The following is a 42,488-nucleotide window of genomic DNA, read 5'->3' on the forward strand; positions in this document are numbered from 1 at the left end:
GCTGGAGCGCCCGAACGGCAGCCCCTGCGGGCCGCCGCGCCCGCTGACAATGGAGCCTGCGACCGTCACCACCGCGATCCGCGGGCGTTTCTTACGGCCCGGCACCGACGGCATCGGCGGCATGGGCACCGGCGCACCCTTGCGAATCTGGGCGTAGCGGGACAGGAACAACCGCGGCGGGGCGTTGTCGTCGGAGTCAGCGTCGCCGGTCTCAGGCGAGATCCCTTCCACACCAACGAGTTCGGCGATGCGGCTATAGGCCTCGTCGCGGAATCCGATGCGGTCGACCAGGTGACCGGTGACGGCATCGTCGCGCAGCAGGGGCGCGCGGTCGGCCAGCGCGTCGACGGCGGCGACATCGATGTTCCGCGACTCGGCGATGGCCTGCCACACCTGGCTGTGCAGACTGGCGATCAGCCGGGAGTCGGCTTCGCGATGGGCGTCGGTGTAGTGGTCCTGAGTGAACAGGTTGGCCGCCGACTTGTATTCACCACGGGTGACGAACTGGGCTTCGATACCGGCTTTGCCCAGTGCATCACGCAAAAACAGGGCGTTGGTGGCGAAGCCGATCAGCCCGACGGTGCCGGTGGGCTGCATCCACACCTCGGAGAACGCCGAGGCCAGGTAGTAGGACAGCGTGCCCGGATAGGTCTCGGCCCACGCCAGTGACGGCTTGGCCTCGGTGAACGCGGCGATCGCCGCCCGCAGCTCCTGCACCGGCCCGGGCGGAGCAGCCGAAAGCTGCACCCGCGCAATCAGTCCGGCCACCCGCGGATCTTCGGCGGCGCGGTGGATCGCGGCGACCGCGTCGCGCAGCAGCATCGTGCGGCCGCCACCGGTGATGAAGGTCAGCGGGTCGAAGCCGCTGACCTCCGGCGGTACGGTCTGCAGATCGAGCTCGAGGATGCAGCCGTCGGGCACTCCGTGGTGCCTAGCGGTGTCGATGCGGCGCAGCGCATCGCGGATGTCGTCGGCGCCCGGCACGGCGGGCAGAAAGGCGAACATAGGATCGAGGTTACCGGCGCCGACAACGGAGCCGGTCGGCGCGCTCGTACGGTGGAGTGGTGAGGTATTCCATCTCGATACCGCAATTCGACGTCGACGGCTTCGACGGCGACGGCCTGCGCAGCTACCTGACCCGCGCCGAGGAGCTCGGTTTCGAGGGTGGCTGGACCATGGAACAGGCCATCGGTCCGACGCCGTTCATCGCGCCGATGGAGCTGCTGGCCTGGGCTGCGGGGTGCACGACGACACTGCGGCTGGGTGTCGCCGTGTTGATCACCTCTCTGCACGATCCGCTGCAGCTGGCTGCCACGGTCACCGCAGTGGACCGTCTGAGCCACGGCCGTCTCGAGCTGGGTCTCGCGCCCGGCGGCGGGCGGCGCAAGTTCGAGGCCTTCGGCGTCGATCCGGCCACATTCATCAGCAGTTTCACCGAGGGGCTCGAGCTGATGAAGGCGGCCTGGTCCGACCAACCGCGGGTGACCTTTCACGGCCGGTTCCGCGATGTCGACGATCTGCCGATCGCCCCGAAGCCGGTGCAGCGACCGCATCCGCCGATCTGGTTCGGCGCCAACGCCGCTGCCGCGATCGCCCGCGCGGTACGCCATGGCGACGCATTCATGGGTGCGGGATCCTCGACGACGGAGAGCTTCGCGACAGCGGTGCAGACCTTGCGCACCGAACTGGCCGTGCAGGACAAGGACCCGGCGACATTCCGAGTCGGCAAGCGGGTGTACCTGATCGTCGACGACGACGCCGCCAGGGCCCGCGACCGGGTGTCGGCCGGGCTGCACCGAATCTACGGTTCGATGCCCGGTATAGATGCGGTCGCCGTGTCGGGCACCCCGTCCGACGTCGCGCGCGGGCTGCGCGACGTGATCGATGCCGGCGCGCAGACACTGCTGCTGAATCCGACCGGAGCGAACCTCGCAGAGGATCGCGAACAAATGGAACGCCTTGCCGCCGAAGTCATTCCGCAGCTGAGCTGAACAACGAAAAAGCCCCCGCGAGGCGGGGGCTTTCTCTGCTGAACTCGCTTTACAGCTCGGTGACCGAACCGCCTGCGGCAGTGATGGCCTCGCGGGCCTTGCCACTGAACTTGTTGGCGGTGACGTCGACCTTGACGGTGAGCTCACCGTCGCCGAGCACCTTCACCAACGTGTTCTTGCGAACCAGGCCCTTGGCCACCAGCTCGTCGACACCGATGGCGCCGCCCTGCGGGAAGACCTTCTCGATGTCGCCGACGTTGACGACGGCGTACTCGGTGCGGAACCGGTTACGGAAACCCTTGAGCTTGGGCAGCCGCATGTGGATCGGCATCTGCCCGCCCTCGAAGGTCACCGGCACGTTCTTGCGGGCCTTGGTGCCCTTGGTGCCACGACCGGCCGTCTTACCCTTGGAGCCCTCACCGCGACCGACGCGAGTCTTCGCTTTCTTGGAGCCGGGCGCCGGCTTCAGGTCGTGCAGTTTGATGACGCTCATTTGACTTCCTCAACCTGAACGAGGTGGTGCACGACGTTGATCAGTCCACGCGTCTGCGGGGTGTCCTCGCGAACCACCGACTGGCGAATCTTCTTCAGGCCCAGGGTCCGCAGGCTCTCGCGCTGCTTCCAGCGGGCACCGACGATGCCACGGACCTGGGTGATCTTCAGCTCTGCCATGGTTATGCGCTTCCTTCACGCGCGGCTGCAGCAGCCAGCGCTTCGCTCTCCCGACGCGCGCGCAGCATGCCCGCCGGCGCGACGTCTTCGATGGGCAGCCCACGACGGGCGGCCACCTCTTCGGGACGCTGCAGCAGCTTGAGCGCGGCAACGGTGGCATGCACCACGTTGATCGCGTTGTCGCTGCCCAGCGACTTGGCCAGAACGTCGTGCACGCCAGCGCATTCCAGCACGGCACGGCACGCGCCACCGGCGATGACTCCGGTACCCGGGCTGGCCGGACGCAGCATCACCACGCCGGCCGCAGCCTCACCCTGAACGGGATGGGTCACGGTGCCGCCGATCAGCGGCACGCGGAAGAAGTTCTTGCGAGCTTCCTCGACACCCTTGGCGATCGCGGCGGGGACCTCTTTGGCCTTGCCGTAGCCGACACCGACCAGGCCGTTGCCGTCGCCGACGATGACCAGGGCGGTGAAGCTGAAGCGCCGACCACCCTTGACCACCTTGGAAACCCGGTTGATCGTGACGACGCGCTCCAGGTAATTGCTCTTCTCGCCGCCGTCGCGACCGCCGCGTCCGCCACGGTCTCCGCGATCGTCCCGACGGCCGCGGCCGCCGCGGTCGTCGCGTCCGCCGCGCTGTACGTCGGTCCGGGTGCCGGCCGAGGGGGCGCCGGTATCCGGCGCTGCGCTCTGCTCCGACATCATGCGGTCCTTCCGTTGTACGTCATTAGAATTTCAGTCCGTTCTCGCGGGCGGCGTCGGCCAGCGCCGCGATCCGTCCGCCGTAGGTGTTGCCACCGCGGTCGAAGACCACAGCTTCGACACCGGCGGCCTTGGCGCGCTCGGCGATCAGCTGACCGACCCGCACGCTGTGGGCCTTCTTGTCACCCTCGACGGCGCGGACGTCGGCCTCGATGGACGAGGCCGCGGCGACCGTGGTGCCGTCGGCGTCATTGACCAACTGCACGTGGATGTGCCGCGAGGAGCGGTTGACCACGAGACGGGGCCGCTCGGCGGTGCCGACGACCTTCTTGCGCAGCCGGGCATGCCGACGCAGGCGCGAAACCCGGCGCGCAGCCGAGACAGTCGTGCCAACCGGCGTGCGATCGGTGGCTGCTTTCTGTGCTTGAGCCATGGCTTACTTACCTGTCTTTCCGACCTTGCGGCGGATCTGCTCACCCTCGTAACGCACACCCTTGCCCTTATAGGGGTCCGGGCGGCGCAGCCGACGGATGTTGGCCGAGATCTGTCCGACCTTCTGCTTGTCGATACCCGTGATCGAGAACTTGGTGGGCGTCTCCACCGCGAAGGTGATGCCCTCTGGCGCCTCGATGACCACGGGATGGCTGTACCCGAGCGCGAACTCGAGGTTGCTGCCCTTGAGCTGCACGCGGTAACCGACGCCGAAGATCTCCATCTTGGTGGTGTAACCCTGGGTCACACCGGTCACCAGATTGGACACCAGCGTGCGCGAGAGCCCGTGCAGCGAACGGCTACGCCGCTCGTCGTCGGGACGGCTGACCACGATGGCGCCATCGTCGTTGTGCGCCACGGTGATCGGCTCGGCGATCGCCAGTTCCAGCGTGCCCTTGGGGCCCTTGACCGACACGTTCTGGCCGTCGATCGTCACATCTACACCGGCGGGAATCGCCACCGGTTGCTTTCCAATACGCGACATGTCTAAGTCTCCCTCACCACACGTAAGCGAGGACTTCGCCGCCCACGCCCTGTCGGGACGCCTGGCGGTCGGTCAGCAGGCCGGAGGACGTGGAGATGATCGCCACGCCCAGGCCGCCGAGAACCCGCGGCAGATTGGTGGATTTCGCGTACACCCGCAGGCCGGGCTTGGACACCCGGCGCAGACCGGCGAGGCTGCGCTCGCGGTTGGGGCCGTACTTGAGTGAAACAACCAGCGACTTACCAACCCGAGCATCCTCGGTCCGGAAATCGTTGATGTACCCCTCGCGCTTGAGGATCTCGGCGATGTTCGCCTTGATCTTGCTGTGCGGCAAGGTCACTTCGTCGTGATACGCCGAATTGGCGTTGCGCAGACGTGTCAAGAAGTCTGCGATCGGGTCCGTCATGGTCATGACTGGGCCTGTCTACCTTCCTCGCAGCGGTTCCCACTCGGGTCGATTCCCTTGGGGGCCTGCTGCGCACCTGTTCTGTAGGGGTCTGTTACCAGCTGGACTTCTGCACGCCGGGCAGTTCGCCGGCATGGGCCATCTCACGCAAGCAAATTCGGCACAGGCCGAACTTGCGGTACACGGCATGGGGACGTCCGCACCTGTTGCAGCGGGTGTACGCCCGCACGGCGAACTTCGGCTTCTTGTTGGCCTTGTTGACCAGTGCCTTCTTTGCCATCTGCTCAGTTCTCCTTGAAGGGGAAGCCCAGAGCGCGCAGCAGCGCCCGACCTTCGTCGTCGTTCGTCGCCGACGTGACGACGGTGATGTCCATGCCGCGCGGCCGATCGATCGAGTCCACGTCGATCTCGTGGAACACCGACTGCTCGGCGAGCCCGAAGGTGTAGTTGCCGTGGCCGTCGAACTGCTTGGGGCTCAGGCCGCGGAAGTCGCGGATACGCGGCAGTGCGATCGACACCAGCCGGTCGAGGAACTCCCACATACGGTCGCCGCGCAGCGTGACGCGCGCGCCGATCGGCATCCCCTCGCGAAGCTTGAACTGCGCAATCGACTTGCGTGCCTTGCGAATTTCGGGCTTCTGGCCGGTGATCAGCGCCAGGTCGTTGACCGCGCCGTTGATCAGCTTGGCGTCGCGGGCGGCGTCACCGACACCCATGTTGACGACAACCTTGACCACGCCGGGGATCTGCATGACGTTGGCGTAGTTGAACTCGTTGTTGAGCGCTGCCTTGATCTCTTCGCGGTAGCGCGCCTTCAGCCGGGGCTGAACCTTCTCTACGGTCGTCATGCTCAGATGTCCTTGCCATTGCGCTTGGAAATGCGGACCCGCTTGCCGGACTCTTCGTCGGTGCGGTACCCGATGCGGGTCGGGTTGCCGTCGGAGTCGACGACCATCACGTTGGAAACGGCGATCGCCGCCTCCTGGGTGACGATGCCGCCCGAGGACGCGCCACGCTCATTGGCCGACTGGGCCGTGTGCTTCTTGATCCGGTTGACGCCTTCGACCAGAACCTTGTTACGGGTCGGGTAGGCCTCGAGGACCTTGCCCTTGGCGCCCTTGTCCTTGCCGGCGATGACCAGAACGGTGTCGCCCTTGTGGACCTTCATTTACAAAACCTCCGGTGCCAGCGAGACGATCTTCATGAACTTCTTCTCGCGCAGTTCACGACCGACCGGCCCGAAGATGCGGGTACCACGGGGGTCGTTGTCGTTCTTGATGATGACGGCGGCGTTCTCGTCGAACTTGATGTAGCTGCCGTCGGCGCGACGACGCTCCTTGACCGTGCGGACGACGACGGCCTTGACCACATCGCCACGCTTGACGTTGCCACCGGGGATGGCGTCCTTGACGGTCGCCACAATCACGTCGCCGATGCCGGCGTAGCGCCGCGACGAGCCACCCAGAACACGGATGCACAAGATCTCCTTGGCGCCCGTGTTGTCGGCGACCTTGAGCCGCGATTCCTGCTGAATCACTAGATCTCCTCGACCTGGTTTTTGTGTGCACGGCAGATGCCGACCTGACGTGCGCGGTCTTTGTCACCCAAAGAGCACGCAGGGTTTTCTCGCAGGAGATAACCGAGGTCTGCCCTAGGCAACCGCTAAATACTAGGTGACGAGCTGGAAAGCTCCAAATCCGTGCTGCTCAGCGTGCACACCGGAAGCCGATATGGGTCGTCGAGCTGTCCTGCGACTGCGGCGACCGCGCGGCCGGCCGGTACCGGTGGCAGTACTCCGGGGCGCACAGGTGCGATCCGCCCTTGAGGGTCTGGCTGACGGCCGGATCGGGCTCGGTCGGCGGCGGGCAGCACGAATTCTGCTGCTTCCCGCTCTCCCCGGGTCGCTCCGCTCCTGCCCCAGGAACGCGATGGTGAGCCGAATACCGCGTCGTCGTCCACTCCCAGACATTGCCGATCATGTCGACCAGCCCATACCCGTTCGGCGGGAACGTCCCCACCGGCGACGTGCCCACCCAGCCCAGCGCGCCGTCGTTGCGATACGGAAAGCGGCCCTGCCAGGTGTTGGCCATCAAGGCTCCCCCGACCGTCGGCTCGTCGCCCCACGCATAGGGGCCGGTACTGCCGGCCCGGGCCGCGTACTCCCACTCGGCCTCGGTCGGCAGCCGCCGGCCCGCCCAAGCGGCATAGGCGATCGCGTCGGGATAAGCGACTTGCACCACGGGGTGGTCCGCCTTGTCGGCGATGTCGCTGCCGGGCCCGAACGGCGCCCGCCAGCTCGCTCCGGGCGCCCAGTCCCACCACTGCCGCCAGTCCCGCAGATTCACCGGGCCCGGCGTCGGCCGGAACACCAGCGCGCCCGGCTGCAGATCGGCTTCGGCGACCCCGGGATACAGCGCCGGGTCGAGGGGCCGTTCGGCGATCGTCACGTAGCCGGTGGCGGCGACGAAGTCGGCGAATTGGGCGTTGGTCACCGGGTGCCGTTCGATGGCGAAAGAGCCGACGGTCGCGGTGTGGATCGGCGCTTCTTCGGGATAGAAACTGGTCGACCCCATCCGGAACGACCCGCCGGGCACCACGACGAGGTCGGTGAGCATGGGTTCAGGGTATGACGATGCCGAATTCTTCGGTCAGCACCGACGCCGCGTCGTCGAATCCCGGTGTTCCCGATGGCGCTTCCACGTGAACAGCGACCAGATAGTTACCGGTGTTGGTCCAGACATGCGCGAGCCGGTCCTCATATTCCACTGATTCGTCGGGATCCCTGGCCCAGGTGCCCATCAGTTTCTGACCGCTGAGGCCGCAGAAGTCGCCGGGCAGCAGGCTGAGCGTGCTGATCGGGTACCGGGCCATGACGTCGTCGCCGTAGCGCGTGAACGCGGCGGCGGGATCCAGCGGCGTCGCGGCGATGGTGACCTCGGCGATCATGTCGTCCGGCCCGGACAGCAGAGCACCGACGTCGCCGGTCCCGGGTGTCGACGACCATCCGTCCGGAACGCGGACCCTGATCTTGGGCGCGGCCGGGTCGGCGACTGCAGCCACCGCCGTCCGCCCGGGCTGTTCGGGCCTGCACACCGTGGAGTCCGCCGGAATGGGCGTGCGGGTGGTTTCGATGACGCCCGGCTCCGAGGATTCGGGAGCGTCGGTCACCGTGCTCGACGTTGTCGTCGTCGCGACGGTGGCGGGTGAGGTCGACGCCTCGACCTTCACGGCTGTCCCGTCGCTGTTGCGCGCACATGCGGCAACCGTCGGGGCGGCCAGCATCACGACCGCCGCAGCGGCGTACACCAGCCGAGTCATCGGACCAGTATGACGTGAGGGTCAGTCCCTGGCGAAGGCCGCCGCGAGTTCGTGCTCCGCGTCGATGTAGGGAGTGCCCGACACGTCGACGACCACGCGGGCGATGGTGCCGCCGGCGAAGTCGAATGGCGCCGCATACGCCGTGGAGACGGCCTGGCCGAGATTGCGCCCCACACTGACCCCGCCGCCGGCCAGTCCGAAGGTGAACGGATGGGCTTTCACACCTTCCAGCGTGGCCACCGCCGCGCCGTCGACGTACAGGGTCACGTCACCGAGTGGCGTGTGACTGCCCTCCACCACGCCGGTTCGGGCGTAACCCACCCCGAGGATGTGTTCACCCAGTGGCACCGGATCGGGTGCGATCACCCGCTGTTCGACCTCACCGAAGAAGTTGTAGACGAACTGCAGGCGTCCGTCGGCGACGAACAGCGTGTACCCGCCATGGCCCGCGCCCTGTTTCAGCAAGACGCCCTGCACGTCCGGACTGTCGATGTTCACCTCGGCCAGCACCGAGAACGACCGGCCGTTGATCGACACGCAGGCGCCCATCGCGACCGGTGCGGTGTTCGGATAGTAGACGTAGCGCGGCCGGTCGCCGGCAAGCGACGGGCGCGTACGGCTGACCATCTCGAACACGTTGAGGTCGGAAAGTGGTAGACCGTTGTACTTTTCGGCCTCGGCGAACCACAGCTTCTGCATTTCGGCGAGCTTGTCGGGGTACTCGGCCGCGACGTCATGGCACTGGCTGCGGTCGTTCTCGATGTTGTAGAGCTCCCAGCGGTCAGCGTCGAAATGGCCCCAGCCCGAGGGCGCTGCGGGGTGCACGGTGCTGGCGAACCAGCCCTTGTGCCAGATGCCGCGAGTGCCCAGCATTGTGTAGAACTGGGTCTCCTTGCCCGTCTCTGCACTCGAATCATCCAGTGCCGCTTTGAAACTGACCCCGTCGAGCGGCTTCTGCGCGATACCCTTCACCGTCTCGGGCGGGTCGATGCCAAGCAGTTCGTAAATCGTCGGCGTGATGTCGGAGACGCTGACGTAGTTGTCACGGACTTCGCCGTGTGCCGCAATTCCGTTGGGCCAGGAGATGATTGCGGTGTCGGCGATGCCACCCTCGTGTGAGGCGTAGCGCTTGTAGAGCTTGTACGGCGTGTTGAACGCCATCGCCCACCCGATCGGGTAGTGGTTGAAGGTCGCCGGAGAGCCGAGCACGTCGAAGAACGGCATGCTCTCTTCGACGGTGTCGACGTAGCCGTTGAAGAACTTGCCCTCGTTGACCGAGCCGTTGGGGCCGCCCTCACCGCTGGCGCCGTTGTCGGAGATCACCACGACGATGGTGTTGTCCAGCTGACCGGACTCCTCCAGATAGTCCAGCACCCTGCCGATCTGGGCGTCGGTGTAGGACAGGAACCCGGCGAAGACTTCCGCCATCCGGGCGAACAGCCGCTTCTCCTCGTCGTTCAGCGAGTCCCACGGACGCACGGTGTCCTGTTCGGGCCACGGCTCGCCATTGGGTCCGGTGACATCGCAGTAAGGGTTCATGCCGGACAGTTCGGTGCCGGGCGGCACGATGCCGAGGTTCTTCATGTTCTCCAGGACGATGTCGCGGTAGCGCTCGTAGCCCATGTCGAACGCGCCGGCGTAGCGGTCGGCCCATTCTTTGAACACGTGGTGCGGCGCATGGCCGGCGCCCGGGCACAGGTACGTGAACCACGGCTTGTCCGGGGCGATCATCGTGGAGTCGCGGATGAACTCGATTGTCTTGTCCGCCAAATCCTTCGAGAGGTGATAGCCCTCCTCTGGGGTGGCCGGGGCCTCCACCGGGTGGCCGTCGTAGATCAGTTCGGGATACCACTGGTCGGTCTCGCCGCCCATGAACCCGTAGAACCGCTCGAAGCCGCGGGACAGCGGCCAGTGCCGCCGGGTGGCCGCGAGGCTGGACTCCTCGATCGGAGTGAGGTGCCACTTGCCGACGCAGTAGGTGTTGTAGCCGTGCTCGGCGAGCACCTCGGAAATCAGTGCGGTGTCATCGGGAATGCGGCCGTTGATCCCGGGGAAGCCCTCGGTGAACTCCTCGACCATGGCCATCCCGACCGTGGTGGCGTTGCGGCCCGTGAGCAGCGACGCCCGGGTCGGGGAACACAGTGCGGTGGTGTGGAATTGCGACAGACGCACTCCCCGCTCGGCGATCCGCGTCATCGCCGGCATCGACACCAGCCCGCCGAAACAATCCCACGTCGCGATGCCGATGTCGTCCCACACCAGGTAGAGCACGTTGGGTGCGTTCTCCGGCGCCTTCGGTGCGGCGTACGGACCCCAGTCCGGTTCGGAATCGCGAATGTCCAGCTCGATCTTGCCGTTGAACTCCGTGGTCATACGCCACAGACTCCCATGCGATCGACCGGTTTCGCGTGATTCCGCGTCCGCTTGTGGCGAACTCGCAGCACGGTGCCCGCGTCAGTCTTCGCGGCGGTGTGTCGCGCCGTAATCCCGCGGACGGCGCGAGGTCAGGATGATGACCGCGACACCGGCGAGGGCCACGCCGACCACACCGGCGGCAACCCACCAGGCCCGGTCGTAGTGGTACTTCCCGACCGCGGTGGCCGCCGACTCATCCGGCGTCGTCGCGGGAGGACCGTAGACACTGACCGGCGTGCGTCCGGCGACCAATGCCGGTGCGCGACCAGCGATTGCGACGATGGCCGGACCGCGCAACTGCGACCAGCGCGTGCGGTCCGCATTGAGCCAACCCAACAGCTCATCGAGCTGATTCGGCGCCCCGTTGGACGTCGCGATCAACAGCGTGCGGCGGCCGTCGAACACCGTCTGCAGCGAACCGAACTGCACACCGGGATCGAGGGTCAGGCTCGTCTGCTCACCGTTGGGCACCTGATCTTCCACGATGATGCGGCGGTCGTCGGCACTGACCGGCAACGTGATGGATTTGTCGGTCCAGCCGTCGGCGGCGATCAGGATGGCGGGATCCTGACCCTTGCGGGCCTCCTCGAACGAGGTCACCGACGTCCGCAGCGGCAGGGAGCTGATCCGCTGCAAACCGGTGGTGATCGCGACGGCACGGACGGTGTCGGCGAACCGGTCCGAACCGATCCCCACTTTCACGACCGGCAGGAGCGCTTGCGGCAGCGACCCGAACCCCTGCGGGATCGGCGGCACGGCCTGGCTGCTCTCGACCACGCTGTTGCCGTTGATCACCAGGCTCATCGAGGAGAAGTCGTTGCACCCGCCGGTGGTGTTCCCGGTGGTGTTCAGCGCGACCTGCAGGTCGGTGTAGCGGCTCAGCAGCCGGTCGGGCACGTTGACCCAGCGGTCGATCGCGCCGCCGGGATCGGCTGCCCAGGAATCGATCTGCTCGCCGTTGATGCTCGCAGTGAGCTGGCCGCCGAACGCGTTCGGCATCGGGGTGTAGGTGCCGGTGAGATGCACCCGCACGCCCTGCACCGGGTAGCCGATCTTGGTCTGATCGATCCCGATCCTCACCTGCGGGGCCACCCCGGTCGAGCTCAGCGTGGTCGGATCGAACTGCGCGACCGTCACCAAACCGCCCAGGGGTTGGGCACGCCGACCCGAGCCGAGCTTGTCGGGCACCACCCGAGCCGCAACGGCCAGGTTCAGGGCACCATCGCTGAGTAGCCGGGTGTCATTGGTGAGCTTGTCGGCCGGGGCGGTGATCAGCAGCTGCGGAACGCCGGCGCCTTCGAGCGAGATGCTTTCGTCGGAACCCTCTTTGATGACGACCTGGCGCTCGAGGGGCAGCGACGGTGTCGGGATCGACGTCGCGCCGTCTGCCAACGGAATGAGCGAGACCTCGGGCGCCTGATTGCCGTACCGCTTGACCAGTCCGGCGACCAGCTGCACAGCGGCATCGGATTCGGCCATGGACGGATTGCCCGGCACCCCGACGGTCAGCTTGCGCAGGATCGGCGGAAGGAAGTCAGCCACCGTGGCCGGTGCCGCCTCGGCGCCGACAAAGGAGACCGAACCGTTGATGAGGTTGATCGGGTTGAGCCGGTCCAGGCAGTAGCCCTCGTCCGGCACCGACGCCAGCGTGAGGTTCACGGTGGCGACGTTGTCGATCACTTCCACCCCGGCCAGCGGAATGATCAGCGGGGTCAGATCGACAGGCGGGAGACCCAGCTTGCCGATCAGCCGGTCGCCCTGCGTCACCGAGATCACGCCCGAGCGGACGTTGAACGGCAGGTCCAGGGTGGCGTTCAGGGTGTCGGGAACCAGCCCGAGGGGCACCGGGAACGTCAGCGATACCGAACTGGTCCCGCCGTAGAAGGACAGGATGGGCACGGCGCCCAGATCGGCGAGCGACAACGTCGGCGCGGTCATCACCTCACCGCCAGGGGCCGCCGCGGGCAATGCCGGATCGATCGGAGCCGGCTCAGTCGGAGCGGGCTCGGCCGGTGTCGGCTCGGGCTCGGCCACCGCCCATGGCGCTGACCACAGCATCGCAGTCATCACGCTGACGATTGCCCCGAATTTGACCAACCCCCCCGACTTCACCACCGGCATGCTAGGCAAAAGCGGGCCCCTCACGATCGAACGATTGCCAAATAACTGTCGCCTAGGCAATTTACACGCATGCCGCGGCATCTCTGCCGCGGCACGCGTTTGCTAGGTGTGAAGTTCTACTTGGCCCGCTCGAGGACCTCGACCAGACGCCAGCGCTTGGTGGCCGACAGCGGACGGGTCTCCATCAAAGAGACGCGGTCGCCGATACCGGCATCGCCGTTCTCGTCGTGGGCCTTGACCTTCGTCGTGGTCCGGATGATCTTGCCGTAGAGCGGGTGGCTCTTGCGAGATTCCAGCTCGACCACGATGGTCTTCTGCATCTTGTCGCTGACCACGTAGCCAATGACCGTCTTGCGACGGCCGCGCGGCTCTTCAGCGGCCGGGGTGTGCTTGGGACCGGCCTCTTTCTTAGTGTCATCTGCCATTTTTTACGATTCCTCACCAGCGGGTCCGGAGGCCAGACCCAATTCACGTTCACGCAGCACCGTGTAGATGCGCGCAATCTCCTGACGCACGGTGCGGAGCCGGCGATTGTTGTCCAACTGGCCGGTGGCCATCTGGAAGCGCAGGTTGAACAGCTCTTCCTTGGACTCCCGCAACTTGTCGGTCAACTCTTCGTCGGTCAGTTCACGCAGTTCACCGGCGCTGATGCCCACTGCCATCAGAACTGCTCCTCTCGGGTCACGATGCGTGCCTTGATCGGCAACTTGTGGATCGCACGCGTCAGGGCTTCCCTGGCGATCTTCTCGTCGGGGTAACTCAGCTCGAACAGCACGCGGCCGGGCTTGACGTTGGACACCCACCACTCCGGTGAGCCCTTGCCCGAGCCCATCCGGGTTTCCGCGGGCTTCTTGGTCAGCGGACGGTCCGGGAAGATGTTGATCCACACCTTGCCGCCACGCTTGATGTGCCGGTTGATGGCGATACGAGCGGACTCGATCTGCCGGTTGGTGACGTAGGCGTGCTCCAGTGCCTGGATGCCGTAATCGCCGAAGGTCACCGACGTGCCACCGCTGGCAATACCACGCTGCCTGGGGTGGTGTTGCTTACGGTGCTTGACTCTGCGGGGAATCAACATGATTTAGTTCTCCGTGCTTTCAGCGGCCTGCTCCACAGCGGGAGCCTCGGCCGTGACCGGGACTGCCGATTCGGCGGTCTCTTCACTGGCAGCGCGGCCGGCTTCGGTGCTCGTCGCGGTGGTGCCCGACGCACCGCTGCGGCGCGGACGGGTGCCCGACGGACGCTCACGGCGCGGACGGTCAGCGGCGGGTGCGGCGGCGGTCAGCTCACGCTTGCCACCGACGATGTCGCCCTTGTAGATCCACACCTTGACGCCGATGCGACCGAACGTGGTCTTGGCCTCGTACAGCCCGTAGTCGATGTCGGCGCGCAGGGTGTGCAGCGGGACCCGGCCTTCGCGATAGAACTCCGAGCGGCTCATCTCGGCGCCGCCGAGGCGGCCCGAGCACTGCACGCGAATGCCCTTGACGTTGGGCTGGCGCATGGCCGACTGGATGGCCTTGCGCATCGCGCGGCGGAACGCCACCCGGTTGCTCAGCTGCTCGGCCACACCCTGGGCGACCAACTGCGCCACCGATTCAGGGCTCTTCACCTCGAGGATGTTGAGCTGAACCTGCTTGCCGGTCAGCTTCTCCAGGTCCGCGCGGATGCGGTCGGCCTCGGTGCCACGACGGCCGATCACGATGCCCGGACGCGCGGTGTGGATATCAACACGGACCCGGTCACGGGTGCGTTCGATCTCCACGTCGGCGATACCGGCGCGCTCGAGACCGGTGGCCAGCAGCCGGCGGATCGCCACGTCTTCCTTGACGTAGTCCGCGTACTGCTTGTCGGCGTACCACCGGGACTTCCAGTCGGTGGTGATACCGAGCCGGAAGCCGTGGGGGTTGATTTTCTGGCCCACTACTCCGAGCCCTCCTTCGTCTCAGCAGAAGCCTTGGTCTTGGGAGCCGCCGTCTTGGTGGCGGCCTTGCTGGCCTGCGCACGACGGGCGCGGGCGGCACTGGCCGACTTACCCTGATCGGAACGGCTCGGCCTGCTTTCCACGATCACGGTGATGTGACTGGTGCGCTTGCGGATTCGGTACGCGCGACCCTGCGCGCGCGGCCGGATCCGCTTGGCGGTCGGGCCCTCGTCGGCGGTGATGGTCGCGACCACCAAGGTGGCCGGGTCCAGACCGTCGTTGTTCTGCGCGTTGGCGGCAGCGCTCGCGATCACCTTGGCGACCGGATCGCTGGCCTGCTGCGGCGCCCAGCGAAGGATGTCGAGAGCTTCCTCGACGCTCTTGCCGCGGACCAGGTTGATCACGCGACGAGCCTTGGTCGCCGAGATCCCGATGTGGCGGGCTTTAGCCGTCGCAGACGGGTATTCGGTGGTTGCAGTCGTCATCGCCGCTTACTCTTCCGGTCGTCCTTGATGTGACCCTTGAACGTGCGCGTCGGGGCGAACTCGCCCAGCTTGTGGCCGACCATCGCCTCGGTGACGAACACCGGCACATGCTTGCGACCGTCGTGGACGGCGAAGGTGTGACCGATGAAGTCCGGGATGATGGTCGAACGACGCGACCAGGTCTTGATGACCTGCTTGGTGTTCTTCTCGTTCTGTACGTCGACCTTCTTCAGCAGATGGTCGTCGACGAACGGACCCTTCTTCAGGCTGCGTGGCATCGCTATCTACTCCTAGCGCTTCTTGCCGGTGCGCCGGCGACGGACGATGAGCTTGTCGCTCGGCTTGTTGGGCTTGCGGGTGCGACCCTCGGGCTTGCCCCACGGGCTGACCGGGTGGCGACCACCGGAGGTCTTGCCCTCGCCGCCACCGTGCGGGTGGTCGACCGGGTTCATGACGACGCCACGGACGGTGGGGCGCTTGCCCTTCCACCGCATGCGGCCGGCCTTGCCCCAGTTGATGTTGGCCTGCTCGGCGTTGCCGACCTCGCCGACGGTGGCGCGGCAGCGCACGTCGACGCGGCGGATTTCACCCGACGGCATACGCAGGGAGGCGTAGGCGCCTTCCTTGCCCAGCAGCTGGATGCTCGAGCCGGCCGAGCGGGCCAGCTTGGCACCGCCACCGGGACGCAGCTCGACGGCGTGGATCACGGTGCCGGCCGGGATGTTGCGCAGCGGCAGGTTGTTACCGGGCTTGATGTCGGCGTTGGCGCCCGACTCCACGATGTCGCCCTGCGAAAGACCCTGCGGCGCAATGATGTAGCGCTTCTCGCCGTCCAGGTAGTGCAGCAGCGCGATGTTCGCGGTGCGGTTCGGGTCGTACTCGATGTGTGCGACCTTGGCGTTGACGCCGTCCTTGTCGTTGCGACGGAAGTCGATGACGCGGTAGGCGCGCTTGTGGCCACCACCCTTGTGGCGAGTGGTGATGCGGCCGTGGGCGTTACGTCCACCGGTGCTGTGCAGCGGGCGGATCAGCGACTTCTCCGGAGTCGAGCGAGTGATCTCGGAGAAATCGGAGACGCTGGCACCGCGGCGACCGGGGGTCGTCGGCTTGTACTTGCGAATTCCCATTATCTATTCCTGAGTCCGTTTCCGCCGGCTACGCCGGTGCTCCGAAGAGGTCGATCGGCTTGCTGCCGGGGGCCAGGGTCACGATCGCGCGCTTGGTGCTCTTGCGCTGTCCGTAGCCGGCCCGGGTGCGCTTGCGCTTGCCCTGCCGGTTGGCGGTGTTCACCGAGTCGACCTTCACCTTGAAGATCTTCTCGATGGCGATCTTGATCTGCGTCTTGTTCGAGCCGGGCGCGACGATGAACGTGTAGACGTTGTCCTCGATCAGTCCGTACGACTTCTCGGAGATGACCGGCGCCAGGATGATGTCGCGGGGGTCGGTAACGGTTGCCATCAGACCGACGCTCCTTCTTTTTCGTCCTTGGTGTTCGCACCGATATATGCGTTCAGGGCCTCGACCGAGAACACCACGTCGTCAGCGTGCAGCACGTCGTAGGTGTTCAGCTGATCCGGCGAGATCACGTGCACGCCGGGCAGGTTGCGCACGCTCTTGGCGCCGACCTCGTCGGTGCGGCCGATCACGACCAGAACCTTCTTGTTCTGGGTCAGCGTGGCCAGGAACGCCTTGGCGCTCTTGGTCGACGGCGTCTGGCCTTCGAGCAACTCGGTGATCGCGTGGATCCGCTCGTTGCGGGCCCGGTCCGACAGCGCGCTGCGCAATGCGGCGGCGATCATCTTCTTCGGGGTCCGCTGGCTGTAATCACGCGGCTGCGGGCCGTGAACGACGCCACCACCGGTGAACTGCGGGGCGCGGGTCGAACCCTGACGGGCCCGGCCGGTTCCCTTCTGCCGGTACGGCTTCTTGCCACCACCGGAGACCTGAGCGCGAGTCTTCGTGGCATGCGTGCCCTGCCGCTTGGCGGCCAGCTGCGCCGTCACCACCTGATGCATCAACGCGATGTTGGGTTCTACGTCGAACAGAGCGGCAGGCAACTCGACGCTGCCGTCCTTCTTGCCGCCCGGTGTAAGGACGTCAATCTTCAGAGTCACTTCTCACCTCGTTTGACTGCCGTGCGAACCATCACGAGCCCGCCGTTGCGGCCGGGGACCGCGCCTTTGATCAGCAGCACGCCGTTCTCGGCATCGACCTTGTGCACCACCAGGTTCTGGGTGGTGACGCGGTCGCTACCCATGCGGCCGGACATGCGGGTGCCCTTGAACACCCGGCCCGGGGTGGCGCAGCCACCGATCGAGCCCGGCCGGCGGTGCACTGCCTGGGCACCGTGGCTGGCGCCCTGGCCCTTGAAGCCGTGACGCTTCATGGTGCCGGCGAAACCCTTGCCCTTGGAGGTGCCGGTGACGTCGACGTAGGCGCCGTCGGCGAAGATCTCCGCCGTCAGCTCCTGGCCGACCTCGTACTCGGCGGCCGCGGACTCGTCGTCCAGCCGCAGCTCGGCCAGGTGCCGGCGCGGGTTGACCCCGGCGGCGGCGTACTGACCGGTGACCGGCTTGTTCACCTTGCGCGGGCTGATCTCGCCGTAGGCGAGCTGCACGGCGCTGTAGCCGTCACGCTCGGGCGTACGGATGCGGGTCACCACGTTGGGTCCGGCCTTGACAACCGTGACGGGGACGACCTTGTTGTTCTCGTCGAAGACCTGGGTCATGCCCAGCTTCGTACCCAAGATTCCTTTACGTGCCATTGTTCGCCGACCCCTACTGGATATTCACGTCGACGCTCGCCGGCAGATCGATGCGCATGAGCGCGTCAACCGTCTTCGGCGTCGGGTCGAGGATGTCGATGAGCCGCTTGTGTGTGCGCATCTCGAAGTGCTCCCGCGAATCCTTGTACTTGTGCGGTGAGCGGATGACGCAGTACACGTTCTTTTCCGTCGGCAGCGGCACCGGACCAACCACGCTCGCACCGGTACGGGTGACCGTCTCCACGATCTTGCGCGCCGAGGCATCAATCGCCTCGTGGTCGTAGGCCTTGAGCCTGATGCGGATCTTTTGTCCCGCCACGCTTCTCCTACCTTCACTCCTGCTTGGTCCCACGAAGGGACACGGTGGTCATTGCGCTGGTGTTCGGCCGTGTGGCCGAACGTTCAGCGCTGGCTGTCGCCGCCGCTCTTTACCTGTCCTGGTGCTCCGGCCCCCGCGGTCGGGTGTGTCGCCCTCACGCAGTCCCGAAGGCGCGGTGAAAAACCGTCGCGCTCCGAGGTTGGGACCGGACGCGCCCGTATGGGCGCCGGTCGTACACCTTGGGCGGCACGCTCCGTAAGGGGCGAATCCGGCTCAAGGCAACCCGAACAGTATGCCCTAGATCGCGGCACCAGCCAAATCTGGCCTGAGCGCTATCCAAATCCCTGCACTGCCTGGTAGCGGGTCGGTTTGACCGTGCCGCAGGGGTGCGCGAGACGGGCCTTCGCCGACGAACTGAGGCCGTGACGGGCGGTGTGCCCGCTATCGGCCTCGTTTTGACTTGACGATCGCGAGGCGCTCCTGGAGCAGCACCTCGAGTTCCTCGATCGAGCGGCGCTCCCGCAGCATGTCCCAATGTGTGCGGGGGACCTTGACCTTCTTCTTCGGTTCGACGGGCTCACCGCCCTCGATGAGCCTGCCCTCCAGGCCGTTGCGGCAGTCCCAGGTGTCGGGAATCTCTGCGTCGTCGGCGAGGGTGATGTCGAACTCTTCACCGTTGGCGGTGCGATACCGCGCGATCCGGCGTGCCGCCAGATTGTCATTGCGGTCGGTCTCGTAACTCACGGACCCGAGGCGAGTGCCCCTCATTACCCGATCAGCCATCAGCGGCATGTCCTTTGTAGCGGGGCGGCGTGTACGCCCCGGCAATGCTCGCCAGACAGGTGACACCTTCGTGCACCAATGTAGCCCCATCGACAGAACCGCACCGCAGACCGACCCGGGGGTCGGTCGTCCAGCGCGGCGGTTCGGGTGGCGAGTCGCCGGCAGAACTCGTGACAGTTACTGCCATATCGGCATAGCATGCCGATATGTATCGAGTGATCCAGTGGGCAACCGGCGGTGTGGGCAAAGCGGCGATCCAGGGGGTGCTGCGCCATCCCGAGCTCAAGCTTGTCGGCTGCTGGGTGCACAGCGCCGACAAGCACGGCCGAGACGTCGGCGAGGTGATCGGTGAAGCCCCGATCGGGGTGGCGGCGACGACCGACGTCGACGAGCTGCTCGCGCTGGACGCCGACTGCGTCATGTACTCCCCCATGCTGCCCGACGATCAGGTCGTCGCGAAGATCCTGCGCTCGGGCAAGAACGTGGTGACCCCGGTCGGCTGGGTGTATCCGGATCGGCAGAACCCGGGAGTGCAGGCCCTCGAGGAGGCCTGCACGGCGGGCAACTCCACACTGCACGGCTCCGGTATCCACCCCGGCGGCATCACCGAGCGCTTCCCGCTGATGATCTCCTCGCTGACGGCGGCGATCACCCACGTCCGGGCCGAGGAGTTCTCCGATATCCGCACCTACAACGCGCCACTGGTGGTGCGAGAGGTGATGGGATTCGGCCTGACCCCCGAGCAGGCGATGAGTGGACCCATCGCCGCCCTGCTGGAAGCCGGCTTCAAACAATCGGTGCGGATGGTCGCCGACCAATTGGGCTTCCGCGCCGACCCGCACATTCGCTCGACCCAGGAGGTGGCCGTCGCCGTCACCGGAACCGACGAGCTCGTGGTCCCGATGGAGGCGGGCACCGTGGCCGCGCGCCGGTTCAAGTGGCAGGCCATCGTCGATGATCAGCCCGTCGTCACCGCCGCGGTGAACTGGCTGATGTGCGATGTGGAGCTCGACCCGCCGTGGACGCTCGGCGAGAAGGGCGAGCGCTTCGAGGTGGAGGTCACCGGCGACTGCGACGTATCGCTGACCTTCAAAGGCCTGCAACCCGAAACGGTCGAAGAGGGCCTCAAGCGCAATCCGGGTGTGGTGGCCACCGCCAATCACTGCATCAGCGCCATCCCCTACGTCTGCGAAGCCGGACCGGGCATCAAGACCTATCTGGACCTGCCTCTCATCGCCGGCCGAGCCGCCCCGAACTTGGCACGCTGACCGTGGAAAGTCTTGGCGATCTTCGCTTTTCCCACCTCGTCGTCGGCGTCACCGACATGGAGCGGGCCCTGCAGTTCTATCGCGGATTGCTGGGCATGGACGTGGTGTTCGACCAGACACTGTCGGGCGAATCGTTCGACCACGCACTCGGCAGCGGTGGCGAGAACCAGGGCCGGGCGGTGGGCGGTCTGATCGGCGGGGTGATGCTGGAGCTGCTTTCACTCGGCCCCGACAGTCGTCCGGCCAAGAGGTCCTTCGTCGGCAACCAGAACATCTCACTGTCGGTCACCGACCTCGACGGCACCTACCGCCGGGTGCAGGATGCGGGCTATCAGCCTGATCAGGCGCCGTTCGAGATCGCCGGGGTGCGAATGTTTTTCGTCAAGGATCCCGACGGCACCGCGGTGGAGTTCATCGAATTCCCCGGTGCTGCACGAACATCGGAGGAACTGCATCGTGGCCCCGCACATTGATCGGAGTTATTGGCATCCGGGGTCACTGACCGGCGTCCGGGTGATCGTTACCGGCGCCGCCCGGGGCGTGGGCCGAGGCGTCACCGCGGCGCTGCTCGAGCGGGGTGCGACGGTACTGATGGTCGACCGCGATCCGGCGGTGGCCGACGTCGCCGGGGAATTCGACGCCGGCGATCGCGCCACGGCGCTGGTGGCCGACCTGTGCGACCGGTCGAGCTACCAGCGCATCGTCGACGAGGCGGTGCGGGTGATGGGCGGTATCGACGCGCTGATCAACAACGCCATCGCCACCAATGAACCCAAGCCGTTCACCGACATCACCCAGGAGGACTTCGACCTCGTCTTCGACACCGGACCGCGGGCCACGTTGTTCCTGATGCAGGCGGCCTACCCGGTGCTCAAGGCGGCCGGCGGTGGGTCCATCGTGAATTTCGGGTCCGGCGCCGGAACCGGCGGGCAGAAGACCTTCGGCGCGTACGCCGGATCCAAGGAGGCCGTCCGCGGGATCTCCAAAGTCGCTGCGCTGGAATGGGGTAAGGACAATATTCGGGTGAACGTCGTGTGCCCCTTCGCCCAATCCGACGGCGTCGCCGGCTGGAGCGACGAGTTCCCGGACGTTTACCACAAGATCGTGCGCGGCATCCCACTGCGCCGGATCGGCGACACACATTCCGATATCGGGCCGATGGTCGCGTTTCTGGTTAGTCCCGATGCGTCGTATCTGACCGCGCAAACCATCCACGTCGACGGCGGCATGGGAATGTACCGGTGACCAGCCCGCCCGCCGAACGGCCGCCGACACTGCGCGACCGGCAGCGGGCGCAGGTGCGTGCCGACATCCACGCGGCCGCGTATCGGCTCTTCGCCGCAAGGGGATTCGGCAACGTCACCACAGAGGACATCGCCGCCGAAGCATCGGTGTCACCGCGGACGTTCTTCCGGCACGTGGCCACCAAGGAGGACCTGCTGCTGGGTGCGGTGCAACGCGGGAATGCCGCGATCGCTTCACTGCTGGCGCGCCGCCCGGCCGGTGAATCGCCGGACGTCGCGCTGGCGGCCGCGATCGTCAGCCGGGTCGACTCGTTCGAGGATGTCGACCTGGAGAACTGGCGCGCGGCCATCCTCACCGCCCCCGAGCTGCTGGATCGGGCGACTCTGTTGTCCGCCGCCGAGCGCGAGCAGATGGTGCAGCTGGTGGCCGCGCGAATGGCTGTGGATCCGGCCGAGGACAGCCGTCCCGGATTGCTGGTCCAACTCTCCTTCGCCGCAGCCGATTTCGCCTTCCAGCGATGGGTCCGGGAGCGCGGAACCCGGCGCCGGCCGCTGGCATCGGATGTCTCAGAGGCCCTGGCCGTCGTAGCCCATCCCCGCTGGGGCTAGCGGGCCCCCTTCAGCGTCGCCCAGAACGGGCAATTGTGGCGGGCGCCGAAATCTTCTGTGAGCGTGAGCTGCGCGGTCTGCAACGACATCCTCTTCGCGGCCCCGTCAGTGCCCAACTGCGGCCACTCCGGCAGTCCGGATACCGCCGGGTTGCCGTCTTTCACGAATTGGCTCCAGTACGCCACCATCTGGTCGGAGAGTTCGCGTTGTGCCGGGTTGAGTGGCGGGGCGCCACCGACGTCGAACAAGTACCTCAACTCCAGTGAGTGGCTGGCGCCCACCGGGAATGGCACTACGCGCAACGGATCCGGGGCCGGCGCGGTCCGATCGTTGAACTCGTAGGCGTATACCGGGTTGGTGCGCGCCAGACCGGATGCGATTCGGTCTGTCGGACAGGCGAATACGCTGTCGGTGACCGCGGCGGAGTAGGCCAGGCCTTCGTTGCCGCCGAACACGTCGAGCGGATAGTGCTGAGCCACGGCGGGGGCGTCGGGGCCGAACGTGTCGGCCAGCAACTTCGGATAGGGCGGCAGACCGCGGTCTTTGAGATATTGCAGTGCGGCGAACATCGCGAATTCGTCACCGTTGCTGCCGATCAGGACGGGAATCCTGGGCATAGCACCCAGCGCGATATCGGTCATCGGGTCGACGGGAAGGCGATCGGTTCCGGTGACCGGTCCGGTGAGCTTGTCAGGCCCGAACCCGACATACAGTGGGGCGCTCTGTAACTCCTTGACCGGCCGCGACCGCAAGCATTCCGCGATCGCCGCAGGATCCGAGCAGCCGACGCTGGTCGCGTACTCGGCGCTGACCCGTTCGGCGGTGGCACGGTCGGCCTGCGCCTGACACGGCCCGCTCTGCAGGATCGCGGCCCGGAACAGCCCCGCAGATTCCGGCGCGACCAGGTGGTCGCACACCGACATCGCGCCCGCCGACTCGCCGGCGATCGTGACTTTTGTTGGGTCACCGCCGAATTCGGCGATGTTGTCACGGACCCACCGCAATGCCGCCTGTTGGTCAGCCAATCCGTAGTTGCCGACATCCCCGTCGGGGCTCAGCGCCGGATGTGCCAGGAACCCGAGGGTGCCCAGCCGGTAGTTGACGGTGACGACGACGATATCGCCCTGGGTTGCCAGCCACCGGGCGTCGTAGATATCGGCGCTGCCGTTGAGGAAACCGCCACCGTGGATCCACACCATCACCGGTTTCCGGCTCGAGCGGCCGGCGCCATCGGGGGTCCAGATGTTGAGGTTCAGGCAGTCCTCACCGGTGGGGCGACCGTAGTCGGGATCGAAGCTGGTGTCCTGGACGCACCGAAGGCCCGGCTTGGTGGCGTCACGCACGCCCGGCCAGGGTGCGGCCGGCTGCGGCGGCTGAAAACGGTGCGGGCCGGCGGGGGCGGCGGCGTACGGAACGCCGTTGAACACCCGGTAGCCGGGGGCCACGACACCGCGCACCGCTCCGTCCGCGGTCTGCACCACCGCAGGTCCGGCCTGCGCGGCAGGGGCCTGCTGCCGGGGCGTAGCCGTGACGCCCTGACTACACCCGACGAGCAAGGCCAGGGAAACCACCAGGCCCATCGCGCGCCGAAAGCGTCGGCCACTCGATCGGTCTCGCACGAGATCCGAGCCTACGCGGATGCCTGCCCAACCGATGACCTGGCAATTAGCACCAATCCCCTACCACCTGGCACAATCGCCCCAATACTGAAACCTGACACCCGTCAACTTTCTTTTGATACAACCGAGCGGTAGCACCCAGCGAGGAGACCCGATGACGTCCCGGATCATGGACAAGGCGGCACGCGTTCTGGCCAGCCCGATGGGCTACACCGACGAGAAGCGGATGCACGAGTCTCTCGCTCATCTGCGCGCGAACGCTCCCGTGTCCTGGGTCGAAACCGAGGCGTACCGGCCGTTCTGGGCGATCACCAAGCACGCCGACATCATGGACATCGAGCGACAGAACGATCTGTTCACCAACGATCCGCGCCCGCTGCTGACGATCGCCGAAGCCGACGACGCACTGCGCGCGCAGCTGGAGGCCGGGATCGGCCTGCGCACGCTGATCCACATGGACGATCCGCACCACCGCGACATGCGCAAGATCGGTGCGGACTGGTTTCGGCCGAAAGCGATGCGCGCCCTGAAAGCTCGCTGCGACGAGCTGGCAAAGATCTACGTGGACAACATGCTCGAGCAGGGGCCCGAGCTGGACTTCGTCCAGGAGATCGCGGTCAAGTATCCGCTCTACATCATTCTGACCTTGCTGGGCCTGCCCGAGTCGGACTTCCCCCGCATGCTCAAGCTGACCCAGGAGATGTTCGGCGGCGACGACACCGAATTACAGCGCGGCGGCAAAACCGACGACATGCTGGCGGTGCTGCTCGACTTCTTCAAGTACTTCGCCGCGTTGACCGCATCCCGCCGCGAGCACCCGACCGAGGACCTCAGCTCGGCGATCGCCAACGCCACCATCGACGGTCAGCCGCTGTCCGATATGGACACCGCCTCGTATTACGTGATCGTGGCCAGCGCCGGCCATGACACCACCAGCGCCGGAATCGCCGGCGGGCTACTGGAACTCATTCGCAACCCCGGTGAACTGCAGCGGCTGCAAAACGATCCGGGCCTGATGGGCACCGCGGTCGAGGAGATGATCCGCTGTGTGGTCCCGGTCAAGGAATTCATGCGGACCGCCCAGGCCGACACCGAGGTCCGTGGCGTACCCATCGCCAAGGGCGAAGCGGTTCTGCTGTCCTATGTTTCGGCCAACCGCGACGAGGAGGTCTTCGACGACCCGATGCGCTTCGACGTCGGCCGCGACCCCAACAAGCACCTGTCCTTCGGCTACGGTGTGCACTTCTGTCTCGGAGCGGCGCTGGCCCGGATGGAAATGCACAGCTTCTTCTCCGAGCTCGTCCCTCGGATCAATTCCATCGAACTGGCCGGCGAGCCGGAACTGATGGCCACGACGTTCGTCGGCGGCCTCAAACGCCTGCCGATTCGCTACTCGCTGAAGTGATTTCGTTGACGCGGTTGACGGCCAGGAAGCCGTCCACAGCGGCGCGGGCACATTCGCGGTAGTCGAAATCGGCCAGCGTGCTGATCCGCCCGGCAACCAGCGGCCCGATCAGCAGCATGATGGCCTGAGCGCGGTCCACATTGCCGAGTTCCCGTTGTGCATCGGGACTGTCGAAGATCGCGTCGAACGGCGCACCGTACTGCTGGGCGACCCGCTCGCGCAGTGTGCGCACCTCGGGGCTGTCGGTGTCCTCGGTTCTGCCCGGCATGTGCTCCATGTCCGGACCCAGCGCCAGCCAATACGTGGCCGTCAGCAGGATCGGCGTCTCGGAGATGAGGTCGGCCTGCGCTTGCATCAGGGCCACCAGGCGCTCCCGCAGCGTTCCCGACTCCGGCGGCATCGGCGCGGGTGGGATCAGACTGTGGAAGGCGGCCGCCAGCAGGTCATTGCCGCTGGGAAAATGCCGGTAGAGCGTCGCCCTGGCGACGTTGGCGCCACGTGTGACGGCATCGACGGTGACCGCGCTCGGGCCGCCCGTGCGCAGCAATGCCGTTGCCGCGTCCAGCAACCGCGCGCGCGAACGCGCAGGTCTGGGATCGCTGCGGCGGCTCGTCATGGCCCAGTTCCTTTCCGCGACGTGTCCCAATGTCTCGTCATCTTCGCCTCATCCGGCCCGACTAGAGTACCGATTGGCTCGGTTGCCGAGATAAGGCTGCTCAGGCAACGAACTCGGCAGCACGGTGTCCGATCATGGCGATCGTCGCGTGCGGCCCGCGGCCGGTGATGTGCGGCAGCACCGAGCCGTCCACCACCCAGAGGTTCTCGATCCCCCGTACCCGGCAGCGTGCGTCGACCACGGCGTGCTCGTCGCTGTCGGTACCCATGGGCGCGGTGCCACACAGATGTTGCGAGGTGGACCACATCGGCTCGCCGAGTTGGGTTGTGGCACCCAGTATTTCGGTGGCCAGCGCACACCCTTGCCGCAGTGCGGCCACGTCGTCCGCGGCGCTGTCGTAGCGTTGCTCGATCAGCGGCGGCACCGCCGGGTCGGCTGACAGCAGGGAAAGGCGGCCGCGGGCGCGCGGCGCCATCAACGCCACGCCCAGGTGTGGCCAGTCCGGACGGCCCACCGAGCCGTCGCCGACCATCGCGATGAACCCGCCGGTGTAGGGCCGGATCTCGACACCGTCGGCGACCAACACGACCTCGAGCACCGGTCGATGAGCCGCCACGGTCCAGGTGGTGGGCAGCACCCACTCCGGGTGATCGGAGGTGCGTCGGCCCACCGGCAGATCGGCCACCACCGCGACTCCTGCGGTGCGCAGGTCGGCGGCGGGTCCGATCCCCGACAACATCAGCAGGTGCGCGGATCCGATGGCGCCCGCCGAAAGCACGACCCGGTCGGCCTCGAGAACGGCAGGCCCCGCCGGCCCGAGAGTCTCGACGCCCACCACCCGGGCGCCCGAGAACCGCAGCCGCACCACCCGGGTGCGGGCCAGCACCGTCAGGTTGGGCCGGGCTGCCGCGGATTCCAGGAACGCCGCACCTGGGCCGGTGCGGATCCCGTCGACGATGTTCAGCGGCACGGCCCCGATTCCCGGCGGCGCATTCTCCCCGGCCGGCTCTGCGTTGAGGTCAGGTAACCAGCGCAGGCCGGCGGCTCGCACAGCTTCGACGAAAGCTGCTGTGCTGCCGACGAACTCGTGGGTTCTCCGAATCGTGATCGGGCCGCCGTCGGCACGATCGGGAAAGTCGAGATCGGTCTCGATGGCCCGGTAGTGCCGCTGGACGTCCGGCCAGGACCAACCGGGGATGGCGGGACCGTCGAAGTCCGCGGGCAGCGCCCGGCAGAAGTATCCGCCGTTCACTGCACCGGAGCCCCCGACGGTTGCGCCTCGCACGATGTCGGCGCCGCGCGGTGGTTCGGCAGTCAGCTCGGTCCGGTAGCGCTGAGCCAGCGGGCTGGCGGCTCCGATCGGCAGCTGCAGTCCGTTGTGGGTGAGCTCTCGGACGCCGGGCTCATCGGGCCCGGGGCCGGCTTCGACGACGGTGACCCGGCGAGCGGGGTCGGCCGAGAGGCGTTCGGCGAGGACCGATCCGGCGCTACCGGCACCGACGATCAGAACGTCGCTGTGCGTGCTGTGGTCGACCACAAAGTCAGGTTTTGATCTGTGGCTTCAGCGGTCGCAACGTGCGCTCGCGGACCACGCCCGTCCAGAGGCCGGCGCCATAGGCCAGATCGTCGAGGCGCTTGAGGAGCAGATAGGCAACCAGGCCGATCGGCTTGCCCTCGACGTCATTGTTGCGGTTGCGCTTGATCCAGTCCTGCACGCCGTCGAGCACGGCGGCCACCAGGATCGCGTGCCGGCACCGGCGAGAGACCAGCGCGGCCACCAACGCCAGCGGCCAATAGTGCCGACAGACCGCCGCCGACAGCTGCAGGGCGGAGGCACCGATGCCGCGCAGCGCGAGGATCCCCACGTCGAAGATCCCGGCGTCGGTGTTCTTCATCGCTTTGGCGGTCCGGCGGGTGGTCACCCCGGCGAACACCAGCGAGGCCAGATAACCCGAGACCGACCCCAGTGCCAGCAGCAGCCACACCAGCAGGCTCCACGCGGAGATCACCACCGGCGCCGTCTTGTCGGGATGTCGGATCGACAGCGGCGCCGCCGAGCTGCCATAAAACGCCTTGCGGCCCAGCCACTCCCGCATCTCGGTGCGGTGCTCGTGGGCGACGAGTGCGATCGGCTCGTAGCGCAGCCGGGAGCCGGATTCGATCAACCTCCAGCACAGGTCGACGTCCTCGCCCGACGGCAGGGTCTCGTCGAAGCCGCCCATGTCCAGCAGCGCCGCCCGACGACAGATGATGGCCGCGCTTGGCACATAGGACACCGGGCCGTAGGGCATCACCGGGGCCTCGCGCTCGCCGAGGTCCAGCGACGACCGGACGGCCTCGTAGCGGGCGATCAGCTGGTCGCTGTGACCGAGCCCGACGATCCGGGGAGCGACCAGCGCCACGGCCGGGTCGCAGAAGTGGCCGAGAAGAGCCTCCAGCCAGCCCCGGCGGGGCACCACGTCGGAGTCCAGGAAGGCCACGAAATCTGTTGTGCAAGCGGCTAGTCCGGTGTTCCGCGCCGCGGCCGGCCCCTTGCTGCGCGGGTGGCTCAGCACCTCGACCTCGCAGCGCGCCCCGGCGAAGTCGCTGGGGTGCACGGGCGTGTGGGAGCCGTCGTCGACGACGATCACTCGCATACCGCGCAGCGACATCACCAGCCGATAGAGCCCAAAAGGGTTGTCGCGTACCGGGATCACCACGGTGACGTCTCGGTGCGACGGGCCGCCCGCCGGGCGCGGATGGGCGACGGTGGCGTCGAGCAGGGTGCGGGCCAGCTGGGCGCTCACGGCATCGCGGACCTCGAGGCGACCGCCGTCCAGCAGGGTCTGCGCGGACGGCGCCAGCCGCAGCAGCCGGGTGGGTGATCCGCCGAGCAGCGCCGAGCCCTCGGCGAGCGTGCGCACTCGCCGGTCGACCTGGACGGCAAACCCGTCAGGCAGCCGGGGCTGGGTCATGTCAGCATCCCGTCATCGGCCGGGCGCCACCGATCGACGCGACGCGAACATTCCGTGACCATCTGCTCGAAGATGCGCGCGCCCTCCACCGGAGTCGCCGTCGTCGGGTCTCCCAACACGCCCACCTCACTCACCGCAGCCACCCCGCCGCGACGCATCTGCGGCAAAAGGGTAGCCAGTGGCGCCCTGTTCCCGCTACACCAGGCGTCGGTTTGCACATCCGCCGGTGAAATATGTAGCAATACAGACGTTTCCGTGTGCCCGGCGTGGGCATCGCCACCCTCGGCGATGCATGGACACCAGGCCGCATCGCGGCCCTCTTGCCGCAGGCGGCGCACCGCCGCGCGCATCGACTCGAGGTTGCCGCCGTGCCCGTTTACGAAAACGATCCGCCGCGCCCAGCCGCAGGCCGAGCGCCCGTACTCGATCAAAACCGTCGTCAACGCCTCGATGCCGATCGACACCGTTCCGGGAAAGCCCTCATGCTCGCCGGACGCGCCGTAGGCGATCGCCGGCGCGAGCAGATAGTGATCATGATCGGAACCGTCGAGGTCTTCGGTGGCGGCGCGGGCGACCGCAGTGGCGATCCGGGTGTCGGTATCCAACGGCAGGTGCGGACCGTGCTGCTCGGTCGACCCCACCGGGATCAAGATCGTGAGGGAGGTGTCGCGAAGCTGACTCGATGTCCAGTTGCCCAACTCGCCCCGAAAAGCCACGCGGTGATGGTAGGCCGAATTCACCTGCTGTGCGCCAATTGTTCGAGGAGAAGACGGATTTCTTTCGCATTCGGGACAGCCGGACCCACCCGGAGCGTTTACCGCCGTCCCGTCAGTCACGCCCGTACCACAACCTCGCTTACGACGGCGCCGGCGCGCGTCTTACTTGGGCACTCCGAGTGCCCGGACGAAGCCGTCCGGCACCAGGATGTCCTCGGCCGTGAGGTCGTGGATCGACGCCTTGCCCAGCCCCCGCAGGGCCGAGTCGATACCGCCGGTCAGGATGTCGAGGACGTTCTCCACGCCGGCCTGCCCGTTGGCCGCCAGGCCCCACAGGTAGGCCCGTCCGATCATCACCGCGCGAGCACCGAGCGCCAGCGCCTTGACCACGTCGCTGCCCCGGCGGACGCCGCCGTCCAGGAGCACCTCGACCTGATCGCCGACCGCTGCCGAGATCGCGGGCAGCGCACGGATCGAGGCCGGGGTGCCGTCGAGGTTGTTGCCGCCGTGGTTGGACACCGAGATCGCTGAAACACCGGCATCGACAGCGCGTTTGGCGTCGTCGACGCGCATGACGCCCTTGAGCATGAAGGGGCCGCCCCACAGCTCACGCAGCCAGGCGATGTCCTCCCAGGTGGGTGGGGGCGTGCCCATCCACTGGCCATAGGCGTCGAAAAACGGCGGGCCGGGCTCGCCCTTGGCGGCCTGGTTCGGCACCGACAAGGCCGGCGGACGCAGGGTCTTGGCCCACTGCAGGAACCACCGCGGCCGCGTCACGGCCTCGGGGCTCATCTTGATCATGGTCTTCAGATCCATCTTCTCCGGGATCTTCGGACTGCCCCAGTCGCGCCCGTGGCTGAAGCTCCAATCGGTGGTCACGATGAGTCCGACGGCCCCTGCCGCACGGGCCCGCTCTGCGCGGGCGGCAATGGCGTCGCGGTCGCCGAGCCAGTAGATCTGGAAGAACGTCTTCGGGTTCGCCGCGACGACCTCCTCGATCGGCTTGCTGGCAAACGAGGACAATCCCATCGCGGTGTTGCGTGCCGCAGCCGCGCGGGCCACGGCGACCTCGCCGTCGGGGTGCACGGCCTGCACACCGGTCGGGGAGATCAGGACGGGAAGCGAAACGTCTTGCCCCATCACGGTTGTTGCCATGTCGCGCTTTTCCAGCGCGCCGATGACGTGCGGCGCGAAGCCGAGTTCGTTGAAGGCTTCGTTGTTGCCGTTGACAGTGATCCCCTTCTCACTGCCACCGATGAGTGCGCCGTACGCAGATTTGGGGAGGCGCTTCTTCGCGCGCGCTTGCGCGATGGCGACGGTCTCGAACCAGGTGTCGCGTGCCATGACTAGATCGGACTTTCGTTGCAGGGCTTGGCCGGGGGCCGGGTGGACAGGGTCAGCATGATCGGCTTGCCGCGGGAGTGGTCGGCGCTCGGGCGTGGCTTGTCCCGGTCGGCGGCCAGGGCCGGTGCCCCGTACCCCTCGACGCACTCCGGGTCGGGCCCGTCGAGTGGCAGACCGGTGAAGAACTTCGCGGCCATGCAGCCGCCCCGGCACGCGTCGTAGTGCCCGCAGCTGCCGCAGGCACCGGCCGACTGCGGCTCGCGCAGCTCACGGAACAAGGGCGCGTTCTTCCAGACATTGTCAAAGCCGTTATCGCGCACAATGTTTCCGGCCAGGAAGCGGTCATGGATGGCGAACGGGCAGGCGTAGACATCGCCGACCGGGTCGATCAGGCAGACCACCCGCCCGGCGCCGCACATGTTCAGCCCGGCCAGCGCACCGGGCGCACCGAGGCCGGCGAGATGGAAGAAGGAGTCACCGGTCAGGACGCGCTCGCCCTTGGCCACCAGCCAGTCATAGAGCGTCACCTGCTGCTCGGGGGTGGGGTGCAGTTCGTCCCAGACATCGGCTCCGCGCCCGGACGGGCGCAACCGGGTGATGCGCAGGGTGGCGCCGTACCGGTCGGCGAGCGTCTTGAAGTCGTCGAGCTGGTCGACGTTGTGACGGGTGACGACCACCGAGATCTTGGCGTCTTTGAATCCGGCGGCGGCCAGGTTCTCCAGCGCGCGGGTGGCCATGTCGAACGATCCCGGCCCGCGGACCGCGTCGTTGACCTCGGCGGTCGCGCCGTCCAGCGAGATCTGGACGTCGACGTAGTCGCTGGCCGCCAGTCGCGCCGCCACCTCGGGGGTGATGCGTACGCCGTTGGTGGAGAACTTCACGCCGACATGGTGGGCGGTCGCGTAGTCGACCAGCTCCCAAAAGTCCGGGCGCACAGTGGGTTCGCCGCCACCGATGTTGACGTAGAACACCTGCATGCGCTCGAGCTCGTCGATGATGTCCATGCACTGACGAGTGGACAGCTCGCGGGGATCGCGCTTGCCCGAGGAGGACAAGCAGTGCACGCACGCGAGGTTACAGGCGTAGGTCAGCTCCCAGGTGAGGCAGATCGGCGCGTCGAGACCTTGCTCGAACTGCTCGATCAGCCGGGGTACCGGTGCCACCGAAGTCATTGGGAATCCTTGGGAATCAACATGTTCGAGGTCACCAGCACGCTCAGTGCGTGTAGATAGGGCGCCTCGTCGGGCTCGTCGACCCCGGCGGCCCGCAGGGCGGAGCGCGCGTCAGGGTGTTCGGACAGCGAATTCACCACGGCGAGGATGGTGCGGTTCTTGAGGAACGACAGCTTCCTGGTGCCGAAGTGGTACAGCAGTGCGCCAAAAGGTTCCGGGCGCACGGCCACCTGCGGATGCAGACGCCAGCTGAGTGCCGGGTCGAATTCCGACCCGGCCACAGCCGGATCGCCCACAGCGTGGGCGGGCACGGTCAGTAGACCCCGCACATCCCGTCGATGGAGACCTCTTCGACCAGCGTCTCGGTCACCAATTCGGTCTCGGTCTCACTTGCGTGGCTCGGCTCCATGAAAAGCACCCTTTCGTCGGCCAGGTTCTCGACAATTGTGATCGAGATCGCAAGAATATGGCATCGAGTGCCGAAAAGAAAGGGGTGGGTCGATGACAAGTGGTTCGGCGGGTTCGGGCGGGGCCCGCGTGGGGCGGCGCCGCTCCACCACCCAGGACCACATCACCGACGTCGCGCTCGACTTGTTCGCGAACTACGGGTTCGGCGCGGTCAGCGTCGACGACGTGGCCCAGGCTTCCGGGATCGCGCGGCGCACGCTGTTTCGCTACTACCCGTCGAAGAACGCGATCCCGTGGGGCGACTTCGACGCCCACCTGAAGCACTTCCGCCAACTGTTCGACGCGGTGGAGGCCGACGAGCCGATCAGCACAGCCCTGCGCTCCGCCCTGTTGGCGTTCAACACTTTTGACTCCTCGGAAACCGAACGGCACCGCCAGCGGATGCGGGTGATCCTGCAGACCGCTGAGCTACAGGCGCACTCGATGACGATGTACGCCGGCTGGCGAGGAGTCGTCTCGGACTTCGTGGCCGCCCGCACCGGCGGCCAGTCCGGTGACCTGATCCCCCAGTCGGTCGCTTGGCTGATGCTCGGCGTCGCCCTGTCCGCCTACGAATACTGGCTGGCCAACGAGTCGGTGTCGCTGCCACAGGCGATCGGTGACGCCTTCGACGTCGTCGCGCACGGACTCGACGATCTGGACGGGCGCTGAAGTCGGTCGGCGCAAAAAGTTTCGCCACGCCCGTCGGAGTTCGGCCCGGTGCGACGACGATAGAGATGTGAGCGCGGATCCGGACCACACCGATGCACCGCATCGGCTGCTGCAGCTCTACGACGACGCACTTCCGGTCGTCTACGGCTACTTCGTCCGCCGCTGCGGTGACCGGGCCACCGCGGAGGACCTGACCTCGGAGACGTTCCTGGCCGCCATGGACGCTGCCCGCAGGCCGCAGCCGCCGCCCATCGCAGTGCCCTGGCTGCTCGGTGTGGCGCGGCACAAGCTCGCCGACCACTACCGGCGCCGCGCGAGCCGGCCGACGGTCACCGTCGCCGAGGTACCCGAGAAGGAACCGTCCGACGAATGGGACGTGGAGTTGGACCGCATCGTCGCCGAAAGCGTGCTGTCCCGGTTACCTGAGGCGCAGCGCACCGTACTGGCGCTGCGCTATATGGATGACTGCAGCGTGCCCGAGTGTGCGGAGCTGATCGGGCGAACCGTGCATGCCACCGAAGCGCTGCTGGTGCGCGCCCGTCGCGCCTTCAGGGCCCACTATCCGGATCGGGAAGGAGGGCTGTCGTGAACAACAACACCGATCCGTTGTCCGTGCTGCACGGCGACGAAATTGCGGTCCAGCCCGATCCCGCGTTCGCGGCCGGTCTGCGGGCGCGTCTGGAAGCGGCACTTTCGCTTCCGAATCGAACAGGAGGAGTTGTCATGAGTGGTACCGATGCAGCCGTCGCCGAGCTGAACGAGCGGGCCGTCGAACCCGGCACTGCGCTCCCGCGGCCCGCAGCACTGCCCTATCTCGCCGTTGCCGACGCGCGTGCGGCGATCGCCTGGTACACCGATGTCTTCGGCGCATCGCTGGTCGGCCGGCCCTATGAGATGGACGACGGCCGTATCGGCCACGCCGAACTCCAGATCGGCGACGGCGTGCTCTACCTCGCCGACCAGTATCCGGAGCTTGGCCTGAAAGCGCCTTCACCGCAGTCTGTTTCGGTGAGTTTGATGCTCGAGGTAGCCGATACCGACAGTACGCTGGCGCGGGCACGCGATCGCGGCGCCAGCGTGCAGCGCGAGCCGTATGAGAACCACGGCGCCCGCAGCGCCGCGATCGTCGACCCGTTCGGTCACCGATGGATGCTCAGCGGACCGGTTACCGGCGCGGCGGTGCCGATTCAACACGGCGACGTCGGCTATGTCTCGGTGTGGACGCCGGACGCCGAGCGGGCCGCAGCCTTCTACGGCCACGTACTCGGCTGGACGTACGATCCAGCGACCCATCAGGTCACCAACACCAAACAACGCATCGGGATCCACAGCGTCGACGCACCCCCCACGTTGTTCTGCTGCTATGCCGTGGACGACCTCGCGGGAGCACGGCGCTCGATTGCGGACGGCGGCGGTACCGTCGACGAGCTCGAGCACGTCGACTTCGGCACGCTGAGCGACGCCACCGACCCGCAGGGCGCGTCGTTCGCCGTCTTCGCGCCAACCCGCGACGAACCCCGGCCCGAACTCAACGGCTCTGGGCCAGGCGAACTTTCGTACATCACCTACGAAGTACCCGACGCGACGGCGTTCAAGTCGTTCTACAGCCGCGTGCTGTTCTGGACATTCGAACCAGGCCGTATCGAGGATGGGTGGCAGGTCAATGACACACACCCGATGGCAGGCGTTGCGGGCGGCAGCACCCGTCCGGTGACGGTGCCGATGTGGACCGTGGCCGACATCGATGCCGCTGTCGCCCGCGTGCGGGAAGCCGGCGGAGCCGTCATCTCCGAGCCGAGCCGGCAGCCTTATGGACTGTCAGCGGAGTGCACGGACGACCAGGGCGGCCGGTTCTACTTAGGAGAATTCTGACTTCGGCTCAAGACTGGGGAAGGACCTCGGCGATCGGCGCGCCGGCAGCGATCTTGGCGCGGGTCTTCATGACCTTGCCGGGCATGCCGCCGCCGACCACCCCGGCCACCACGCCGTCGCGCTCGTAGAACGCCAGAAACTTGCGGCCGTCGTCCTCGACGATGTGCACGGTGTCGGTGGCCTCCGGCTCACCCAGGCACTGGATCTTGACGTCGTACTGGTCGCTCCAGAAGTACGGCACGACGATCACCGACGGCGCGTCCTGGCCCAGCATCGACGGCACGATGACGCGGGCCTGCTCGGCCACGTTGCTCCAATGCTCTACGCGCGCTTGGTGTCCGGTGGCATCACGCCAGGACGCGACGTCGCCGAGCGCCCATACTCCTGCCGCACTGGTGCGGCCCGCCTCGTCGCACACGACGCCGTTGTCGACGGCGATCCCACTGCCCTCCAGCCAGTCGGTGGCCGGGCGTGACCCGATGCCGACCACCACGAGGTCGGCTGCCAGCTCGCTGCCGTCGGACAACACGACTCCCGCCACGTGGCCGTTCTCGCCGCGCACCTCGGCCACGCCGATGCCGGTGCGCACGTCGACGCCCTCGGCGCGATGCAGCCGGGACACCAGGTTTCCGACCTGCTCGCCCAGCACCGAGGCCAGCGGCGCGGGTTGCGGCTCCACCAGAACCACGTCCACACCCAGCTTGCGCAGACTGGCCGCGACCTCACAGCCGATGAACCCGGCACCGATGATCACCGCTTGGCGGGCCGACGCGGCATGGGTGCGCAGCGCCAGCGCCTCGTCGAACGTCCGCAGCACCCGGATGCCGTCCAGGTCGGGGAACGACGGAATGCGCTTGGGCACCAGGCCCGTCGCGATCACCAGCTCGTCATAGCCCAGCACCGAGCCATCGGCCAGGGTCACCGTCTGGGCCGCGGTGTCCAGCGAGGTGGCCGCACTGCCCAACCGCACGGTGATGTCGTTCTCGGTGTAGAACTCGGCCGGCTTGAGCGCGACATCGTCGAGGGCGGCGTGCAGCACGTCCTTGGACAGCGGCGGGCGGTCGTACGGCAGGTGTGCCTCATCACTGACGATGGTGACCGGCCCGGCATATCCCGACTTGCGCAACTGTTCGGCTGCCCTGGTGGCGGCCAATCCGCCGCCGACGATCACAATTCCGTTTTCGCTCGTTCCCACGTGGTGTTCTTACACGATCGCCGACGTGATGTGCGCGCCAGCCCGCCTCTACCAACCGGGTGTTAGGCAGGTGAGCGGTCGATCAGGTTGGACAACACCACGATGCTTTCGCTTCGCTCGATGTCGGCACTTGACCGGATCCGCTCGAGGGCGGCCTCCAGGTGGCGCATATCGCGGGCCAGCACGTGCAGGATGGCGTCCGAGGTACCGGTGACCGTGGCCGCGCTGATGATCTCGGGGATGTCAATCCAGGCCGCGCGCAACTGATCCGGCGCGATCGTGCCGTGGCAGTACACCTGAACGTAGGCCTCGGTGTTCCAGCCGAGCGCGCTGCGATCGACGACCGTGGTGAAGCCGCGGATGACGCCGTTGTCCAGCATCCGGTCGACTCGGCGCTTGACCGCGGGCGCCGACAGATTCACCCGGGCACCGATCTCGGCAAACGTGGCGCGGGCATGCTCGGTGAGCTCGGCCAGGATGCGCTCGTCAGTGTCGTCGAGCCGGTCCATCGGCTGCGCTCCTCTCCTAGTTAACAGATCGCCGCTGTGGCGGCTGTAGCGCAAGAAATCAATTATAGACACGCAACAGAGGTCGATTGATTGCGTCAGAGTCGCCTTCTATCGTTGATTTCATGACGATATCCCCAGATGTCGCCGCCGAGTCAACGAGGACACCGCGCAGCCAGCGACTTCGCCACTACGCCATGACCCCGCCGACGTACTTCGCCGTCGAATACGCCATCAACCCATGGATGGACACCAGCACGCCGGTCGACGTCGACCGCGCCGTCGCCCAATGGGAGACTCTGCGGGACACCTACCGCCGTCTCGGCCACACCGTCGACATCGTCGAACCGGTGGCCGGACTGCCGGACATGGTCTACGCGGCCAACGCCGGACTGATCATCAACGGCACCGCGATCGTCGCTCGCTTCAAACACGCCGAACGACAGGGCGAATCCGTGGCCTACGCCACCTGGATGGACCAGCGCGGGCACGATCCCCTCGTTACCCGCCACGTCAACGAAGGACAGGGCGATCTGCTGGTCGCCGGATCAATGATCTTGGCCGGCACTGGTTTTCGCACCCATTCGCAGGCGCACGCCGAGGTGGCCGGGATCACCGGCCTGCCGGTGATCTCCCTGGAGCTCGTCGACCCGCGCTTCTACCACCTCGACACCGCACTCACGGTGCTCGACGACACCACGATCGCCTACTACCCACCCGCCTTCACCGCCGAGTCCCGCGGCCGGCTGAGCACGCTCTTCCCCGACGCCATCGAAGTCGCGAGCACCGACGCCTACGTCCTCGGCCTCAACGCGGTGTCCGACGGTAAGCACGTCGTCCACCCCGCCCAGGCCACCGGTTTCGCCAAACAGCTCAACCACGCGGGCTTCCATCCCATCGGCGTCGACCTCTCCGAACTGCTCAAGGGCGGCGGATCGGTGAAATGTTGCACGCTGGAGGTGTTTTCATGACCATGGCCGACACCGTCAAGAAGGCAGCCACCCGAACCACCGTTGAAGCCATCGCGCTGGACAACACCTACGCCGCCCACAACTATTCGCCGCTTCCGGTGGTGGCCGCCAGTGCCCGAGGGGCGTGGATCACCGACGTGGAGGGGCGCCGGTACCTGGACTGCCTGGCCGCGTACTCCGCAGTCAACTTCGGCCATCACAATGACGAGATCGTTGCCGCCGCCCACCGTCAGCTCGACGCCGTGACCCTGGTCAGCCGCGCGTTCCACTCCGATCAACTCGGCCCGTTCTGTGAGGCGCTGGCCGGGCTGTGCGGCAAAGACATGGTACTGCCGATGAACAGTGGCGCCGAGGCGGTGGAAAGCGGCCTCAAGGTCGCCCGTAAATGGGGCGCCGACGTCAAGGGCGTCCCCCCCGATATGGCCAACATCATCGTGGCCGACAATAACTTTCACGGTCGCACGATCAGCATCGTCAGCTTCTCCTCCGACGCCACCGCCCGGGGTGGATTCGGCCCCTTCACACCGGGATTCCGGTCCGTACCCTTCGCTGATGCCGACGCGGTGGCGGCGGCCATGGACGAGAACACGGTCGCCGTCCTCATCGAGCCGATCCAGGGCGAAGCCGGCATCATCGTCCCGCCCGACGATTACCTGCCCCGGTTGCGCCGGCTGTGTACCCAGCGCAACGTGCTGCTGATCGCAGACGAGATCCAGTCCGGCCTGGCCCGAACCGGCCACACCTTCGCCTGCGACCACTGGGGCGTGGTGCCCGACATCTACCTGCTCGGCAAGGCCCTTGGCGGAGGGGTGGTTCCGCTGTCCGCGGTCGTCGCCGACCGCGATATTTTAGGGGTGCTGCACCCCGGCGAGCACGGGTCGACGTTCGGCGGCAACCCGCTGGCCGCCGCCATCGGCTCCACCGTCATCGACATCCTGCGGCGAGGCGAATTCCAGTCCCGCTCAGCCGAACTCGGGCTGCATCTGCATTCCCGGCTGCGGTCACTGATCGGCCACGGCGTGCTCTCGGTGCGCGGAATGGGCCTGTGGGCCGGTGTCGACATCGATACCCGCCTGGGAACCGGCAAACAACTCAGCATGGCGCTGGCCGAGCGCGGCGTGCTGGTCAAAGACACCCACGGCTCGACCTTACGATTCGCTCCACCGCTGGTGATCACCGCCGAGGAGATCGACTGGGCGATTGAGCAGTTCGCAAGCGTATTGGCCGGGCCAGGCTCATAATCGGCTAATCTCGCCCGACCCCGGGAGGCGTACATGACGGCACCGTCGATCAACCTGACCGAGCAGATGCTGCGCCGAAGGCCCGTTTTGGGGGCCCCGGTCGCGCATGGCGCCTCCGATCACCTGGAACGAAGTATCGGCACATTCCAGCTGACGATGTTCGGCGTGGGCGCCACGGTGGGCACCGGTATCTTCTTCGTGCTTTCCCAGGCGGTTCCAGAGGCCGGCCCCGGCGTCGTCGTCTCTTTCATCATCGCCGGTATCGCGGCGGGCCTGGCGGCCATCTGTTACGCCGAGCTCGCCTCGGCGGTGCCGGTTTCCGGATCCACCTATTCCTACGCCTACACCACGCTCGGGGAAGTCGTCGCGATGGCAGTGGCGGCCTGCCTGCTGCTCGAGTACGGGGTGTCCACGGCGGCGGTCGCCGTGGGCTGGAGCCAATACGTCAACAAGCTGCTCGACAACTTCTTCGGACATCATCTCCCCCAAGCGATTTCGGCGGCACCCTGGGACGCCACCCCGGGCGTCATCAATCTGCCCGCGGTCATCCTCGTGGTCATGTGCGCACTGCTGCTGATCCGCGGCGCCAGCGAGTCCGCCAAGGTCAACACCATCATGGTGCTGATCAAGCTGGGCGTGCTGGTGATGTTCGCCGTGATCGCGTTCACCGCATTCAACGTCGACAACTTCGCCAACTTCGCACCACTCGGTGCCGCCGGAATCGGTTCGGCCGCCGGAACGATCTTCTTCTCCTACATCGGCCTGGACGCCGTCTCCACCGCCGGCGACGAGGTCAAGAACCCGCAAAAGACCATGCCGCGCGCCATCCTGGCCGCACTGATCACGGTGACCGCGGTCTACATCCTGGTCACAGTCGCGGCGCTGGGCGCCCAGACCTGGACCGATTTCGAAGGCCAAGAGGCCGGCCTGGCCACCATCCTCGACACCGTCACCGGCGCCCAGTACTGGGGCACCGTGCTGGCGGCCGGTGCGGTCATCTCGATCTTCTCGGTGACGCTGGTGACGCTGTACGGCCAGACACGCATCCTGTTCGCCATGGGCCGGGACGGACTGCTGCCGTCGATGTTCGCCAAAGTCGACCCGCGCAGCATGACACCGGTCAACAACACCATCATCGTGGCGATCGTGGTCAGCGTCCTGGCCGGCGTCGTCCCGTTGGACTACCTGGCCGACATGGTGTCGATCGGCACTCTGGTCGCGTTCATCGTCGTCTCGGTCGGCGTGATCATTCTGCGGGTGCGCGAACCCGACCTCCCGCGGGGTTTCAAGGTGCCCGGTTATCCGGTGACACCGGTGCTTTCGGTGCTGGCCTGCGGTTACATCCTCTACAGCCTGCACTGGTACACCTGGATCGCCTTCTCCGGGTGGGTCGCAGTGGTGCTGGTCTTCTACTTCGCCTGGGGCCGACACCACAGCGCACTGAACGCCGGCGGCTCCGATGGCTACATTCCCACCGCCGTTCCCGGTGACGACGACGTCATGTTCGACGAGAACCCGAAGGACCACCACTTCGTCACCAAGCACGAGCATGAGGACGAGCCGTGACCGTCGCCGTCGGCTACCTCGCGGGCAAGGGCGGCCAGTCGCCGCTGTACCTGGCGGTGGAGGCAGCCAAGACGCTGAAGACCTCGCTGGCCGTGGTCACAGTCGTGCCGCGGCCATGGATGACGCCGTCGCTGGCTCGAGTCGACGCCGAATTCGCTGAGTACGCAAACCAACTGGCGATAAGGTCGGCGGCGCAGGCGCGGCAGTGCATCGATGCGGTCGCCAAGGACCTCGATGTCACCTATCACACGGTCGCGCACCGGTCGGCATCTGGCGGTCTCTTGGAGGCGGTCGCCGACCTGCAGCCCGAGGTCTTGATCCTGGGCTCCGCCGCCGACGGCAAGCTCGGCCAGGTGGTGATCGGCTCGACCGGAGACCGGCTGCTGCATTCCTCACCGGTGCCGATGGCGATCAGTCCACGCGGCTATCGCGGCTCGAAAATCGGTGTACTGACCCGGATCACCGCCGCATACCCGGGCACGCCGGAAACCTTGCATGTGGTGGAGCGCGTCGTCGCGCTCGGTCAGCGGCTGGGCGTGCCGATGCGCGTCGTCACGTTCGCAGTGCGTGGCCGCACGATGTATCCGCCGGAAGTCGGCCTGCATGCCGAAGACTCCATCCTCGACCAGATGGCGGCTCATGCACGAGAAACACTGGCGCAACTGAAGACCGACGGCGTGGTGGGCCAAGACGTGGATCTTCAGGTTGCCGTCGGCAACGGCTGGGACGAAGCGCTGGACGACGCCGACTGGCAGGACGGCGATCTGCTGGCCATCGGCACATCGCCGGTGGGCGGAATCGCCCGGGTGTTTCTTGGCTCCCACGGCTCGAAGATCCTGCGGCACAGCCCCGTTCCGGTGCTGGTGCTACCGGGCTGATCGCTAGGCCCATGTAGCCACTCCTCAGCGCCTCGCTTCGCTGCGGCGCATCGTCGTGACTAGGCCCATGTAGCCACTCCTCAGCGCCTCGCTTCGCTGCGGCGCATCGTCGTGACTAGTACTTCATCACCCCGCGGTCGACGTTGATCTGCGAGCCGGACAACGTGGCCGAGTTGTCACCGGCCAGCCAGACCACGACGTCGGCGACCTCGTCGACGTTCATGAAGTCGGATAGCTTGCCGGTCGCGCTCTGACCTGTGGGCAGGTACGGCATCGGCGAGAAGCCGTGCAGGAAGCTGGGATGCGCGGCGAAAACACCCATCATGGCGTCGTTCTCGGTCATCGGGGTGGCCACCGAGTACGGGTGGATGGAGTTGACCCGGATGCCGTACTCGCCGACTTCCAGCGCAAGGGAATTCGTCAGGGCGGTCAGGCCGTGCTTGGACGCGGCGTAATGGCTGTTACCCGGCGTGGCTTTCAGGCCCGCCGATGAACTGACCACCACGATGGAGCCACCGTTACCGGCTTCGATCATCGCCGGGACGACGGCCCGCAGCGTGCGCCAGGTGCCGGTGAGATTGACGTCGATGACGGTGTTCCACTGTTCGTCGGTCAGCTCCCACAGCCGGCCCCAGGACAGCACACCGGCGTTGGCCACCAGGATGTCGAGGCGCCCGAACTGCTCGACACCGTCGGCCACCAGCTGGCGCACCGCGGCGTCGTCGCGGACGTCGACCTCGCGGGCCAGTACCTTGCGGCCCTCGGCCTCGACCAGCTGCACCGTTTCGCGCAGGTCCTCGGGCGTGGTGCCGGGATAGGGAATCGTCTCGCTGACCGGCGCGCAGATGTCGGAGATGATGACGTCGGCACCCTCCCGGGCCAGCCGTATCGCGTGGGCGCGTCCCTGGCCGCGCGCGGCCCCGGTCACGAATGCCACTCGTCCCTCAAGCGTCCCCGACAATGTTGTCATCAATGGCCCTTTCGATCAGCTGCCGCCAGGCTAGCAAGCTGACTGGAACGTGTTCTAGGAACCACTGTCAATAGTCGACTGGGTCGCGGACAATCGGGCAGGTCATGCAGTGACCGCCGCCGCGTCCGCGGCCCAGTTCGGCGCCGACGATCGTGATGACTTCGACCCCGGCCTTGCGCAACAGCGAATTGGTGTGGGTGTTGCGGTCGTTGATCGCGCTCGCTGAAATTCCCCACTGACGCTCATCGAAGTTCCCCACCCGTGTGGCTCCGCCGAGAAGGGCGGGCCTCCCTCGAAGCTGCTGGTGTCTGACGCCAGTTGCTCCATCGAAGGAGGCCCGCTTTC

52 protein-coding genes and 1 pseudogene (1 of these 53 cut by a window edge) are annotated in these 42,488 nt (G+C 66.8%); 13 read left to right on the plus strand and 40 right to left on the minus strand.

The window, feature by feature from the left end:
- Nucleotides 1-1,005, minus strand: partial view of a signal peptide peptidase SppA gene (sppA, locus tag HPC46_RS11955; RefSeq protein WP_179470013.1) — the 5' portion only. The gene continues 807 nt to the left of window position 1, outside the view; the window shows 1,005 of its 1,812 coding nt (coding positions 1-1,005); the start codon lies at nucleotides 1,003-1,005; the stop codon falls past the left edge of the window.
- A gap of 59 nt (nucleotides 1,006-1,064) precedes the next feature.
- Between sppA and HPC46_RS11960 the strand changes: the two genes are divergently transcribed.
- Nucleotides 1,065-1,991, plus strand: a complete 927-nt coding sequence (locus tag HPC46_RS11960) for an LLM class flavin-dependent oxidoreductase (RefSeq protein ID WP_179470015.1) — start codon at nucleotides 1,065-1,067, stop codon at nucleotides 1,989-1,991.
- Nucleotides 1,992-2,040: 49 nt separating this feature from the next.
- Here HPC46_RS11960 and rplO read toward each other — a convergent pair whose 3' ends face one another.
- From rplO to HPC46_RS12090, 26 genes are all read right to left on the minus strand, one after another.
- Nucleotides 2,041-2,484, minus strand: a complete 444-nt coding sequence (rplO, locus tag HPC46_RS11965) for a 50S ribosomal protein L15 (RefSeq protein ID WP_179470017.1) — start codon at nucleotides 2,482-2,484, stop codon at nucleotides 2,041-2,043.
- Nucleotides 2,481-2,663 (minus strand): 50S ribosomal protein L30, encoded by a 183-nt coding sequence (gene rpmD, locus HPC46_RS11970; RefSeq protein ID WP_005143904.1) that lies wholly within the window; start codon nucleotides 2,661-2,663, stop codon nucleotides 2,481-2,483. The genes rplO and rpmD overlap by 4 nt, the downstream gene beginning before the upstream one ends.
- A gap of 2 nt (nucleotides 2,664-2,665) precedes the next feature.
- The gene (gene rpsE, locus HPC46_RS11975; protein ID WP_085976046.1) at nucleotides 2,666-3,370 is read right to left on the minus strand and encodes a 30S ribosomal protein S5; all 705 of its coding nucleotides are present in this window, start codon (nucleotides 3,368-3,370) and stop codon (nucleotides 2,666-2,668) included.
- A 22-nt stretch (nucleotides 3,371-3,392) separates the two neighbouring features.
- On the minus strand, nucleotides 3,393-3,800 hold the full coding sequence (rplR, locus tag HPC46_RS11980) for a 50S ribosomal protein L18 (protein ID WP_005143898.1): 408 nt from the start codon (nucleotides 3,798-3,800) through the stop codon (nucleotides 3,393-3,395).
- A 3-nt stretch (nucleotides 3,801-3,803) separates the two neighbouring features.
- A complete protein-coding gene (gene rplF / locus HPC46_RS11985) occupies nucleotides 3,804-4,343 on the minus strand; it encodes a 50S ribosomal protein L6 (RefSeq protein ID WP_179470019.1) in 540 nt (179 codons plus the stop codon).
- Nucleotides 4,344-4,356: 13 nt separating this feature from the next.
- The gene (gene rpsH / locus HPC46_RS11990) at nucleotides 4,357-4,755 is read right to left on the minus strand and encodes a 30S ribosomal protein S8 (RefSeq protein ID WP_163746655.1); all 399 of its coding nucleotides are present in this window, start codon (nucleotides 4,753-4,755) and stop codon (nucleotides 4,357-4,359) included.
- An 88-nt stretch (nucleotides 4,756-4,843) separates the two neighbouring features.
- Complete coding sequence (locus HPC46_RS11995) at nucleotides 4,844-5,029, minus strand: type Z 30S ribosomal protein S14 (protein WP_047329118.1); 186 nt, start codon at nucleotides 5,027-5,029, stop codon at nucleotides 4,844-4,846.
- 4 nt (nucleotides 5,030-5,033) lie between these two features.
- Complete coding sequence (rplE, locus tag HPC46_RS12000; protein ID WP_005143892.1) at nucleotides 5,034-5,597, minus strand: 50S ribosomal protein L5; 564 nt, start codon at nucleotides 5,595-5,597, stop codon at nucleotides 5,034-5,036.
- A 2-nt stretch (nucleotides 5,598-5,599) separates the two neighbouring features.
- Nucleotides 5,600-5,917, minus strand: a complete 318-nt coding sequence (rplX, locus tag HPC46_RS12005; RefSeq protein WP_005143891.1) for a 50S ribosomal protein L24 — start codon at nucleotides 5,915-5,917, stop codon at nucleotides 5,600-5,602.
- Nucleotides 5,918-6,286: a 50S ribosomal protein L14 gene (rplN, locus tag HPC46_RS12010; protein WP_003892852.1), complete on the minus strand. Its 369-nt coding sequence runs from the start codon at nucleotides 6,284-6,286 to the stop codon at nucleotides 5,918-5,920.
- Nucleotides 6,287-6,455: 169 nt separating this feature from the next.
- Entirely contained in the window at nucleotides 6,456-7,364 is a 909-nt protein-coding gene (locus HPC46_RS12015; RefSeq protein ID WP_179470021.1) for a formylglycine-generating enzyme family protein, read from the minus strand.
- Between the two features lie 4 nt (nucleotides 7,365-7,368).
- Entirely contained in the window at nucleotides 7,369-8,067 is a 699-nt protein-coding gene (locus HPC46_RS12020) for a hypothetical protein (protein ID WP_179470023.1), read from the minus strand.
- A gap of 21 nt (nucleotides 8,068-8,088) precedes the next feature.
- Nucleotides 8,089-10,440, minus strand: coding sequence for an arylsulfatase (locus HPC46_RS12025; RefSeq protein WP_179470025.1), 2,352 nt, complete (start codon nucleotides 10,438-10,440; stop codon nucleotides 8,089-8,091).
- An 81-nt stretch (nucleotides 10,441-10,521) separates the two neighbouring features.
- Nucleotides 10,522-12,549: a hypothetical protein gene (locus HPC46_RS12030; protein ID WP_233716385.1), complete on the minus strand. Its 2,028-nt coding sequence runs from the start codon at nucleotides 12,547-12,549 to the stop codon at nucleotides 10,522-10,524.
- Nucleotides 12,550-12,719: 170 nt separating this feature from the next.
- On the minus strand, nucleotides 12,720-13,028 hold the full coding sequence (rpsQ, locus tag HPC46_RS12035; protein ID WP_179470029.1) for a 30S ribosomal protein S17: 309 nt from the start codon (nucleotides 13,026-13,028) through the stop codon (nucleotides 12,720-12,722).
- Between the two features lie 3 nt (nucleotides 13,029-13,031).
- The gene (rpmC, locus tag HPC46_RS12040) at nucleotides 13,032-13,265 is read right to left on the minus strand and encodes a 50S ribosomal protein L29 (protein WP_005143880.1); all 234 of its coding nucleotides are present in this window, start codon (nucleotides 13,263-13,265) and stop codon (nucleotides 13,032-13,034) included.
- Entirely contained in the window at nucleotides 13,265-13,681 is a 417-nt protein-coding gene (rplP, locus tag HPC46_RS12045) for a 50S ribosomal protein L16 (RefSeq protein ID WP_005143879.1), read from the minus strand. The genes rpmC and rplP overlap by 1 nt, the downstream gene beginning before the upstream one ends.
- Nucleotides 13,682-13,684: 3 nt before the next feature.
- Nucleotides 13,685-14,527 carry a 30S ribosomal protein S3 gene (gene rpsC, locus HPC46_RS12050; RefSeq protein WP_179470031.1) on the minus strand — a complete coding sequence of 281 codons (843 nt, stop codon included), beginning with the start codon at nucleotides 14,525-14,527 and terminating at the stop codon, nucleotides 13,685-13,687.
- On the minus strand, nucleotides 14,527-15,012 hold the full coding sequence (rplV, locus tag HPC46_RS12055) for a 50S ribosomal protein L22 (RefSeq protein ID WP_179470033.1): 486 nt from the start codon (nucleotides 15,010-15,012) through the stop codon (nucleotides 14,527-14,529). Before rplV ends, rpsC begins: the two co-directional genes overlap by 1 nt.
- Entirely contained in the window at nucleotides 15,009-15,290 is a 282-nt protein-coding gene (gene rpsS, locus HPC46_RS12060; RefSeq protein ID WP_003892827.1) for a 30S ribosomal protein S19, read from the minus strand. The genes rplV and rpsS overlap by 4 nt, the downstream gene beginning before the upstream one ends.
- Nucleotides 15,291-15,302: 12 nt before the next feature.
- Nucleotides 15,303-16,139, minus strand: coding sequence for a 50S ribosomal protein L2 (gene rplB, locus HPC46_RS12065; protein WP_036343509.1), 837 nt, complete (start codon nucleotides 16,137-16,139; stop codon nucleotides 15,303-15,305).
- Between the two features lie 28 nt (nucleotides 16,140-16,167).
- A complete protein-coding gene (rplW, locus tag HPC46_RS12070; RefSeq protein ID WP_179470035.1) occupies nucleotides 16,168-16,470 on the minus strand; it encodes a 50S ribosomal protein L23 in 303 nt (100 codons plus the stop codon).
- Nucleotides 16,470-17,126: a 50S ribosomal protein L4 gene (rplD, locus tag HPC46_RS12075; RefSeq protein ID WP_179470037.1), complete on the minus strand. Its 657-nt coding sequence runs from the start codon at nucleotides 17,124-17,126 to the stop codon at nucleotides 16,470-16,472. The genes rplW and rplD overlap by 1 nt, the downstream gene beginning before the upstream one ends.
- Nucleotides 17,123-17,776 carry a 50S ribosomal protein L3 gene (gene rplC, locus HPC46_RS12080; RefSeq protein ID WP_005143872.1) on the minus strand — a complete coding sequence of 218 codons (654 nt, stop codon included), beginning with the start codon at nucleotides 17,774-17,776 and terminating at the stop codon, nucleotides 17,123-17,125. Before rplC ends, rplD begins: the two co-directional genes overlap by 4 nt.
- Before the next feature lie 13 nt (nucleotides 17,777-17,789).
- The gene (gene rpsJ / locus HPC46_RS12085) at nucleotides 17,790-18,095 is read right to left on the minus strand and encodes a 30S ribosomal protein S10 (RefSeq protein ID WP_003883485.1); all 306 of its coding nucleotides are present in this window, start codon (nucleotides 18,093-18,095) and stop codon (nucleotides 17,790-17,792) included.
- Nucleotides 18,096-18,536: 441 nt separating this feature from the next.
- Complete coding sequence (locus tag HPC46_RS12090) at nucleotides 18,537-18,878, minus strand: RNA polymerase-binding protein RbpA (RefSeq protein ID WP_179470039.1); 342 nt, start codon at nucleotides 18,876-18,878, stop codon at nucleotides 18,537-18,539.
- Between the two features lie 206 nt (nucleotides 18,879-19,084).
- On the opposite strand from HPC46_RS12090, the gene HPC46_RS12095 reads away from it, so the two are divergent.
- Genes HPC46_RS12095 through HPC46_RS12110 form a run of 4 tightly spaced genes read left to right on the plus strand, consistent with a single transcriptional unit; the run spans nucleotide 19,085 to nucleotide 21,999 of the window.
- Nucleotides 19,085-20,146, plus strand: coding sequence for an NAD(P)H-dependent amine dehydrogenase family protein (locus HPC46_RS12095; protein WP_179470041.1), 1,062 nt, complete (start codon nucleotides 19,085-19,087; stop codon nucleotides 20,144-20,146).
- Nucleotides 20,147-20,148: 2 nt separating this feature from the next.
- The gene (locus tag HPC46_RS12100; protein ID WP_407665491.1) at nucleotides 20,149-20,619 is read left to right on the plus strand and encodes a VOC family protein; all 471 of its coding nucleotides are present in this window, start codon (nucleotides 20,149-20,151) and stop codon (nucleotides 20,617-20,619) included.
- The gene (locus HPC46_RS12105; protein WP_179470043.1) at nucleotides 20,603-21,391 is read left to right on the plus strand and encodes an SDR family NAD(P)-dependent oxidoreductase; all 789 of its coding nucleotides are present in this window, start codon (nucleotides 20,603-20,605) and stop codon (nucleotides 21,389-21,391) included. The genes HPC46_RS12100 and HPC46_RS12105 overlap by 17 nt, the downstream gene beginning before the upstream one ends.
- Nucleotides 21,388-21,999: a TetR family transcriptional regulator gene (locus tag HPC46_RS12110; RefSeq protein ID WP_179470045.1), complete on the plus strand. Its 612-nt coding sequence runs from the start codon at nucleotides 21,388-21,390 to the stop codon at nucleotides 21,997-21,999. Before HPC46_RS12105 ends, HPC46_RS12110 begins: the two co-directional genes overlap by 4 nt.
- Here HPC46_RS12110 and HPC46_RS12115 read toward each other — a convergent pair.
- Nucleotides 21,996-23,579, minus strand: coding sequence for a carboxylesterase/lipase family protein (locus HPC46_RS12115; RefSeq protein WP_179470105.1), 1,584 nt, complete (start codon nucleotides 23,577-23,579; stop codon nucleotides 21,996-21,998). The two genes, HPC46_RS12110 and HPC46_RS12115, sit on opposite strands and share 4 nt — an antisense overlap.
- Nucleotides 23,580-23,772: 193 nt before the next feature.
- On the opposite strand from HPC46_RS12115, the gene HPC46_RS12120 reads away from it, so the two are divergent.
- The gene (locus tag HPC46_RS12120) at nucleotides 23,773-25,023 is read left to right on the plus strand and encodes a cytochrome P450 (protein WP_179470047.1); all 1,251 of its coding nucleotides are present in this window, start codon (nucleotides 23,773-23,775) and stop codon (nucleotides 25,021-25,023) included.
- Here the strand turns inward: HPC46_RS12120 and HPC46_RS12125 are convergent.
- The 8 genes from HPC46_RS12125 to mftA all read right to left on the minus strand — a co-directional run bounded on the left by HPC46_RS12125 (nucleotide 24,989) and on the right by mftA (nucleotide 32,234).
- The gene (locus HPC46_RS12125; protein ID WP_005143860.1) at nucleotides 24,989-25,639 is read right to left on the minus strand and encodes a TetR/AcrR family transcriptional regulator; all 651 of its coding nucleotides are present in this window, start codon (nucleotides 25,637-25,639) and stop codon (nucleotides 24,989-24,991) included. The genes HPC46_RS12120 and HPC46_RS12125 overlap by 35 nt on opposite strands.
- A gap of 100 nt (nucleotides 25,640-25,739) precedes the next feature.
- On the minus strand, nucleotides 25,740-27,176 hold the full coding sequence (gene mftG / locus HPC46_RS12130) for a mycofactocin dehydrogenase MftG (RefSeq protein WP_179470049.1): 1,437 nt from the start codon (nucleotides 27,174-27,176) through the stop codon (nucleotides 25,740-25,742).
- A gap of 4 nt (nucleotides 27,177-27,180) precedes the next feature.
- A complete protein-coding gene (gene mftF, locus HPC46_RS12135) occupies nucleotides 27,181-28,593 on the minus strand; it encodes a mycofactocin biosynthesis glycosyltransferase MftF (protein ID WP_179470051.1) in 1,413 nt (470 codons plus the stop codon).
- Nucleotides 28,590-29,333 carry a mycofactocin biosynthesis peptidyl-dipeptidase MftE gene (mftE, locus tag HPC46_RS12140; protein WP_179470053.1) on the minus strand — a complete coding sequence of 248 codons (744 nt, stop codon included), beginning with the start codon at nucleotides 29,331-29,333 and terminating at the stop codon, nucleotides 28,590-28,592. The genes mftF and mftE overlap by 4 nt, the downstream gene beginning before the upstream one ends.
- Before the next feature lie 138 nt (nucleotides 29,334-29,471).
- Nucleotides 29,472-30,653 carry a pre-mycofactocin synthase MftD gene (gene mftD / locus HPC46_RS12145; protein WP_179470055.1) on the minus strand — a complete coding sequence of 394 codons (1,182 nt, stop codon included), beginning with the start codon at nucleotides 30,651-30,653 and terminating at the stop codon, nucleotides 29,472-29,474.
- Between the two features lie 2 nt (nucleotides 30,654-30,655).
- Nucleotides 30,656-31,825: a mycofactocin radical SAM maturase gene (gene mftC, locus HPC46_RS12150; protein ID WP_179470057.1), complete on the minus strand. Its 1,170-nt coding sequence runs from the start codon at nucleotides 31,823-31,825 to the stop codon at nucleotides 30,656-30,658.
- Nucleotides 31,822-32,136, minus strand: coding sequence for a mycofactocin biosynthesis chaperone MftB (gene mftB, locus HPC46_RS12155; RefSeq protein WP_407665492.1), 315 nt, complete (start codon nucleotides 32,134-32,136; stop codon nucleotides 31,822-31,824). The genes mftC and mftB overlap by 4 nt, the downstream gene beginning before the upstream one ends.
- A 2-nt stretch (nucleotides 32,137-32,138) precedes the next feature.
- Nucleotides 32,139-32,234: a mycofactocin precursor MftA gene (gene mftA / locus HPC46_RS12160; RefSeq protein ID WP_005143850.1), complete on the minus strand. Its 96-nt coding sequence runs from the start codon at nucleotides 32,232-32,234 to the stop codon at nucleotides 32,139-32,141.
- Between the two features lie 92 nt (nucleotides 32,235-32,326).
- Here mftA and mftR point away from each other — a divergent pair, with 92 nt between their 5' ends.
- The 3 genes from mftR (at nucleotide 32,327) to HPC46_RS12175 (ending at nucleotide 34,816) form a co-directional block, all read left to right on the plus strand.
- Complete coding sequence (gene mftR, locus HPC46_RS12165) at nucleotides 32,327-32,944, plus strand: mycofactocin system transcriptional regulator MftR (RefSeq protein WP_179470059.1); 618 nt, start codon at nucleotides 32,327-32,329, stop codon at nucleotides 32,942-32,944.
- Nucleotides 32,945-33,011: 67 nt separating this feature from the next.
- Nucleotides 33,012-33,533 (plus strand): RNA polymerase sigma factor, encoded by a 522-nt coding sequence (locus HPC46_RS12170; protein WP_179470061.1) that lies wholly within the window; start codon nucleotides 33,012-33,014, stop codon nucleotides 33,531-33,533.
- The gene (locus tag HPC46_RS12175) at nucleotides 33,530-34,816 is read left to right on the plus strand and encodes a VOC family protein (RefSeq protein WP_179470063.1); all 1,287 of its coding nucleotides are present in this window, start codon (nucleotides 33,530-33,532) and stop codon (nucleotides 34,814-34,816) included. Before HPC46_RS12170 ends, HPC46_RS12175 begins: the two co-directional genes overlap by 4 nt.
- Nucleotides 34,817-34,823: 7 nt before the next feature.
- On the opposite strand, the gene HPC46_RS12180 is transcribed toward HPC46_RS12175, so the two are convergent.
- Both HPC46_RS12180 and HPC46_RS12185 read right to left on the minus strand, forming a co-directional pair.
- Nucleotides 34,824-36,011 (minus strand): NAD(P)/FAD-dependent oxidoreductase, encoded by a 1,188-nt coding sequence (locus HPC46_RS12180; protein ID WP_179470065.1) that lies wholly within the window; start codon nucleotides 36,009-36,011, stop codon nucleotides 34,824-34,826.
- Between the two features lie 62 nt (nucleotides 36,012-36,073).
- On the minus strand, nucleotides 36,074-36,520 hold the full coding sequence (locus HPC46_RS12185; protein WP_179470067.1) for an Rv2324 family transcriptional regulator: 447 nt from the start codon (nucleotides 36,518-36,520) through the stop codon (nucleotides 36,074-36,076).
- A 122-nt stretch (nucleotides 36,521-36,642) separates the two neighbouring features.
- Here HPC46_RS12185 and ddaH point away from each other — a divergent pair, with 122 nt between their 5' ends.
- From ddaH to HPC46_RS12205, 4 genes are read left to right on the plus strand one after another with little or no spacing between them, the layout of a single operon-like run.
- Nucleotides 36,643-37,488 (plus strand): dimethylargininase, encoded by an 846-nt coding sequence (ddaH, locus tag HPC46_RS12190; protein ID WP_179470069.1) that lies wholly within the window; start codon nucleotides 36,643-36,645, stop codon nucleotides 37,486-37,488.
- Nucleotides 37,485-38,729: an ornithine--oxo-acid transaminase gene (gene rocD, locus HPC46_RS12195; protein ID WP_325096642.1), complete on the plus strand. Its 1,245-nt coding sequence runs from the start codon at nucleotides 37,485-37,487 to the stop codon at nucleotides 38,727-38,729. Before ddaH ends, rocD begins: the two co-directional genes overlap by 4 nt.
- A 33-nt stretch (nucleotides 38,730-38,762) precedes the next feature.
- Nucleotides 38,763-40,295 carry an amino acid permease gene (locus HPC46_RS12200; protein ID WP_179470071.1) on the plus strand — a complete coding sequence of 511 codons (1,533 nt, stop codon included), beginning with the start codon at nucleotides 38,763-38,765 and terminating at the stop codon, nucleotides 40,293-40,295.
- Entirely contained in the window at nucleotides 40,292-41,173 is an 882-nt protein-coding gene (locus tag HPC46_RS12205) for a universal stress protein (protein WP_179470073.1), read from the plus strand. The genes HPC46_RS12200 and HPC46_RS12205 overlap by 4 nt, the downstream gene beginning before the upstream one ends.
- Before the next feature lie 115 nt (nucleotides 41,174-41,288).
- Here the strand turns inward: HPC46_RS12205 and HPC46_RS12210 are convergent, their stop codons facing one another.
- Both HPC46_RS12210 and HPC46_RS12215 read right to left on the minus strand, forming a co-directional pair.
- Nucleotides 41,289-42,143, minus strand: coding sequence for a mycofactocin-coupled SDR family oxidoreductase (locus tag HPC46_RS12210; protein ID WP_179470075.1), 855 nt, complete (start codon nucleotides 42,141-42,143; stop codon nucleotides 41,289-41,291).
- Between the two features lie 67 nt (nucleotides 42,144-42,210).
- Nucleotides 42,211-42,351, minus strand: a pseudogene (locus HPC46_RS12215) (arginine deiminase family protein); the annotation flags it as partial.
- Between the last annotated feature and the right edge of the window lie 137 nt (nucleotides 42,352-42,488).

It is taken from the genome of Mycolicibacterium vinylchloridicum, from assembly GCF_013404075.1.
Lineage (GTDB): Bacteria > Actinomycetota > Actinomycetes > Mycobacteriales > Mycobacteriaceae > Mycobacterium > Mycobacterium vinylchloridicum.

What these genes read in the sequence shown, in the direction of transcription:
- rplO (WP_179470017.1), bottom strand. Translation starts at nt 2,484, where the DNA reads ATGAGCGTCATCAAACTGCACGACCTGAAGCCGGCGCCCGGCTCCAAG.
- rpmD (WP_005143904.1), bottom strand. Translation starts at nt 2,663, where the DNA reads ATGGCAGAGCTGAAGATCACCCAGGTCCGTGGCATCGTCGGTGCCCGC.
- rpsE (WP_085976046.1), bottom strand. Translation starts at nt 3,370, where the DNA reads ATGATGTCGGAGCAGAGCGCAGCGCCGGATACCGGCGCCCCCTCGGCC.
- rplR (WP_005143898.1), bottom strand. Translation starts at nt 3,800, where the DNA reads ATGGCTCAAGCACAGAAAGCAGCCACCGATCGCACGCCGGTTGGCACG.
- rplF (WP_179470019.1), bottom strand. Translation starts at nt 4,343, where the DNA reads ATGTCGCGTATTGGAAAGCAACCGGTGGCGATTCCCGCCGGTGTAGAT.
- rpsH (WP_163746655.1), bottom strand. Translation starts at nt 4,755, where the DNA reads ATGACCATGACGGACCCGATCGCAGACTTCTTGACACGTCTGCGCAAC.
- HPC46_RS11995 (WP_047329118.1), bottom strand. Translation starts at nt 5,029, where the DNA reads ATGGCAAAGAAGGCACTGGTCAACAAGGCCAACAAGAAGCCGAAGTTC.
- rplE (WP_005143892.1), bottom strand. Translation starts at nt 5,597, where the DNA reads ATGACGACCGTAGAGAAGGTTCAGCCCCGGCTGAAGGCGCGCTACCGC.
- rplX (WP_005143891.1), bottom strand. Translation starts at nt 5,917, where the DNA reads ATGAAGGTCCACAAGGGCGACACCGTTCTGGTCATCGCCGGCAAGGAC.
- HPC46_RS12015 (WP_179470021.1), bottom strand. Translation starts at nt 7,364, where the DNA reads ATGCTCACCGACCTCGTCGTGGTGCCCGGCGGGTCGTTCCGGATGGGG.
- HPC46_RS12020 (WP_179470023.1), bottom strand. Translation starts at nt 8,067, where the DNA reads ATGACTCGGCTGGTGTACGCCGCTGCGGCGGTCGTGATGCTGGCCGCC.
- HPC46_RS12025 (WP_179470025.1), bottom strand. Translation starts at nt 10,440, where the DNA reads ATGACCACGGAGTTCAACGGCAAGATCGAGCTGGACATTCGCGATTCC.
- HPC46_RS12030 (WP_233716385.1), bottom strand. Translation starts at nt 12,549, where the DNA reads ATGACTGCGATGCTGTGGTCAGCGCCATGGGCGGTGGCCGAGCCCGAG.
- rpsQ (WP_179470029.1), bottom strand. Translation starts at nt 13,028, where the DNA reads ATGGCAGATGACACTAAGAAAGAGGCCGGTCCCAAGCACACCCCGGCC.
- rpmC (WP_005143880.1), bottom strand. Translation starts at nt 13,265, where the DNA reads ATGGCAGTGGGCATCAGCGCCGGTGAACTGCGTGAACTGACCGACGAA.
- rplP (WP_005143879.1), bottom strand. Translation starts at nt 13,681, where the DNA reads ATGTTGATTCCCCGCAGAGTCAAGCACCGTAAGCAACACCACCCCAGG.
- rplV (WP_179470033.1), bottom strand. Translation starts at nt 15,012, where the DNA reads ATGACGACTGCAACCACCGAATACCCGTCTGCGACGGCTAAAGCCCGC.
- rpsS (WP_003892827.1), bottom strand. Translation starts at nt 15,290, where the DNA reads ATGCCACGCAGCCTGAAGAAGGGTCCGTTCGTCGACGACCATCTGCTG.
- rplB (WP_036343509.1), bottom strand. Translation starts at nt 16,139, where the DNA reads ATGGGAATTCGCAAGTACAAGCCGACGACCCCCGGTCGCCGCGGTGCC.
- rplW (WP_179470035.1), bottom strand. Translation starts at nt 16,470, where the DNA reads ATGGCAACCGTTACCGACCCCCGCGACATCATCCTGGCGCCGGTCATC.
- rplC (WP_005143872.1), bottom strand. Translation starts at nt 17,776, where the DNA reads ATGGCACGTAAAGGAATCTTGGGTACGAAGCTGGGCATGACCCAGGTC.
- HPC46_RS12090 (WP_179470039.1), bottom strand. Translation starts at nt 18,878, where the DNA reads ATGGCTGATCGGGTAATGAGGGGCACTCGCCTCGGGTCCGTGAGTTAC.
- HPC46_RS12095 (WP_179470041.1), top strand. Translation starts at nt 19,085, where the DNA reads ATGTATCGAGTGATCCAGTGGGCAACCGGCGGTGTGGGCAAAGCGGCG.
- HPC46_RS12115 (WP_179470105.1), bottom strand. Translation starts at nt 23,579, where the DNA reads ATGGGCCTGGTGGTTTCCCTGGCCTTGCTCGTCGGGTGTAGTCAGGGC.
- HPC46_RS12120 (WP_179470047.1), top strand. Translation starts at nt 23,773, where the DNA reads ATGACGTCCCGGATCATGGACAAGGCGGCACGCGTTCTGGCCAGCCCG.
- HPC46_RS12125 (WP_005143860.1), bottom strand. Translation starts at nt 25,639, where the DNA reads ATGACGAGCCGCCGCAGCGATCCCAGACCTGCGCGTTCGCGCGCGCGG.
- mftF (WP_179470051.1), bottom strand. Translation starts at nt 28,593, where the DNA reads ATGACCCAGCCCCGGCTGCCTGACGGGTTTGCCGTCCAGGTCGACCGG.
- mftD (WP_179470055.1), bottom strand. Translation starts at nt 30,653, where the DNA reads ATGGCACGCGACACCTGGTTCGAGACCGTCGCCATCGCGCAAGCGCGC.
- mftC (WP_179470057.1), bottom strand. Translation starts at nt 31,825, where the DNA reads ATGACTTCGGTGGCACCGGTACCCCGGCTGATCGAGCAGTTCGAGCAA.
- mftA (WP_005143850.1), bottom strand. Translation starts at nt 32,234, where the DNA reads ATGGAGCCGAGCCACGCAAGTGAGACCGAGACCGAATTGGTGACCGAG.
- mftR (WP_179470059.1), top strand. Translation starts at nt 32,327, where the DNA reads ATGACAAGTGGTTCGGCGGGTTCGGGCGGGGCCCGCGTGGGGCGGCGC.
- HPC46_RS12185 (WP_179470067.1), bottom strand. Translation starts at nt 36,520, where the DNA reads ATGGACCGGCTCGACGACACTGACGAGCGCATCCTGGCCGAGCTCACC.
- ddaH (WP_179470069.1), top strand. Translation starts at nt 36,643, where the DNA reads ATGACGATATCCCCAGATGTCGCCGCCGAGTCAACGAGGACACCGCGC.
- rocD (WP_325096642.1), top strand. Translation starts at nt 37,485, where the DNA reads ATGACCATGGCCGACACCGTCAAGAAGGCAGCCACCCGAACCACCGTT.
- HPC46_RS12200 (WP_179470071.1), top strand. Translation starts at nt 38,763, where the DNA reads ATGACGGCACCGTCGATCAACCTGACCGAGCAGATGCTGCGCCGAAGG.
- HPC46_RS12210 (WP_179470075.1), bottom strand. Translation starts at nt 42,143, where the DNA reads ATGACAACATTGTCGGGGACGCTTGAGGGACGAGTGGCATTCGTGACC.